This window comes from Halorubrum sp. Atlit-28R (assembly GCF_003665955.1).
GTDB lineage: Archaea > Halobacteriota > Halobacteria > Halobacteriales > Haloferacaceae > Halorubrum > Halorubrum tropicale.
The window spans coordinates 1-57,671 of the sequence record NZ_QPLS01000011.1 but is presented as its reverse complement, the minus strand read 5'-3'; the positions used below and the strand labels follow the sequence as shown (position 1 = coordinate 57,671).

Sequence of the window (57,671 nt, the reverse complement as noted above, 5' to 3'; positions counted from 1 at the left end):
CGGGTGATCGATGCCGACGGAGGGCGTGGTGGCGCTCATGGCTCTACGTGACGATACGCGACTCACGCCCTAAAAATTACCCATAGGCATAACGCATCCGGCCGCGGGCGGCGGATGCGTCTCGGTTATCCGACCGTTACGCGAAGTTCTCGTCGTACAGGTCCTGCGCGTGTTCGATCGCGTCCTTCGCGGCGGCCTTATCCTCCCAGCCGAGCGTTTCGACCTCCTTGCCGGCCTCGAGGTTCTTGTAGGTCGCGAAGAACTCGTCGATCTCGTCGAGGGTCTGCTGCGGGATGTCCTCGAGGTCCTCGATGTGGTCGAACCGCGGGTCCTCGGTCGGCACCGCGATCACCTTGTCGTCCTGCTCGCCGTCGTCGTCCATCTTCATCAGGGCGACGGGGCGGGCCTCGACGACGCAGCCGGGGAACGTCTGGTCCTCGACGAGCACCATCACGTCGAAGGGGTCCTCGTCGTCGTAGTACGACTGCGGGATGAAGCCGTAGTCGTACGGGTAGTGGACGTTCGAGTGGAGCACGCGGTCTAGGACGACGCCGGGGACGTCCTTGTCGTACTCGTACTTGTTGCGTTCTCCTTTGAGACACTCGACGACGGCGTAGATCTCGTCCGGCGCGTTCGGTCCCGTCTCGAGATCTTCCCAGAGGTTGACCATGTGGCCGGAGATGGGTCGAAGCCGGCCAAAGTCCTTTCGGGATCGCCTGAGCCGGTGGAGCCGCAACGCTCGAAGCGGTCAACCCACAGCGCTCGTTCGACCCCGTTAGGCGTCGAACTCCGAGTTTCGATCGCAAACCGAAACGACGCTGTGGCCGACGGATCGTCGGCACAGTCGGTACGAACGGAATCGATCGGTCGAACCTGCTCCGCCGCCGGATCGCACGGGTGTCCGCCGAAACTCCCACAATACCGGCTTATTCGGACGTAGGTTCGGGGTTACGCATCGCAACGATAGTGAATGTTGAGAAAGATTATAAGTTCGGGTCCCTTTCCGGTAAGCATGTCAGAGGCACAAACAGTCACTGATGAATCGAGGGCGGCGAGCGACCTCACGGCGTTCCAGCAGAACATCCTGACCATTCTGGCCGAGGAGCCGATGTACGGCCTCGCGATCAAGCGGGAGCTGGAGGCGTACTACGGCTCCGAAGTGAACCACGGCCGCCTGTACCCCAACCTCGACGACCTCGTCGAGGACGGGCTCGTCGAGAAGAGCGAACTCGACAAGCGGACGAACCAGTACGAGCTCACCGAGGCGGGCCACGACGTGGTCCTCGGGCAGATAGAGTGGGTCCTCGACCGGTTCGTCACCGACGAGGAGCGCGCGGACGAGGTCCGCGCGCTGCTGGAGTAGTCGAGCGCGTCCCGCGGGGCCGTCCGGCATCGACCGCTAACTGACTCTTTTGGCACACGACGCGGCGAAAGCCGCGTTCTTTTCCGCCGAGCGACCGCTACGCCGAGTCCACGTCGGCGACCTCCACGTCGGCGGCGACGGACGCGATCACGGACAGCGACTCGTCGACGGCGTCGAGCTGCTCGTCGGTCGGCCACCCGTTCCGGACCAGGTACTCCTCGCGGAACTCGGCGCGCATCTCCGGGGTGGCGTCGTCGACCGTGCGGACGTAGTGGTTGCTCATGAACGTCGCGAACGTCTCCGCGGTGCGCGCGTGGACCGCGGCCTCGCGCTCGGCGACCGCCGCGGCCACCGCCTCGTTGTACGCGGCCACCTCCCGGTAGCGGTCGGCGTCGCCGGGACCGGACAGCGACACCTCGACCGCGCGGTCGGTGTCCTCGACGCGGTCGAGCCGGACCGTCCCCTCGTCCATCCACTCGTCGGGGTACAACACGAGCGCGTCGTCCTCCTCGCGGACGCGCACGGTGTAGCCGTACTCGGCCGCGAGAGCGTCGCGCCGCTCACGGTACTGCTCGGCCGCCTGCTCGATCTCCGGGGTCGGCTCCGCGGACTCGGCCTCGCGGGCGAGCCGCGTGAGCCGCTCCGCCTCCTCGACCGCCTCGACCGGCACGTCCGGGACGCGCTCGTCGTCGGGGTCGGGGGACTCCGCGGCGTCCGCGGGCTCGTCGGCCGCCTCCTCGTCTCCCGCCGCCATCATCTCGCGCGCCCGTTCCTTGGCCCACTCGGGCGGGTCGTCGTCAGTTCGCGTCATCGAGTGCCTCGTTCGCTAAGTCGTCGGCGCGCTCGTTTATCTCTCGCGGTACGTGGGCGATCGACCAGCGGTCGAACCGCTCCAGCAGCTCCCGGACGCGGACCCGCCGTTCGCGCAGCTCCGGGTCGTTGGTGTTCCACTCGCCGCGGACCTGCTTGACCGTCAGCTGGGAGTCGCCGCGGACGTCGACCGCGTCGAATCCGTACTCGTCGGCCGCCTCCAGCGCGCGGATCAGCGCCGCGTACTCGGCCTGGTTGTTCGTCGCGCGGCCGATGCGCTCGCCGCCCTCGGCGACGACGCCGTCGGACGTGACCAGACACCAGCCGACCGCGGCCGGGCCCGGGTTCCCGCGGGAGGCCCCGTCGAAGTAGACGTGCGCGCGGCCGCCGCCGTCGCGAAGCAGGGCGGTCAGGCGGGTGGGGTCGCTCCCCTGGACGACGACCTTGTCGTCGTACGCGACCGCGACGGCCCCGTCGCGGTCTGCCCGCCACCGCTCGTGGGGCGTGTTCCCCTCGTCGATCGGGACGCCGGCGTCCGCGAGGCGCTCGCGCGCGACCGTCGGGTCGCAGTCGATGGTCGGCATTCGTCCGGGTTCCGCGCCGGGCGGACAAAGGGCTGTCCGTCCGCCGGCTGAGAGAGGGTCGAACGGCGGAGCCGTCGTCGACGCGGGCGGCGCGTCCACCGGTTCCGAGGTAGGGCCCTCGTCGACGGTCGGCCCCGACCGAGCGAGCGCCGCGAAAGTCCGTGCCACTCACCCGCACGGTAACGAACTTTTAAGTTAAACGGATTGGATAGCATATAAATGCGATGACACGGCCCACCCGGCAACGGGATCACGACCGGCAGCGCGTGGGGGACGAAGACGCCGAGGAAGCGGAGATAGACATCGAGGACGTCGACGAGTTAGACCCCGAGGACTTCGATCCGGAGGATCTCACCCGGACGGCCGACGGGGAGCTGATACACGAAGAGACGGGGATGATCATCGAGGACGAACAGATCGATCCCGGCCCGGAGTGGCGCGCGTTCAACCACTCGGAGCGGCAGGAGAAGTCGCGCGTCGGCGCCCCGACGACGAAGACGATGCACGACAAGGGGCTGACGACGACCATCGACTGGAAGGACAAGGACGCCTACGGCCGCTCCATCTCCTCGAAGAAGCGGTCGCAGATGCACCGCTTACGGAAGTGGCAGGAGCGAATTCGGACGAAGGACGCGGGCGAGCGCAACCTCCAGTTCGCGCTCTCGGAGATCGACCGGATGGCCAGCGCGCTCGGCGTGCCGCGCTCGGTCCGGGAGGTGGCGTCGGTGATCTACCGACGGGCCCTGAACGAGGACCTCATTCGGGGGCGATCCATCGAGGGCGTCTCCACCGCCGCGCTGTACGCCGCCTGCCGCAAGGAGGGGATCCCCCGCAGCCTCGAGGAGATCTCGGAGGTCTCGCGGGTCGACCGCAAGGAGATCGGCCGGACGTACCGCTACATCTCCCAGGAGCTCGGCTTAGAGATGCGGCCGGTCGACCCGAAGAAGTACGTCCCGCGCTTCTCCTCGGAGCTGGAGCTCTCCGAGGAGGTCCAGTCGAAGGCCAACGAGATCATCGAGACGACGGCCGAGCAGGGGCTCCTCTCCGGGAAGTCGCCAACCGGCTACGCCGCCGCCGCCATCTACGCCGCGTCGCTGCTCTGTAACGAGAAGAAGACCCAGCGCGAGGTCGCCGACGTCGCGCAGGTCACCGAGGTCACCATCCGCAACCGGTACCAAGAGCAGATCGAAGCGATGGGCATTCACAGCTAGGCGGCCTCGATCCCGTAGTCTCTCTCCGCTTCCCGCTCTCTGCCGTGCTGAACGGCGCCCGCGCCGGAAACGTTCAAGCCGGTGCGCCGTCAACACCGATCCGGATGCGGCTCGACGAGTTCATCGAGTTCGAGGCGAACGAGCGCGCCGAGCGGCGGCGCCTCGCTGCCGAGAAGGACTACGGCATCCTCGATCACCTCGACTCCTTCGAGCGGCGCTTCGACGAGCACGTCTCCGACGACGCCGTGGTCGGCAGCGTCTCGCCCTCCATCTTCGTCGGCCGCGCGGACTACCCGAACGTCTCGACGGGCCTGCTCTCGCCGGTCGGCCGCGAGGAGCGCGCGGAAGCGTTCGAGACCTCCGCGGCGTGGTACGACGAGGGGGTCTCGATCGCGGACGTGTTCGACCGCCGGACCAGCCTGCTCAACTCGACCCGCGGCGTCGACGTCGCGGACGCGGGCGCGACGAGCGCGGCGGGCTCGGTCGGAGGCGGCGGCGGCCCCGCCGAGAGCGTCCACGACGCGTGGGACGGCTGGCTGGGCGTCCAACGCGAGGTCGCGATCGCGGACCGCCCGGTCGACGTGGAGATCGGGCTCGACGGCCGCCCGGACCTCGACTTCGAGGTGGGGACGGAGGACATCAAGACGCCGACCGGGCCGCGCGCCGCGGCGCAGCGCGCCGACCTCGGCGAGAACCCGCACGTGCCGCGCCCGGTGAAGAAGACGCTCGAAGACGACGACTGGCGCGCCGAGGGCGCGATGACGTACCTCTACCGCCGCGGGTTCGACGTGTACGAGATCAACACGATCCTCTCGGCGGGCGCGCTGGGGCGCGGCGAGCACCGCCGGCTCGTCCCGACGCGCTGGTCGATCACGGCCGTCGACGACACGGTCGGCCAGTTCCTCCGGGGCTCGATCCGCGACAGCCCGACCGTCGACCGGATCGAGGTCCACCGCAACGAGTACCTCGGCAACGCCTTCTGGGTGATCTTGGTCCCGGGCCGCTGGGAGTACGAGCTCGTCGAGATGAAATCGCCCGGCTCGATCTGGAACCCCGACCCCGAGGCGGGGGTGTACCTCGCGGCCGCCAGCGAAGGCCGTGAGGGCCGGACCGGCTACGTCGAGGAGACGGCCGGCGCCTACTACGCCGCCCGGCTCGGCGTCTTGGAACACCTCGACGACCGCGGCCGGCAGGCGAAGGCGCTCGTCCTCCGGCACGTCTCCGACGACTACTGGGGCCCGGTCGGCGTCTGGCAGGTTCGCGAGGCCGTCCGGAACGCCTTCGACGGCGAGTTCGGGGCCGCCGAGACGTTCGGCGAGGCGGTCCGCGGCGTCGCCGACCACCTCCCCATCTCGCTGGGGCGCCTGCGCCGGAAGTCGACGCTCGCGGCCGGGCTCCAAGCGAACCTCGCGGACTTCGTCGACGCGGACTGAGCCGTTGACTCCTCGCCCCGATCGCTTTAGTCGCGCCGTCGAGTGGACGGCACATGGTCTCTCTCGTCCCCGCGTTCGGCGGCGTCCCCGGCGGTCCGGAGCTGGTAATCATCATGATCATCGCCGTCCTCCTCTTCGGCGTGCCGCTCGTCCTCGTCGCGGGCGCGGTGGTGTACCTCACGACGCGCTCCGACAACGGAGGGGCGGACGCCGACCGGATCGCCGAACTGGAGGCGGAGGTCGAGCGCCTCCGCGAGCAGGTGGGCGACGATGGGGACGACCTCGAGGAGGAAGAAGAGAGCTCGTGAGCGGCCGAAACGGTCGGCGCGTGCCTGCGAGGTCGCCTTGCGGCCGAGCAGCACGCGCGAGGGAGTCGGTGGCCCGGAGCGAAGCGGAGGGCCAGCGACGAGGCTGGGGAGGCGTGAGGCGCTGTGCCGGGCGGGACTCGAAGGGGCAGTCGCGAGGGCGCCGCAGACGACGTAAGCACCGCAGGGAGCGAACGGAGTGAGCGACTGAGGAGCGCAGCGAGTGTGCGGCGCCCTCGCGGCTGGGGCTTCGAGGGTGTCAGCACTGTCTACGAGGTCAATCAATTATAAGTAGATGACAGGGAAACGAGGTCGCTTCCCACGGCCGTCCGCTCAGTCTTCGGCCCAGTAGTACAGCTCCTCGCGGGGCGCGTCGCAGCTCGGGCAGTTCGCGGGGAGCTGGTCGCCGATCTCGCCCATCTCGCCGCACTCCCAGCAGCGCCACATCACGTACGCGGTGCCGAACACGTCGCGCGCGTCGGTGAGCGTCAGCGTGTCCGTCCCCGACGGCGACGCGACGTAAAAGCCGTCGTCGTCGACCCCGCGGATCGAGCCGAGCCGCTCCCCGTCCTCGTTGTACACCGCCTGTCCGATGCTCACGTCGGGGAATACGGGTTCTTCTGAGGCCATGCGCGACCGTACGTGTTTATCACATATAATTGTGATAGTAGGTGACACGACACAGGCGGAGTGTTCGACCACGGATCGGCGGCCAACACCGCCAAAGCCCCACCCGGGAGGACTCGCGCGGCTTGTTGCGTCCTGTCAGCCGCTCGCAGGCGCGCGCCACCGCCGTCGCTATACGTGACGAAGGAAGGAAACCGACGCGAGAATCGAAGACCGCCCGCTCAGGCGACCGGTGTTCGCTCGACGACCGTCCCGTCGACGGTCGGGTACTGCTCGACGATCTCGCCCTCGTCGAGGTCGCCGTCCTCGACCATCTCTTCGAGCAGCCACCACGCCACCTCGACGTGGTTCGATTTCACGGTGTAGAACTCCTCGGGGACGCCGAGCGCCTCGAACCGCTCGGGGTCGGCGAACGCCTTCCCGTAGACCAAGGTCCCGTCGTCGGTCACCTCGTCGAACTCCCGGCGGATGTTCCGCGCCATCCGCTTGAGGCGGTTCCGGTGCTGGGCGGCGTCTTTGAACACCGACGTACAGAAGTACACCTTCTCGTGGCTCGCCATCTCCTCGAGGATGGCGTCGTCCTTCGACCCCTCGACGGCGGACATGTGGCCCTCCTGGAGCTCGAACCCCTCCTCCTGCATCCGGCGGTAGTTCCCGTCGGACATCTCGAACTCGTTGATGTTACAGAACTCCGCGGCGCCCTCGTCTAAGAACTCTAAGAACTCCGGTTCCGCGCGGATACCGGGGATCTCGAAGGCGGGGGTGAGCCCCTCCTCGCGGGCGATGTGGAGGACCTCCTCCCACTCGGTGCCGTGCATGTCGCCCCACATCTCCAGCGGCGGGTGGAAGCGGATCTCGTCGAGGCCCGCCTCCGAGAGGCGACGCATGTTCTCGCGGCCGCCCGTGATCCCGGTGTAGAGGTGGGTGTGGTGGTCCTCGCCGAACTCGTCTTTCAGGAGTTCGAGGTACCGGGTCGTCTTCGCCATCGCCTCCTGCGGCTCGCCGCCGGTGATCGAGGTGCCGAGCGCGCTCATGCGCTTGGCCTCCTCGATCACGTCCGCGTCCGACTCGACCTTCCGCTCGTTGGCGTACACGTCGGTGACGTTCTTCCGGTTCTCTCCGAGGGGGCAGTAGAAGCAGTCCCGCTGGTCGCAGTACCCGTAGACGAAAAGCACCATCTTCCCGCCCTTGGCGCACTGTTCACAGCCCTTGGAGATCATCTACTCCCCTCTACCGGCCGCGACGTGAAAAAGCGTGCGAAGCGCGGAGTCGGGCGAGAGCGGTTGTCACGGCGGCGTGGCGGGGCGATCGAGCGGGCGGCGGCTCCGACCCGCCCGGAACACAAAGTATGTACCCCCCACCGCCGTCAGTGACGGCCATGAACCGAGACCCGACCGCCGAGCACGACGCCGAGACCAGCGACGCGAACTCCGCCGTCACCCGTCGCCGGGCGCTCGCGGCAGGCGGGGCGGTCGGCCTCGCGAGCCTCGCCGGCTGTACCGCGTTCGAGGTCGCCACCGGCGAGGGGCCGGCGGAGTTCGCGGCCGGCACGGCCACGGTCGCCGACGCCACGCTCTCGGAGAGCGGGTACGAGCTCAACGAGGTCTCGGAGGAGACCCTCTCCCGGGAGGTCGAGGCGGCCGGGCAGACCCGCGAGGTCCGCGTGACGAACACGGTCGCCGAGTACGACAAGGCCGTCGAGCTGTTCGGCGAGCGCTACCAGGCCGCCGTCTTCGCCGCGGTGACGACGCCGCAGATCGAGGTGCTCGGGCGGGCGCTCAACCCGATCGCGGAGTTCAGCACCCGCGAGCGCGCCGAGCTCATCCTGAGCCGCTTCGAGGGCGTCGGTGACCTCGAACGCGGCTCGGAGTACTCGACCGAGGTCCTCGACTCGGACGCCGGGGTCGTCGTGTACACGGCCGACGCGGAGATCGAGGGGACGGGCGTGACCACCGAACTGGAGCTCCACATCGGCGAGCCGGTCGGCGTCGGGAGCGACTTCGTCCTCCCGCTCGCGGCGTACCCGGCCGCGTTCAGCGACGGCGAGAACGTCCGCCGGATGATGAACGGGATCGAACACGAGCCGAACGAGGAGAACTGACGGACGCGGCGGCGCGGGCCGACGCACGCAGACGCGGTCGCGCGGGCCGACGCGGTCACCGGGTTCGCTGACGCGAGCGCGCCGAGCCGAAAACATATGCCGTCCCCCCGCGTAGCCCCGAGCGATGCTGCTCGTCCTCTGTGTCGACCTCGACGACGACCTCGGCCGCAAGACGGGGATCCCCACCCCCGTCATCGGCGACGAGGACGTCACGGAGGCCGCGGTCGCGCTCGCGACCGCCGACCCGGAGGACTCCGACGTGAACGTCCTCTTCCAGGGCGTCAACGTCCACGACGAGCTCGCCGCGGAGGGCGAGGCCGTCGAGGTCGCGGCCGTCACCGGCGTCGACGGCCCCGACGTGAAGGCGAACCGCGCGGTCGGCCAGGAGGTCGACCGCGTGCTCGCCGAGCTGTCGACCGGCGAGGAGGTGTCGGCGGTCGTGATCACCGACGGCGCCCAAGACGAGTCCGTCCTCCCCGTGATCCGGTCGCGGATGCCGATCGACGGGATGCGCCGCGTCATCGTCCGCCAGGCGCAGGACCTCGAGTCGCTGTACTACACGATCAAGCAGGTCCTCGCGGACCCGGAGACCCGTGGGACGATCCTCATCCCGCTCGGCGTCCTCCTCCTCATCTACCCGCTCGTCGTCGTCGCGAACCTCTTCGACGTCGCCGGCGCGGCCGTGCTGGGGATCCTCTCGGGCGCGGTTGGGCTCTACTCGCTGTTCCGCGGGCTGGGACTCGAAGAGAGCGTCGACGGCGCCGCGGAGAGCGTCCGCAACGTGTTGTACACCGGCCGCGTGACGCTCGTCACCTACGTCGTCGCGCTCGCGCTGATCGTCGTCGGCGGCGTCCAGGGGGTCGACACCGTCGACGCCGTCCGGACCGCGCTGGGGAGCCCGCTCGCCGCCGGCACCGCCCTCGCGGCGTTCGTCCACGGGTTCGTCCAGTGGCTCGGCGTCGCGGGCGTCACCTCCAGCCTCGGGCAGATCACCGACGAGTACCTCGCCGGTCGGTTCCGGTGGCGCTACCTCAACGCGCCGTTCTACGTGGCGTCCATCGCCGTCGTGCTGTTCGCCGTCTCCGGGTTCTTCCTCCCGGACGCGCCGGGCGTGACCGCGCTCGGCCTCTCGGAGCTGGCGATGGCGCTCGCGGCCGGCACGCTCATCGGCGTGTTGAGCACGCTCGCGTTCGCGGTCGCGGAGTCGCAGCTCCCGTCCGCGGAACCGGTGTGAGGCGGAGAGAAGAACGGGCGTCCGTCGCCTACCGCGGCGTCCAGGAGTCGCACGCCTCCATGTCGTCCATCAGCTCGTCGTAGTGCGCGCAGTAGGGGCGCATCCCGTCCTCGGTTCGGACGTAGTCGAACTTCTCGCAGTTGCCGCAGTAGGCGTCTCCCGGGCCGTCGCGCGCGGCGGGGGAGCCGGGCGAGGGGGTCGACGGCGAGGCCGGCTCCTCCGACCCCGGGCCGTCGAGCGGGGAGCTGATGTCGGGCTCGGCGCTGCCGCCGTCGCTCACGCCCGCCGAGCCGGGGGCGGTGGCGCCGCCCGTGCCCGACCGGCCCGTCCCGGACCGTCCCGTCCCGTTCGACCGGTCGCCCGCGGCGGAGCGGCCGTTCGACCGGTCGCCCGAGCGGTCGGACGCTCCGGGGGCGACCGTCGCTCCCGACCCGTTCGTCGCTCCGGTGCCGGCCGCCGCGCCGGCGGGGTCTCGATCGGCCGGCCGGGACGCGCCGCGTGCCGGTCGGTCCGCGTCGTCGGGGCGGTTCGTCTGCGTCTCGACCTCGCCGTCGGGGGTGCCGCCGAGGAGGCCGACGCCGCCGGGGCCGTTCAGCTGATCGCGGGGGACCTCGACCACCTTCGTCTCCCCCTTGTGGGTCACCTCCATCGAGACGGTGCCGCCGGGGTCGTTGCGGGTCTTGAAGTTGGCGACGCCGACGAACACGCTCCACAGCGTCGTCGCAGCGCCGAGGAAGTAGACGCCCGCGGTCGGGAGGGTGAGGTCGGTCAGCTCCGGACGCGGCCCGCCGACCCACTGCTGGGGGTACGCGTGGGCGAACAGGGCCACGCCGAGACACATGACGGCCGCGCCGACGGCCGCCGCGGCGTAGGTGTTGCGGTCGGCCGGGAGAACGGCCATCACGCCGAGCAACACGAGCGGGACGCCGACGCCGCCGAGGATCCCGCCGACCTCCCTGGCGGTCCCGGACGAGAACCCCGACGGCATCGCCACCTCGGCCGCCACGAGGATCCCCGCGACGACGAGCAGCGCGCCCACGACGAACGACCCCACACCGAGGTACAGCCGACGCGGGTCGACCCCGGAGCGCCCCCGTCCACCGTACGCCTCCGAGAGACTGGTCATGGGCGGAGTACGTCGTCCACCGTGAAAACAGTACGTCAGACGCTCACGGGCCGCGAGCGATCGCGGCTCGCGGAGCGGTCTGAGTCGGAGAGACGCGCCCGTCCTCAGACGAGCGCGTCGACGTCGACGTGGTCGCCGAGCAGCTCCGCCATCCGGTCGACGGTGCGGACGTCGCGCGTCCGGCCGCCGCGGACGACTTCCTCGGCGCGGTCGATGGCCGTGACCGTGTCGGTGTTCACGGCGAGGACGGGCGTGCCGGCGTCCGCGGCCTTGCCCAGCACCGCGCCCGAGGGGCGGTGGCCGCCGGTCAAGACGAGGCAGGCGACGCCGGAGGCGTCGAGCGCCGCGGTCTGGACGTCGGCGCGGTCGCCGCCGGTGATGACCGCGGCGTCGCGGGCGCGCCGGAAGTAGCGCAGCGCCTCGTCGCCGCCCATCGCGCCGACGAGGAAGCGCTCGACGAACGCGTCGGTGGGCGCGTCCGTGAGCAGCTCGGCGCCCAGCTCGTCGGCCAGCTCGCCGACGGTGACGCCGGCGAGCTCCTTCTCGTACGGCAGCGCGCCGAAGACGGTGATGCCCTTCGATTCGAGGAACGGGATCCCGTCCTGGTCGAGCGACTCGAAGGCGTCGTCGGACACCTTGTTGAACACGACGCCGGCGAGGCGGTCGCCGAACGCGTCGGCGGCCGCCAACACCTCGTCGAGGTCGTTCGGCGAGTCGTAGTCGGCGACGAGCACCACCCGCGCGTCGAGCAGCTCCGCGACGTCGACGTCGGTGAGGTCGACGACGCCGCCGGTCGTCCAGCTGCCGCCGCCCTCGACGAACACCTGGTCGTTGTCGGCGGCGATCCCCTCGTACTCCTCGCGGATCCGGTCGCGCAGGGCGTCGGGATCCTCGGTGCCGCGGACCGCGCCCTCGACGAACGTCGGCGAGTAGACGACGGGCTCCATCTGGTGCATCTCCGCGTCCAAGCCGAGCACCTCGCGGGCGAGCATGGGGTCCTGATCGAGCGTCTTGCCGACGTTCGACTGGAGCCGCGTGCCCTTCGGTTTCATGTAGCCGACGCTGCGGTCGCGGTCGGCCGCGAGCCGCGCTAAGGCGACGGTGATCGCTGTCTTTCCGGCGCTGTCTCCGGTCGCGGTGACGAGTGTGGTGGGTGTGTCAGTCATCGGTGGGTGCCTCCGGGTCGGTGGCTTCGGGGTCGAGTGCCTCCGGGTCGACGGTGAGTCTCACGTCGACGGCGGCGGCGTTCGTGCCGCCGTCGTCGGCGGGCAGTGCGACGAGGGGGTTGATGTCGAGTTCGAGGATGGCGGGGAAGTCGGTGACCAGCTGCGAGAGCCGGCCGATCGTCTCGATCACGGCGTCGACGTCGACCGGGTCGCGGCCGCGGGCGCCCCGCAGCAGCGGCGCCGACTGGATCTCCTCGGTCATCTCGCGGGCCTCGGGCTCGGAGACGGGCGCGACGCGGAAGGTGGTGTCCTCCATCACCTCCACGAAGATGCCGCCGAGCCCGAACATCAGCAGCGGGCCGAACTGCGGGTCGCGGTTCATGCCGACGATCGTCTCGACGCCGTCGTCTAGGTCGACCATCTCCTGTACCTGAACGCCGAGGACGGTCGCGTCCGGCTGGTAGTTGCGCGCGCGGGTGACGAGGTCCTCGTAGGTGTCGGCCACGTCCGCGTCGGCGACGCCGACGGCGACGCCGCCGATGTCGGACTTGTGCAGGATGTCCGGCGAGACGATCTTCATCACCACGTCGCCGTCGACGCGCTCGGCGACCTCGCGGGCACGCTCCGGCGAGTCGACGATCTCGCCGTCGGGCGTGGGGATGCCGTACGCGTCGAGCAGGTCCATCGCCTCGACGCCGAGGCGGTTGTCGTCGCGGTCGCGCACCGTGGCGAGGATCTCGCGGGCGCGCTCGCGGTCGACGTCGAACTCCATGGGCGGCGCGTACTCGCGGGCCTTGATGTCGCGGTAGCGCGCGAGCGTCGCGAGGCTGTCGATGGCGCGCGCGGGGTCGAAGTAACAGGGGATCCCCTTCGCCTGGAGCTGCTGTTTGGGCTCGCGGGTCCGGTCGCCGCCCATCAGGCAGGCCGCGACGGGCGCGTCCATCTCCTCGCTGACCGCCTCGATCGCGTCCGCGAGGTCGCCGAAGTCGATCGTCGCCGTCGGCGCGGCCAGCACGAGGGCGGCGCCGACGTTGTCGTCCTCGACGGTGATCTCCAGCGCCTCGCGGAACCGCTCGACGTCCGCGTCGCCGATCACGTCGACCGGGTTGTGGATGTTCGCCTCCTCGGGCATCGACGCCGCGAGCGCGTCGCTGGTCTCGCGGGTGAACGACGCCATGTCGAGGTCGGCGTCGCCCACCGCGTCGGTCGCCATCACGCCGGGGCCGCCGGCGTTGGTGACGACCGCGACGCTGTCGGTGTCGGGCAGCGGCTGGCTCCCGAGGATGCCCGCCGAGTCGAACAGCTCGTCGACGGACTCCGCGCGGATGACGCCCGCCTGGTCGAGGCCGGCCTCGTACGCCTTGTCGGAGCCGGCGAGGGTGCCGGTGTGCGAGGAGGCCGCCTGCGCGCCCGCGCTCGTCCGGCCGGACTTCACGGCGACGATGGGGGTGTCCTGGGTGGTCTCGCGGGCGGTCTCGATGAACTCGCGGCCGTCCTCGACCCCCTCCAGGTAGCCGATGATCACGTCGGTCTCCTCGTCGTCCCCCCAGTGGTCGACGAAGTCAGTCTCGTCTAAGACCGCCTTGTTGCCGAGCGAGACCACGTCCTTGAACCCGATCCCGTTGTCGTTGGCCCAGTCGAGGACCGCGGTGACGAACGCGCCGGACTGGCTCATGAAGGAGAGCCCGCCGGGGAGCGCGTTCTCGGGGCCGAACGTCGCGTTCATGCCCGAGGGCGTCGACATGATCCCCAGGCTGTTGGGGCCGACGAGGTTCAGGTCGTACTCGTCGGCTAGCTCCGCGAGGCGACGCTCCCTCGCCGCTCCGTCCTCTCCCGTCTCGCCGAACCCGGCGGTTATCACGACGACGTTGCGGACCCCCGCCTCGCCGCACGCCTCGATGGCGTCCAACACGATCGAGGGGGGCACGACGATCACGGCGACGTCCGCGTTCGCGTCGGCGACGTCGTCGACGCAGGGCGTGCCGAGCACCTCGTCGTAGTTCGGGTTGACGGGGACCGTGTCGCCGTCGAAGTCGTCGAGGAGATTCGACGTGACGGCGCGGCCGACGGCCCCCTCGCGGGTGGTGGCGCCGACGACGGCGACCCGGTCCGGGTCGAACAGCTCGTTGAGCGTACCCATCAACGCGGGAGTACGCGAAGCGCCGGCTTAAGATCGGTGGGAGGTTCTTCGAAATCGGGTCCTACGGTGAACGATCGATCGGGTTTCGATCAGCCGTCGGTCCACCCCGAGAAGGGATCGTGAGAGGCGTTGGGGTCTGTGGAACTCTCGGGGACATCGGCGCCGAACACGGGCTCTGAGGAGCGGAACGGAGTACCACCGTCGGGCTCGGTTGCGGCAGGTTGAACCGCCGTCTCGGGTGGAGGGATCTGGTCAGCTTCAGGAAGCGTCGGATCGCAGTCGGCGTTCGGAACGGTGATCGTTACCTCGTTACCGTCAGCGTTGGTGTTGAATGTGAGTTTTCCGCCGGAGCGGTCGGCGATCCAGTAGACAAGCCACAGTCCCATCCCAGCTGTGTGATTCAGGTCGGTCATCTCCCACGAATCGGTGATCGGATTGTGCTCATCAGCTGGGATCGGCGGCGCGTTGTCTTGGACGGTGATCGCGACGTGGTCGTCTGGGGCGGTCACCTCAACGGTAACCCGCGGCGTGGTCGTCGCGTGTTCGATCGCGTTTTCGATGAGTTCTGTAATCGCGTAGTCCAACTCGGGGTGCGTGAGTGCCCGGAGACCGTCGGGACAGTCGACAGAGATCTCCGCGGCCGCCGCGTCGCAGTCGGAAAGTGCGTTATTGATCGCCGTTTCGACGAGTGAGTCGACTTGAAGGGGTTTCGGAGGCTCCCGTCGCCGAAGGAGGTCGATCACGCCACGCTGTTTCTCAGCCGACGTGAGGAGGTCGTCGGCGACACGGCGGATCGTTTCCGCGTGGTCGAGCAGGTCGGCTGCGAGCGCGGCAGCATCGAGGTCGGCTGGCGACTCGGCCGCGGCGAGAGCGTCGTTTGCCCGAGCCGCAATCTGTTCGGCAGTGCCGTCGACAATGTTCATATCGTTGCGGATCGTGTGTCGCAACAGATTGTCCATCACCGTGAGCTGTCGTTTTCGTCGGTACTCGTCGGTGACGTCACGAGCAAATCCGGTGACCGCGACGACCTCGTCGTCCTCAACGACCGGCTGACCGGGAACCCGCACCCAGCGCGTCCACGTGTTGGACGTGCCGATTCGATAGTCAAGGTTGATCGATTTGCCAGCGCTTAGGTGCTTCATCTGGTCTAAGACTGCTGAGCGGTCGTCTGGGTGGACGACCTCTACAAACGCTTGCGGCTGCTCACGAAGGGTCTCACGGTCGATCCCGTACACCGAACTTATCGCCTCGTTAACAAAAAGCAGTTCGCTCCAGTCAGGAGTAAACATCCACAACACATCCGGGGACGTGGATGCGATCGTTTCGAGCCGTCGTCGAGATTCGACCGCAGCAGTAACGTTTCGAGAACTGAGCGCCCATCCGTCGATCCCTGTTTCCTCTGGCGGGTAGACGCGTGTGTGGAGCCACAACCAGTCCCCGTCGGCCGTCCTGTATCGATACTCAAGAGTGGCGTCAGACTGGATACCGTTCTGGACTGCAGTCTCAAAGGCTGCGCGAACACGGTCGACATCCTCGGGATGGACGAGCTCGAAGGCATCAGTGCCGATGAGCTCATTCGGTTCGAACCCGAGCAGCTCATGGGTCGCCGCGTTGAGGTACCGGAACCGACCCGTCTCGTCGATCACCGCGATTTTGTCCTGCGCGAGATCGATGAGGGTCTCTGGTTCCGGCTGCCGAGACATACGAGGTCCGTCTGCGAACTGGCGTAAAACGTTGTCCGTTCGATTATCACCCCCGAGAACGGTTGCCGCAGATCGAGGGTGTGTCCTCGCCGCGCGCGGCGGTCAGTCGGCCGACACGCCGGGGGCGTCGAGCGCGGCGGCCAGCGGGTCGCGCCCCCCGTCGTCGACCGTGAGCGCGACGCCGTCGTCGCCGAGTTCGATCGCGGCGTCGGCGGCGTCGCGGACGTACTCCGCGGCGTGGTCGCCGTCCGGGTCGAACCGGACCCCTTCGGCGAGCAGCGGCGTCTCGCTCAGCAGCTCCACCTTCCGGTAGGCGGTCGAGAGCGCGATGTCGCAGTCCTCGGCCAGTTCGCTCGTCGTCTTCGGCGTCGTCGCGGCCGCAAGAATCGCCCGGCAGTCGGCGTCGGCGAGCGCCTCGAACGTCGCGTCGAGCGCCGCGTCTCCCTCGGTCGTCGTGGTGCCGTCGGTCGTGCGCGGGGGACGTTTCATATCTGTACGTACCCGCTCCAGCCCCCCGAACGGTGGCCCATCATATGCGGGGAGTTTTATACCGCGGCCGCGCGCCCGCCAACGTTTTTGCCCGGGACGGGTACGGACGAACGAGATGGGTTCGGGAATCCGGGCGGAGGTCTCGCTGCCGACCGCGCTGTCCCCGTTCGACGGCGTCGTCGACGGGGCGACGTCGGCCACCGAGGTGACGCGTTGCACGCCCGCGGCCGACCGCGAGCGCGTCGTCGTGGAGTTCATCGCGGACGCCGACCTCGCGGTCCCCGACGGCGTCGAGGTCGTCTTCGACTACGGCGGCCGGGCGGCGTACCGCTTCGACGCCGCCGTTGATCCCGACTCGCCGTTCGCGGTCCTGGACCGCCACGAGACGCCCGTCTCGGAGGCGACGGTCCGCGACGGCCGGCTCCGGATCACCTTCCACGCGACCGACCTGCCGACGCTGCGATCGGTGTTAGAGGCGTTCCGCGACGCCTGCCCGGACATAGAGGTGAAGCGGCTGCTCCAGTCGTCGACGACGCCGACGGAGTCCGACCTCGTCACCGTCGACCGAAGCGAGCTGACCGAGCGCCAGCGCGAGGTGTTAGCGGCCGCCCACGAGGCGGGCTACTTCGACCACCCGAAGGGCGCCAACGCCGGCGAAGTCGCCGAGTCGCTGGGGATCGGTCGCTCGACGTTCACGGAGCACGTCGCGGCCGCCCAGCGGAAGCTGTTCGGGGCGCTGTTAGAGTGAGGATCGTTCACGGCATTTCGAACTCCCGAGAATCCGAGGCCCGTTTGATGGGCGTGGGGACCGTACGCACAGGTATGACGGGGCGATCCACCCACACCTTCGTCTGCCCGGAGTGTCGGCGCTCGATCGAGGTGGACGACGCGATGCGGGCGACGCTGCTCGAGACGGGCTGCGTCGTCTGCGGGGCGCCGGTCACCGAGGAGGACATCGGCGGGGCGCCGGCGATCAGCTAGCGGCGACGACGAACCGCCCGTCGCTTGCGCCGGCGTCGACGCCGCACAACGGCGCCACACCTCCCGGAGACCCCGCCCCGTCTCGTGTCCTTTATCACCTCGTGCGAAGAAATTCGGGTATGCCGACGAACAGCGAGGTCGAGATGTCGCCGGCCGAGGTGGACGCGCACCTGTCCCGCCACGAGACGGGCGTCCTCGCGCTGGCGCGCGACGACGCGCCGTACGCCATCCCGATCTCGTACGGGTACGACGCGGACGACCGCGCGCTGTACCTCCGGCTGGTGTCGACGCCCGACAGCGAGAAGCGCGAGTTCCTCGCGTCGACGCCGCAGGCCCGCGTGGTCGTCTACGACGACGAAGACGACGAGTACGCGAGCGTCGTCGGCGTCGGCGCCTTAGAGCGGGTCGACCTCGACGAACTCACCCCCGAGACGATCGCGCAGTACGGCGAGGCGCGGCGACCGCTCTTCGAGATCTGGGCCGACGATAAGCCGGATTTAGACATCGAACTCTACCGCTTCGAGCCCGAGACGCTGACCGGGCGCACTGTCGTCGTCGAGCGCGCCAGCGAGTAGTCGGGGCTAGAAGCATTTTGCACCCGTGGAAGAGCATGATCAGTGGTGACACCGGACAAGTCGGAACGACAGCGTTATCTTTTGAACAGCAATGCTGAGACAACGTCAGACCCTGCTACAGGTCCGGGAGGCCGCAGATGTTCCAGTGAGGCCGAGTGTACCTCAGGCAAGCACTCCCATCTGAAAAATGCCAGACACCGTCACTGCGATACGCTGATAGTTCCGTGCCACGGCAACCATCAAGGATGACTCGTGACAGCATCTGGCACGTTAGGACGAGTGAGTATCCCTATTTCAATCTGTCGTACTGTACGAATTCTTGTCACAGAAACTCAGATCCGCGAGAAAAGTACATCGAGAGGAGTTTTTAGAGCGATTGTCGGGCTTTGTCAGGATCTCCAGACGATGTGGGGACACAAGACACTGAAAAAGACCGCATCAGTGGTGAGAGAAAGTGAACGATGAAAGAGTGCTAGAGAAGGCATTCTGATACCGCTCCCACAGGAGGACAGCTGGCGGAAGTGCGACCACGGTAAAGATGAACGAGTAGATGACGCTCAGCGCCATCAGCAAGCCGAAGTCCCCCAGAACAGGGGTAATCGCAAGCGCCAACGCACCGGTCCCGAGCGACGTGGTGAGCATACTTCCGAGCAGCGCGCCGCCGGTCCCAGAGAACGTGATGATCATCGACTGGAGCGCGTCCGCGTTCTCGTTGTACTCGTCAATGAACCGGTGGGTCGCGTGAACCGAGTACGCGATACCGAGCCCGATAGAGATAGAGAGAATGGTGGCAGTGAGCGCGTTCAGGGAGAGCCCGAGCGCTCGCATCGTTCCCAAGAGGAAGGCGATGGCGATCAGAATCGGGAAGAGATTCACAACCCCGAGCAGCGGCTTCCCTTCAAGCACACCGTACGAGATGACGAGGAAGATTCCAGTCAGCCCCATAGCGAGGATCAACCCCTGAATGGCGGAGTTGAAGATAATGTCCGTAACCGCGTCGAACACGACGAGCTGGCCGGTTGCAGTCGCCGCAGGGCGGAAGTCCTCCGCGAATTGGCGTGCGTCAGCGGCGGCTTCGCCTTGGCTCGCACTCGACTCGATGGCGTAGTCGATCTGTGCGTTCCGCCGGTCAGGGGTGAGATACTGCGCGGCCCGATCACCGGCCGGTGACGCGAACAGTTCGTCGTAGATCCGCTCGAGATTCCGATCAGGAATCCCGTTGCCGTCAACGTCGCTACGGGCAACGAGCCGGCCGAATGCGGGATCCCGCTCAGCCTGCGACTGAATAACGGTGATAATACTCGTCGGCCGGGCACGGCCGCCGTCGCCGACCGCGAGCGTGCCGGGCGGATTTTCGTTCGGGGCCGCGAGCGCCTCTAGCGCGTGGTCTTCCTCGAAGTTCCCCTCTACGTATATCTTCACTGATTGGTCTTGGTTCGTCGAAAACCGGTCCTCAAGCAGTGAGATCGTTTCTGCGACCGTGTATTCGCTGGGCGCGAACGGTTCCGGAAGCGCAGTGACATACTCGGGCAGTTCTTCGGGCGGCAAGAAGTCTTCCGTCTCGAAGGACGTGTCCACGCCGCTCCCGTAGGCGGTCGCCATGCCGCCGGAGATGAGCAGGACGACCACAATTGCGATCGGCGCGTACTGACTGGCCTGTGTCGGGAGGGTGAGGAGCTTTCCGAGCGTAGAGTCGCTCGACGAGATTGGCGCCGAGTTGAATTCGGGAACATCGTACGCCTCCCGCAGCTTGTCGACCTCAAGTTTCGCCGCCGGCAGGAATAATCCGAATATCAGGAACGTGAAAATTATCCCGACCGCAGAGGCGATACCGAGATCCCGGATCGGGCCCAAGTCGGAAACGACGTTGGCACCGAATCCAAACACCGTCGTGACAGTGACGATGATGAACGCGACCATCAACTGGTTGTTTGCTTCGCGCATCGCCTCGACGGCTTGGTAGCCCTTGACCGTCTCCTCGCGGTACCGGTTGATGATGTGGATCCCGAAGTCAACCCCGACCGCAAGCAACAACACTGGCACGGAAATCATCTGCTGGCTGAACGGGATGCCAGAGAACCCAAGAAAGCCGAACGTCCAGATGACGGTCATCAACAGCGATAGCAGTCCCAGCGACAGGTCGATCGGGTCCCGATAGGCGACAACGAGGAAGATCAACAGCAGAAGCACCACGACAGGCATCACGATCGTGAGCGAGTCGCCGATGACGGTCGCCGTTTCAGCGTTGGTCACGCCGGTTCCGAAGGCGCGGATATCGCTCGGATAATCGTTCGTAATCGACTGAATGGTCGTCTGGAGTTCTTGGAGGTCCGAGAAGCCGGCCGGCACCTCGTGTGACACGACCGTGATCGATGCCGATGCGGTGACGGCCGTCGGATTGAAATCCGTGGCCAGTGAGCGACTGAACCGTGGATTCTCTGAGAGCTGGCGAACGGTCCGTCGCACGGTGGTCGGACTGGCGGCTTCGACGGCCCGACGCTGTTCCGTTATCGTCGTGGCCGACGGGTCCAGCGCACTCGCAACTACCGTCGCCGGACCGGTCACCGAATCCACACGAAGGTCATCACGTTGCGAGATATCTTCGAGCAGCCGTAACTCCCGTGTGAGTGCCTCTTTCGTGAGGACGTTGCCGCCGGTATGGATGAGTTGCGTCGACTCGCTGTCCGGTTCGAACGGGTCGTCGAACTCTTGATTGACCGCATCGAGGGCTTCCTGCTCGTCGAGCCCCTCAGTGAACGCATCGGTGGCCCCAGTGTCGGTGCTGACGAGTCCGATACCGCCGGCAAAGACGACGGTGAGCACGAGGAACGCGACAATCACTTGCCGCGGCCGGTCAACGATGGCATCGTTAACCCGCCGGATTCCCGCCTCGATCCGATCACTGAGCGCCATGAGTTACTGCCGCCTCCGGTAGACGATGAGCCCGACGGTCCCGACCACCAGTGCCGCGACGAAGATGACGGGCAGCGGGAGGCCACCCCCCTCACTCGGCGTCACGGTGATCGGCACCCGGTAGGTGTCCGAGAGCTGGCTGTCACCGTCGGCGTCGTCGTACCGGAAGTCGAGCGAGATGGGGTACGTACTGCCGGGGGTTGCGGAACCCGTCGTCGTGAGGTCGAACGTCATCGTCGTCGACTCGCCCGCGTCAAGTGACTGGACGTACCCGGTGTCAGTGTCACCGGTTTCGAGCGGGTCGTTGGCGAACAGTCGCGCCTCAAGATCGCTTGCGGGCTCACCGAGATTGTTCGTGACGGTCACCTCGACCGTCCGAGAGCCGCCGGCTTCGATCGTCTGGTTTTCAATCGCGACGGTGAAGCTGTCCCGTTCTGGAGCAACCTCGGCGTTGACCGCGACCTCGTTGTACACGCGGGCTTCGCCGCCGTCATTGCGGTACTGGACGGCGAAGTCGACGGTACGGAGCCCCGACTCGGCCTCACCACCGACTGAAATCGGCAGGGTGAATTCCGTCGACTCACCCGCATCGAGCGATCCGACAGCGGCGGACTGCTCGATCGGGATGATGTTGCCAGCACTGCCCGCGTACTGAATAACGACGTTGTCTGCCGCGACGGGACCCGTATTAACGACCGTGCCGGTGAGTTCCCCGTCTTCGCCCACGCGCAGTGTCGACTCAACGTCTTCGAGCGCGAATGTCTGTTCGCCGAGCGGTGTCACGCCCGCCGAGAGTCCCTGGTCAACGTGGGGGATCCCGTCGGGAGTATCGAACGACACCTGCCCGGAGATGGCGTACTGACGGGTTGGTGCGGTCGGAGTGAACGAGGCGTCGTACGGGATTGTGACAGTTTCGCCCGGCGAGATCGATCCAACCCGAGCCGCGTCCGAGGCGCGCTGACCAAGCGCTAAGCCGGCACTCGACGATTCGAGCGCGACGGTTGCGTCGTGCGCAGCCGTTGCGCCGATATTTTTGAGTGTTGCCTCGAGTGTGCCGCGGTCACCGATCTGCGCGTCAGTCGTAACATCGACGATTTTGAAGCGAGCGTCGTCGGTTACCTCGACGTCGACATCGAGCGTTGTTGTTTCCTCTTGGTCGTAGCTCACACCGCCGCTCAGCTGTGAGGTATACGAATACTCCACGTCGATTTTAAGTTCGTAATTGCCGGCTTCAGTTCCGTTCGGGACAGATACGGCTAACGGCACGTCACGCGGGCGATTTTCGGCCACTGCTCCGAGCGCGAGGGTGTCGGTCTCGACCTTTAGCGGCGAGTCATCAGCCCCCGCGGTAAGCCGAACGTTGCGAGCGGTCGTGACAACCTCGCGATTCTGTGGCGTACCGATGTTGAGATCACCGTCATTGATCAACTGAAGTGTCACCTGATTCGTACGACCGGGAGTAACTTCCGGCTGTGCGAGTGCCACAGAGAGGTCAGGCGAGCCGCGGACGAGAGTCGTTGTTTGGGGGACCGGCTCAGCCGGGGCCGTGCCGGAAATATCCGTGGTTGGAGTCTCATCGAACGAGGCACCGACTACCCCTACACCGGCAGTGGCACCGACTGTTCCGCTGGTTAACAGTAGGAGTGTCACACAAAGGGTGACGACCGAACGTCGGTTCATACAGACCGCCTCCGAGCGTGGCAGTCAACGACTGTCCAAGACCCGGATACATTGGTTAGAAAGGTGCGTCTATTGGCAGTTATGTCGGGGGGATGCGTCATTTGGTGTGTATCAATATACTAGCTCGCGAATTGATAAACACTTTGTTCTTAGAATCCTAACTACCAGTCGATGAAGTCAAGTCAATCGGCAAAAGGCGTCAACAGGAAAGGAAATGAGCCGATTTAGTGAGCAAGACAGAGAGCGGATCAGGTCACAGTTGGTCGAAGCCGGTCAAGAGTCGTTCGCGCAGTTCGGATTTGAGCGAACCCGGATCAGCGACCTCACAACTGAGGCTGGCATTGGGACAAGCACGTTCTACCAGTTTTTTGACTCAAAAGAGGAGCTGTATGTAAATGTACTACTAATAGAGCGACAGCGGCTCGAAGAGAAGATTGCTGACGCCGTCGAAACAGGAGAGACACCACGAGACGAGGTTCGACTATTTCTCCAAACTACGTTAGAAGAGATTCAATCGAATCCGCTAATTTCTGCGCTGCTCGTCGACGGTGAGTTACGGACGCTTCAAGATCAACTTGAACAGTTAGAGGCTGACGGGAAGTTTGCCGACAAACAACCGGGTGGTCCGAATTTGCCGTTCACTGAACGCTGGGCGGAACTTGAGACGTTTCGGTACGACGACCGAGATCTTATCGAACAGCTATTCATTTCACTAGTTTTTACTGTTCGGTCACAGAATGCGCCGGTCGGAGCAGAGAGTACGGTTGATTATGCCCGGGTACAGGACGCGCTGATTGAGACGGTCGTTGATGGATTGTTCGATGAATCGTAGACAATATCACGAGAGTATCAAGAACAGATAGCCGACACACGCGTTCCATTTATGATATAAACAGAGCAGCGAAAAGACGGCTTCTAACGAGGGCAACTCCTGAGTTTTATTCAGGGCGGTGGTGTCTCTTCCAATGACCCATACAGATACGAAACATACCGCGTAGCTGTTGTCAGGCTTAGAGCAATAGGTACACGTTGATATCCGGATTGAGAGGTGGATTCGTATGACGGTAATGGGCTGAGCCGGCTGTGTTGAATCGCCATACGGCAGAGAGGTAGGCCGCTAAATCAAAGGAGTTGAAGCGGGAAGATTCGGTTGCCTATGACCCAAATCTCCCGCTTCATCGGGGAGGTTGTGCCGGTTGCTCAAAGAGTTACTGGCGATGGAGGCGAATCCGCCGCCACCGTCCGGGGCGGCGGATTCGCCGACTACGCACTCGTTTCCCTCCATTGTCTCCGGATTTACCTCGATACGTCGTACCGTATGACGATCGACTTGCTCAAAGAGGTGCCACAAATAACCGGGGAGATCGGCCTCAGCGCGGCCGATCTCCCCGCACCATCCACGTTGTGTAAGGCGTTCGACCGGATCAGCATGAGCGTCTGTCGAGTGCTGCTGCGCCAGTCGGCGCAGCTGCACGAACTCTCTGAACACGCCGCGATCGACGCCACGTTCTACGACCGCTCACCAGCCAGCCGCCACTACTGCCAGCGAATCAGCTACCGCGTTCAAAAGCTGAAAGTCACGAAGCTCGTCGATACAGCGTCTCAGGCTGTCCTTGACGTTCACTGCTCAACGAATCGAGAAGGAAGCGACGCAGACCTCGCTGAGCAGATCGCCCGCCGGAACGCGGGCGATCTGCGGTCTCTTGCGGCCGATAAGGGCTACGACAAGCAATCGCTCCGCGAAGGATTACGCGATCTCGGGATCAGACCGCTGATCAAGCACCGCATCTTCGCACCGTACGACCACGCGCACAACGCCAGAATCGACGATAACCGCTACAATCAGCGCTCAATGACTGAAACCGTGAACTCTGCTGTCAAGCGCTCGCTCGGCTTCGCCGTGCGAGCGCGGTCATGGTTCCGTGAGTTCCGCGAAATCGCGCTGATGTGTGTCGTCTATAACATCAAACGCTTCGTCAAACAGTGAATCCCTCCGCCTTACAGCGATTCAACACAGCCTTCTGAAACGAGAGACTTCAACCCAGTATCTTCTTAATGCGATATTCTCGAAAGCAGGTATGGTCGGTACAGGGACTCTTCTCATTACAATCACGGGAAATTCGAGGCGAAACCCTCGCGTTTAGCGCGGGGAAGATGTCAAGGCTGACGAGGCGAATGCCACGGGGCTTGACGCCGAGGCGGTTCACCCTGAGTGACGCTGGCCACGTGGACAATGCGAAAGACATGTGTCGATGTCGCGACAGTACCTCTTCATACTATCCATAAATTCGCCCCACACAGTGTTTTTGAGCGCTTCCAGACGAAAGCACAACCGTAACCCGGATGAGAAGCCCTCTAATCAAATATCAAAAAAATTATCTAAAATAACAATAATTCACATTAGGGGCACACAATTAATCCTACACTCTAGCATAAATCGTATATTCTAGATGGGTATAGGTTGTCCACTCGATCGTTCTGCTGTGATACATGACACCATAACGTTTATTCCAGATTGTATGAGTAAAGCATGGTATGAGGTACGTATACTCGTCAGGAGAAGAGTATCTTAAGTTCGGTACACTTCTCGTTTGTGGAATAATTGTTCTACTGATAGCCAGTAGTGGTGCTGTAGCAGCAGATGACACCAAGTGTGAAAAAGTAGAATTTGGTGATGAAAATACGACCTCTGTAAATTATCAAAATGTAAGTACTGGGCAGCAATCATGTGCCGACAATCATCAAAATCGTGCGGAAACGACTTCTACAGATGAAACAGTTTGGAGGTTTGAGACTGAAGCCAGAGCCGAAGACGGGCCGACTGTTGGAGATAACGCTGATGAACGTGACCCAGCTGGTATCTCTGTTGTAGTTGACCCGACGACGACCAAACTTGTACCGGGTGAGACGGTTACATTTGACCTTATCATTGAAGATGCAAATCAAGGGGTTGGAGCGTATAAGATTGCTCTCTCTTCAGCAGACTCGGCTGTAATATTTGAGGAAGTTTCACTCCGCAACGATCCTACCTTCCCTGGTACAGAGATCTCCGAGAACGGTACCCATCTGAGCTTGGAAGTTGGAATGGGAGATAACAAGCATCCTGGGGCAAATGAGACCGTTCTCGCCGAAGTAACAGCTACCGTCAATGATGAGGTAACACCAGGCGCAAATGTCACCGTTCGAACTGAAAACGCTGAAGTCACTAATATCGACGGAACCCGATACAATATATCGGATTCGGGATCGGCCACGCTGTCAATTGTCGAGCCGACCGGTATATTCGAGATCGATCCCGTAGAGGACCGCACAGTCACCAGTCAGGAACTCACAAATGTTAGCTTCGGAGCCTCAGTAACGAACGCTGGAAACTGGAATGATACGAAGCAAGTCACGTTACAGATCGGTGGCGAGGCGGTTACGACAAAGAACGTAAGTATTGACACCGGAGACACTACAAATGTTACGTTTGAGGGGGTAACGCTTAATCGAACTCCTGGTATGTACAATTACACAATCCTGACTGAAGACGACGAGCAGTCTGGAGCGTTAGAGGTCGTTGAAGCAGTTGACCCCGTTGGTGGCGGCGAACCGCCGCAAGATTTGAATGGTGATGGACGATATGAAGATATCGATGGGGACGGTGACTTCACGGTCTTCGACGTCCAAGCCTTATACGATAATCTTGACACTGAAGCGGTCCAAGGACATCCTGAGGCATTCAACTTCTCCGGTTCAGACAATCCGGAGGAAGTAACGATATTTGACGTACAGTCGCTGTTCGACCAGTTGGTAGTCTAATATACCCTTCCGCGTTCACGCGGAGGAATCCCGAGCGGTGGGAGTTTCAGGCTTACAACCATGGACGCCGCCACTTCTCTGGAGTTCGCCGCGTCAGGCGACTGTTACTCCTATCCTCTGCGTCGTTGATAGAGATACAAGCGCATACCTCTGTCTTCAGGCGGAGGTCGAGCGATACTCAGCTCGTTTGTCCCGGCAGTTTGAACTTGTGGGACCCACGCTGTCATCGCTGTGGCAATCCGGAGGTCTCTGTCAATGATGGTAGTAACTCAACGACTTTCTGGGCGGTCTCTACCGAGACTGGCTCTGAAGCGAATGTAGCTTGTTCGTATGCGGTTGTGAGTTGGCGAACGGCTGCCGCTTCAGATTGGTCTGTCGCACGCCACTGATTATAGACCTCCCAGTGTGTCTGAGAACGGTCGATTGGACTTCGAATCTCGTTCCGGAACGCAGCATACGCAAACTGTACAGCTGCGTCAGGGTCACCAGCGTTGAGTGCATTCTGGGCACGCTCGCGGAGAGACATACTATCTGCTGAAGTGGTCTCGTCAGGGATGTCCGCAACTGCCAAGCGGCCAGCTTCCGTCTCATCCGTGTTCACAGAGGTCTCGGTTTTATCATCTGTGTCCCAACTAACTGAATTGCGAAGTTGAGCCCACTGTGTCGTAAACTGCTCCCGGATCACAAGTAGGCCACCCATAATTAGGACAAAGAGTAGACCAGCCACAAGTACGAGTTGGCGACCTGGATTGGTTGCTGACAGCGATAATGTCTGTTCAGCCGTGCTCGATTCAAGATTACTCCCGCTCGCAGCAAATTGGACCGTTAATACGCGGGTGTCCTCGTCTTGTACGCTTGCGCGATCGATGGTTGCCTGATACTGACCGGTGCTGTCTGTCCGGACTGTCTTAAATGGAACTGAGCCCAGTTGAAGCTGGAGTGTCCGATCAGCGAGGGGGTCTCCCGTATCGGTCGTGAGTGTCCCGGTAATTGAGATGTTCTCAGAATCCGTTTCAGTATCGTTGGTCTCAACGGACAACTCCGTCGGTGTCGATTGAACGGTGAGCTGTGTCATGGCTACTGTCGGAGCGACAGTGAGCCCATCTGCTGCGAGCCTCACACGCACTGTGTACTCGCCAGGAGCAATCGTTTCTGGAAGAGTTGTAGCAAGCGTATAGCTGCCGTTTGCTGTTGTCGACCCTGTGGCTACTTTTCGCTCGCCAATCTGGAGTACAACCGGTAATCCCGCGAGCGAGCGATTCTCTACACTGTGAATATTAACATCTCCGGACACACGAAGGGGGTCACCAAAGCCAGCGCTCGTGGTTGCGTTTGTGACCGAAAGTGTGCTTGGTTGCTGGCCGGTTACTGAGATGGACGTTGTTGCTGTACTTGATAAAAACGGATCTCCGGACGCTGGACGATAGCTTGCGGTAAGCGTCGATATGTTCGATGACACAAGTAATGGCTGATAAGACGTTGTATACCTCCCCACCGAGTCAGTCTGTGTGGTAATCGTATCATCACCGACAGCGATTTCCACCGTGGCGTTGGTTACTGGAGTGCCGTTGGCAGCAACGAGACGCCCATGTATCTGTGTGGGGGAAGCCGCCGAGAGATTCGGCTGTGCGGTTTGGACACTCACATTGGTCTCTGTAAATTCACGTGACGCAATGGCCCCTGCTGCTTGCGTGAGACGCCGCTGGTTGGTTACGATCGCCTCTTGTGTCGTCTCAAAGCTCAAATTCGTCTGTGTCTCGAGATTCGCATACTGCTCGTTGAGGGTGGCCGTGCTGGCGTTCAACTCACTCGCATTTTCAACAATGTCTCGGGCAAGCGCACGTGCGCGTTCATCATCCCCATTTCTTACAGCCGCTTGATAAAGGGTCGCAGTTTGATTGAGTTGCTGGGCCTTATTGATGATCTCGCGTTGCTGCTCACGCGTGAGATTAAATCGGGTGACGATTTGCTCTGTATCAGTACCTGCCGCGACGGCACCGTACTGCTCAAGTAGAAGATCATAGTCGGCTCCCAAAAGCTGCTGTCCCTTCGCGTATTCCTCATCGCTGACGGCGAGCGCACTTGCGTTCAGCCGGGAGACGAGCTGACTATTGAGATATCTGGCGACTTGTTGGCTGTCACCTGACTCGGTCACGTTTGTAGGGTTCTGATGTGAAGGGGGACTATCAGGCGCTGTCTCGTTACCTGATTCTATTGGAGCAGGCGCTGTTGCACCCGCTCCGACAGCAACTCCACCCACGAGTAGCATCACCGTGGCAAACACCGCGAATCGACGAACACGGCGCGACACAGCCAATCTCACGTAGCAGCCGTAATAAAAAGTACGACTAGCAGTTCACTAGTGAGTTCATTCGTTCCAAATAGCTGCCCTACTCGTCTCTTGCTGAAATTGCGGTCTCTTGATCGGGAACACAAACGCGGAGAAGCCAAGTTTCAATTTCCTCCACACAGAGAACGAGATAATGGAGGTCACAGAGCAGTGGTGGACACTGGCTGGCACCGGGCTACTGCTCGTTGTACTTGCTGTCTTGACTGAGCAGCTTTTCTTTTTGTTCGCGGCTGGAGGAGTCAACGCATGGCTTATTTCGGGGGCGGTTACAGCAAGTCAGTCATTTACCAGCCAGGAGGAGAATCTCTCCGTTAACTACACCCTCAGCGCTTCAGAGATATTTGTCGAACGGAAGACTGAACTCGCTCTCCACGCGTCCCGTCCGGCGAGCACAACCAAGGAACATGTAGAGATAACGGCTGAGATGCCACCTGGGATTACGGTCGAGACTGGCACTCCAAGGGTCACGTTACAACCCGGTGAGACAGAAGAAACAACAACTTGTTTGCTCTCTGCTGATATCGTCGGTCGCTTTGTGTTTCCGGCTGCGACTGTCACCATCGATGACAGACATGACTTATACAGCATCACGATTCCTCACCGTGAGACACCGATACTAACAGTGCGCCCACACAACCCAACACTCCACGTTGGACAAGGCGGAACCGGAGTACAAAGTGCGTACGGACAGCACCAGTCCGATCAGCCTGGGCCGGGGGTAACGACACGTGAGTTACGTGAGTATGTCCCCGGTGACGACAGCCAACAGATCGACTGGAACGCTACCGCCCGACTCGGCAAACCATACGTCCGTGAAACAGAGGGAGAAACAGACCGCCGGACTCTACTCCTTGTCGATCACCGGCATCGAATGACTACGGGCATCAACAACGAAACAATGCTGGCGTATGCCCGTGAGGTGGCTGGCGGTATCGCTCAAACAGCCGCTGAAAACGGCGACCCTCTTGGATTCTGGGCTATTGGTGATGAAGGCATCACAGCCCAGATACAGGCTGGTACGACGCCACAAACATACGCGCAAATCGAGTCGGAATTATACTCTTTACAGCCGACCGCCGACACGGTTACACCACGGACCCGTTCGGCAACACAGACGCAGCATCTCGCCGATCGGCTTACAGGGGATCCAAGCTCATTTGCGTCTGTACTCCGGACCTACGTGAGCGACCAAACGCAGTATCGACAGCGTTTCCGTGCGGATCCGCTTGTGAACACCGTTCGTCAGACACACACAGAAGCTGGGGAAGATGGGCTCGTTGTGATGGTGACCAGTGATTCTGAGCCAGTCAAACTTCGGGAGGCAGTGAAAACAGCCATCCAAGCCGGATCCCAAACGCTCGTCTTCATTACGCCGCAGTGTCTGTTTGAATCAACAGATATGGCGGAACTCGATAATGTATATGAGCGGTATCGTGAGTTTGAAGAATTCCGGCGTGAGCTTGAACAGCACCCACGGGTGACCGCTTTTGAGGTTGCCCCGGAAACGCGCATTCAACGCGTTTTGGCCCACCGACGAGCTTCTGCGACGTCACGAGGCTCCTCATGACACGACAAACACAACGCGTCCGATCACTCTCCGATTCATACGTTGACGTACCTGCACGCGATCGTGTCGGTGGTGTCGGATTACTCCTTGTTGCCGCCACGCTGGTTACAGCATCGCCGGCAATTCCAGTAGGCCCGTTGTTCGTACTGTCCCTCGCTGTTGTTGTGCGTCCCTCTCCGGTTGCGTTTGTGATCGGACAGCTGACTCTTATCCCTTTGTTGACCGCAACCTCGCCCCTTGTCGGCGTTGCGCAACTCGGCCTGCTCGCTGTACTCACTGAACCAACACGGAATCCTTTTGATCTCTTCGCGCTGAGTGCGACTGTCACCAGCTTTGGAGGCCTACTGGGGCTCATTATCCTTTCGCGTGGTGAATCACTTCTGGTTGTAGGGGGGTTGTTCTGTCTCGCTGTATCGGCGAGTCTCTACGGTATCTATCGGGGAACACTTGTTCGGCTCGGGCTTGTTCGTCCATCCGATACCCCTACTGAGGGACTCGAACCGAAGTCACAAGAGTGACTGTCTAAGAAATGAATTGAGGGATACCGTAATGGCTCAACCTGGCGGGACCGAATCGTCACAATCACCAACAGCCGAGGATCTATCAGCTACCGAAGACACGCCAGAAGCACTCCAGACGCGTGTCGCAGTGCTTGAAGCCGAAAACCAGCAACTGCGCGAAGAGTACACACGAGCACGCCAGACGACATATCGGCGCACTGCTGTCGGGCTCCTGTTCGTGGGGGTACTCGGTATCATCGGTGGTGTTGGATTTCCTGACGCACGGTCCGTGTTGTTCGCGTTGGGTGGTACAGGGATCTTTGCTGGTGTCCTCACGTATTTCATTACCCCTGAGCGATTTATTACCGCACGTGTTGGGACTCGCGTCTTTGAGGCGGTTCGTGCTGATCGAGAAGCGATAATCGATGAGCTAGGTCTCGACGGTGATCCAGTCTATGTTCCTGGTGATGACGTGCGGTTGTTTGTCCCCCGTCACGAGGACACATCACTTCCCGGCACTACTGGCCGACTTGATCTTTTCGTTGTGCCTGATGATCCCACTACGGGTGGTGTTGCGTTTTACCCGACCGGTGAACCGTTGTTTGAAGAATTTACCGAATCACTTGACCAGCCGTTAGACTCACGCCCACAAGCAGCTACGTCGGTGATTGCCGATGGGCTCGTCAACGTATTCGAGCTCGCTGATGGTGTTGAGTCAGTTGTTGACACTGATACGAGACGAATCACGTTTGAAATTAGTGGGAGCGGGCTTGGTGATCCCAACGCAATTGATCACCCGATTAGCTCATTTCTCGCTGTAAGCGTTGTTGAAGCACTCTCAGAGCCCGTTCAAGTTACGGTTAGGGCCGATGGCCCGCTCACTGTGACGTGTCGCTACGGGGAGGCCTCTGTATCGTCTTCGGACTCTGAAGCCATTACCGAGGAGTGAATTCCTTCGGAACCTAGCCCTATCTACTCTGCCTGTGTTCTGTGCGGCGCGCTCTCGGGGCATTCAGTCGGGTGTGACGGCCTCCCCATCTGGACCTGAAAAGTCGGTCTCGGCACTCGGTGGGGTCACATCGGAGAGAATATCATCAAGAATATCAGTCACAGATTGATCGGCAAGCTCCGCGTCAGTAGTGCGAATCACTCGATGTTCAAGCACTGGCATGGTGAGTGCTTTGATGTCATCTGGAATCACGTACGAGCGACCGTGTATTGCCGCACGTCCCTTACCCGCACGCAAGAACGCCAGGGTTGCCCGCGGTGATCCGCCATGCTGTAATGCTGGTGCCGTACGCGTCGCGGCCACCAGGTCGAGAATATATTCTTTGACTGGCTCAGCGACATGTACTGCTGTCACAGCCTCACTTGCTGTCTGAAGGGTCTCAGGGTCGATGACTTCTTCGACACTTTCTGGACCGAGCGCAGGTGACCTATCGAAGCGGTCGAGTATCGTTCGTTCTTCGGTCCGATCTGGAATCTCAATGGTGTATTTGAACTGGAATCGGTCTCGTTGTGCTTCTGGTAGTTCGAACACCCCCTCCATCTCGATCGGGTTCTGCGTGGCTACGACGATGAACGGCTCCGGCAACGCGATGGTGTCACCGTCGATAGTCACTGTCGTCTCTTCCATCGCTTCCAACAGTGCGCTCTGGGTCTTCGCGGTCGTCCGGTTAATCTCGTCAGCAACGACCACATTCGAAAATACAGGTCCTTTTTTCAACTGAAATTCACCAGTTGCTTGCTGGTAGATATTCGTGCCAACGACATCAGCTGGCACCATGTCGGGGGTCATCTGGATACGTGTATATGAGAGTCCAGTGGCCCGCGCGAATGCGTTCGCGATCGTTGTTTTTGCTACCCCGGGAACACCCTCCAGTAGGAGGTGTCCATCGGTGAGAAGCGCAATCGTTAGTCCTTCTATCACTTCCTCGTTGCCAACAAGAACTTCACCGACAGCATCACAAAGCGTTTCGTATAGCGCCCCAGGACTACTCATCTTCCTCTCCTCGTTGGCGCTTGGATAAAACAGCTGTTATCACCTGTCGTAGTTGTGGCTCACTAATCTCTGGATACTTCTCGAGGGCGACTGTGCGGAGCGTCTCTTCGTTAAGCTCGATTGGCTGATGAGTCACGGAGAGATCTCGCAACCAGAGTGGCATCGCAGACAGCAATGTATCAGGAATGAGTGTCTCGAATACAACTCCAAGTGATATCCTTCGCTGAGTACGCTGCCGAATCATAAGCCACATACTGAGTGTCACGAGTCCAGCACCAACCTGTATCGACTCCGAGGACCGCAACAACAACAGCGTCCGAGCGACTGGTGGCAGCGGTGCCGCTTTTGAATAATCTAACAGAACACGGCTGTGTGTCTCAGTGAGCCGGGTCATGAACGCCTCATTGTCCGGCTGTGTCAACATTGAATTGATAAAGAGACTTGGGTCACTGACAGCGATCACTTGTCCAGTACCTATCGATTCAATGGTAACGACCGGGTACGCTCCAAGTTTGTCGCCCGGCGAAAAGTTTCCCGTGCTGTTGCGGTCTAGGTACGCAACTGGTGATGATGTCACAACCGGCGTTGCATTTCCGGGGACAACGGCGGTTGCGCCATTCAGTGTGAGTTGGGTCACGCCCTCGGTGTAAGTTGTCTCAGATACGTTTGATGCGATCGGTAGTGTTGGGCCACGGTAGTACTGCTGTTCATCACGTAATTGGAGGCCACTAAATCGTGCGTCGGCTCCTATTGATTCCAACAATGGATTACTGTAGCTTCCGAAGTCATCGGCAATAAGGAGGGTTCCACCTTGTTCGACAAAGTTACGCAGACGCTGTGATTCGTTGGGTGTGTAAGCTGTTGTGGGAGAGAGAATAATCCCAATAGTGTCAGTTGTATTTTCTGCCTCGTAGGCAGCTGTGTCAACTACAATTTGACCTTCAACTTGGTTATCGACGTGTTCTCGAAGATCACTCGTGCCATCCCACTGGGGATTATACGCGCCAAATGTCGCTGTGGAAGTCCCTGCCGCAAACACAAGGGTCCCAGCGAGAACACAAATAAGCAGGTATAGTACGAGTCGGGGGACCGGCGGAGTATCCATTTAAAAAGTCCCCTCCGGGAGAATTTCCAAAATCCGCCGAATGACTATGTATGCGAACCCAGCTAAGCCGATGAGAATTATTGGCAGTACCCGTCGCCGCCAGCGAGGGGTAACATTAAATGGCGCTGTTAGTTCAACGACGACAAGCAGACCAATTAGTGACACCACAAAGAATAGTTCCAACTCTAAGGCATCAAGCGTCGTCAGTACGACAATCACGCCCACCATCCACGCAACAAGAGCATATATGAACTGCCGTCGTTTTTCAAGAGTCATTGAAATGGTTAGAGCGTCGCTTAACCAGCATCTCGGGGATATCGTCTATTCTACTCTCCGACAAATAAAGTGAGTGGATATTCGGAGCAATAGTGTTGTATCTTATTGACACTTGACTCCAAATAATTATCAACGACCGCATCGGCCAACTAATAATCGAACGAACCTAACGAATATTATGATTAAATCAGATGTTTCAGATGCCTAAAGCCGCCGAATAGCACCGCTCAAGACAATTACGAACAATATTATTTGAACTCCATATAGCGGTGTGCTATCGTTCGTGTCATCATTAATTACATCCTCGTTTGGCGAGATAGATTGGTTTGTGTCAGTCTCATTATTCTGGTCTTGGTCCGAGCTGTTATCGGTCTCTGTAGAGTTATCAGTGTCCGACCCATCACTTCCGTCAGACCCATCACTTCCGTCCGACCCATCACTTCCGTCAGACCCATCACTTCCGTCCGACCCATCACTTCCGTCAGACCCATCACTTCCGTCCGACCCATCACTTCCGTCAGACCCATCACCTCCGTCCGACCCACCAGAGTCTTGCACACTCAATGTGTACGCTTCACTCAACCCAATAAGCGGATCTTGCCCTTTAACTTCATCACCACCCCGGATCCGAACCTGTGTCTGGTACTCCCCCGGTTCAAGACCAGATAGGTTTCCTTTGTACTCACCGCCACTTTCAGTGAGTTCGATCGTCTGGTTTTGGTCATCGTTCCACGCTGTAAACTCGACAGATTCAATTGGCGTTGATTTGAGTGTCGTTAGTGTCACCGCGACCGGAACCGAAGTATTCCGGTCGATCTCCGCATTTTCTACCGGGGAGCTGTCAATTGTCGCTGAGTCAATCTCATGCGAAGCGATCACAACTGGTAGCAAATCTCTCACAAGTCGCTCGTTTGAGTCCCAGATTGTAACTACGTAGCTACCCGGTGGTTCTGGGCCTGTCGCAAGTTGATACGTTGTCTGGTCCTTACTAATCGCCTCGTCATCGACAATTCTCCGCTCTGTATTCCAGAGTTGCAGAGAGTATGATTGCTCATTGGGGACCGATGCTGAGAGGGTAATAGATTCGTTCGGCCCAACAACTGCAGTCTTTGATATTTGAATTTCTCCATCAGTGTAGCTTTGGGATACGTTCTCCGATGGAACTGCTACCGTTGTATCTGAGTCGAGATTGAAGCCGCCCTGTGAGCCGCTAACAGTGCCGAAGCACCCGGCACCGACTATGATAATCGCAAGGATACCGATGAAGACCAATCGGCGGTTCATAATCACAACTTATTCACCGAGGTAATCAGTTTTTTGATGAGAGCGCTCATACATGGTACGTTGTCGGTGTAGTGCCGTCTTGTGATTCTGGTATCGAGCGACCCAGATGAGAACCAGTTGTCTGAGCGGTCTTCCGGTCATTTTCCACCTCCACTGCCTTCGAGAGAACTGTATCAACAATCTACGCCACAAGAGCGTATGTGAAAATACAGTGGAGCACCGCCGTACCGCCGTCATCAAACTCAACACTCGTGAAGGGGCGGACACCTCCCTTCGAAAGACGGTCGAGCAGTTCAAGCGCTGCGCCAACACCGCAAGCGAGTGGTATTGGCACGGCGACAGCGGCTCCCACGTCACCTCGAAATCGAAAGTCGAACGCGCCCCCTACGACCAGCTCCGCGACGAAACTGACCTCACCGCGAATCTCGTCCAGAAAGGGATTCGTAGAGCGGTTGAAGCCGTCAAAAGCGGCGTCGAACGCCTCAAACGTGGTGAGAACACATCGCAACCACACTTTTCGGCAGACAGCGCAGTCTACGACAAGCGAAGTGCGACGTTCCACCGAGATCACGTTTCCCTTCCGACCGTAGACGGGCGCGTTGAGTTCGAATACATCCTTCCCGACGATCTGGAGACACCGCCGATCAACTGAAGCGCTAGCGCGGAGCTCCCTTCCTCAAGGAGCGACCGGAGGGAGCGTGTAGGGAGGAGAGGAGTGCGTTCGTATCTGTACCAAACACCAGCTTATTAATAGCCACGTATACACATTGAAACTGTGGCAGACGACTACGTGCGTCGGACAGCAATCACTCGTCTCTCAGTAGACGATGAGCAACGCGAGTTGCTTGAGGAAACCATCTCCGAGTGGAAGCGTGGGTGCCAACTCGCCACGGACATGGCGTGGGGGAAGTGTAACGCGAAAAGCGACGTACAACCCCTCGCCTACGACCACGTGCGCAAACACACCGACCTCGGGAGTCAGCACGCGATCCTCGCCACCCACCAAGCCGCCCAAGCCATCACCGGCTGTCTCGAACGCCGCTCGAACGGTAAACAGGTTAGCAAGCCCACGTTCACCGCACCCACGGTAACGTACGACACTCGAACGATGACGCTGTTCGATGACGATACAGTGTCGCTCTCCACGACGGAGAGTCGCGTTCGCTGCGAGCTTGCTCTGCCCGACGCCGCCGACGGCTACCAACGGCAGTATCTCGACTCCGACAACTGGAGCGTTACGGAAACCACACTCACCGCTCGTGACGGCGACTACTTTTTGCACATCGGCTTCCGCCGACCAAAGACCGACACCGAGAGAGATGCCGCCGAGGACGGAACGGTTCTCGGGGTCGACCTCGGTATCGAAAACATCGCCGTCACCAGCACAGCACGATTCATCAACGGGCGTGAACTCTCTCATAACCTCCGCGAGTTCGAGAAAGTCCGCACAGGACTCCAACAGACGGGCACGCGAAGCGCCCACAGAACGCTCGAACAATCAAGTGGACGCGAGTTACGATACGTTCGTGACGTTGTTCACCAAGCGTCGAACGCCATCCTAAACGAAGCACTTCGATACGAGTGCGACGTGATTGCGTTTGAGGACTTGACTGACATCCGCGACCGAACGAGTGCGTCGTGGGGCCACAAGTGGGCGTTCCGAACCCTGTACGAGCAAGTAGAGTACAAAGCCGAAGCAGTCGGCATCTCGGTGAAGCAAGTGGGGTCGGCGTACACGTCGCAACGGTGCGCCGAGTGTGGATTCACGGCAGCCGAGAATCGCCGAACTCGCACGGAGTTCCGCTGCGTGAAGTGTGAGTCGGAAGCGAACGCGGACTACAATGCGGCGAAGAACATCGGGATGCGGTACGTCCGTCGAGGCCAACAGTCGTCTCGGCGGACGGGCGACAGTCAACTCGCCCTGAAGTCTGGAACGGTGACGCCAAGTGGTGGATTCTCCGCCCACCCGGACGGGTTCGAGGCTGAGGTCACGGACAAGCCCCTCCCTCAACGAGCGAACCCATCAGGGTGAGCGAAGTAGGGAGGGGTAGTTGACCTGAATGTGGCGATGCGTTCTTCAGCATTCGCCGATTATATACTGTAATGCCACATCTAGTACGAAAAGTAGAGCTTGTCTGGCTGGTAGACGCTTTTGAGCCAGCGAAGACATCTGACCTCGGGGAAATTCTTCCAATTGACAACCGCTCAGCATACTTCCGGTTACGGCATCTCTACCGAAGCGGTTATCTCAACCGTTCTGAGGCTTCGGAAGGGCATACGCAATCTTACGCTTGGTCACTGACAGAAGAAGGTCGAGAGTGGCTAATTGAGCAGGATATGCCCGCTATTGAAGAGATTGATTTAGACGATTACTTCTCTGGCCGGACAGATGAAATTAATCCTCTATCAATTTTGGAGGCATTTACATCCAAAGACGGTGAGTGGCACCAGTCAAGTGTTGCGTATGAGGCACTACAATTCACAAAACAAGGGATCCGATATAATCTCCACAAGCTACACGAGCAAGGTGATCTTGAATTAGATGCGAACGAGAATGGATATCCATATCGATGGCGACTGACTGAGCAAGGTCGCTCACGGCTTGCCGAAGCTAAAGAAAACGAAACAGAAAATGTTGGTGAGTACATTTGGCTTGACTCGTAGCAGTGCTTAGCGCCTCACTACGTGGTATTGACCTCTCTCCACTGCTAAAACCCAGCAAGCAGATAGTGATGCAGACGACACGGAGAACCTCTACCACTCGGAAGCCAAGCGTCGATCCACCGTGTTCCACGCCTCCGCAGCACTCGTACGCGCGTGCAAAGAACATCACACCCTAGCGGTCCGCCGTCTCGAAGACGGCGACACCGCCAGCAGCGTCCTCGCCGAGTTCCTCGGTGTCCTCGGCGGCCTTGGCACCGAGGTCAACGCCGTCTATCTTGATCGCGGATTCTACGACAGTAAGTGTCTCACGCTGCTTCAAGTGCATAGTCGCCACATCATAGAGGAGTTAGCGTAACCCCAAAAGTATAACACACATCGCTCTAAAGCATGGAATGCAGCGTGAGATAGCACTATATCGAACCTACACCAGAGTATGACACTGTGAACCAAGAATGAGTGAAGCAATGAGTGATGAGAATAGCACCGACGACGACACGACCGGACCCACAGATCAGGTACGTACCTCCGTTGAGGTTGACCGTCAACTATGGCGGCAGGTCCGTGCTGAGGCCGTCGGAGAAGGAAAAAACGTCTCCGAAAAACTTGAGGAGATCCTCGAAGACTATTTCGGAGACGACTCCACATGACCACACACAAACGACATGAGTTTATGTTCGACACGCCGGGTAGACCGGCATCACAACTGAGGTATCGCATGACAAAACTAATCACATCAGCTGCGGACGCGGATGTCCAAGCTCACCAGGAGGTGTCTGTATGAGCGGTACACGCAAGCAAGTTCAAGCAGTCCTGTTTGCTGCGATCATGGTAACCTCCATGGTCGCTGCCGGATTCGCCGGAGGTGCCGCTGCTCAAAGTACTGCTGACCCGACCTTCGATTTGAGTGACATCGAAGATCAGTCACCGTACTTCCCTGGAGAGACTGTTGAGTCAAGCGTTGAGCTGAATCCCGGTTCAGGCTACAATACTAGTGCCAACTACTCAATTCGGGTTGAGGTAATTGGCCCTAATGGCGCTGTCGACCTCGACAACGAAGAGGGATTCTCGTTCAACAGCATTGATCTCTCCAGTCTGGTGAACGCCGATGGGGTCAACAATGACGGAATCCTCGTAGACTCGAACGACGACGTCGTGACGGTTTCTGGCAGTGCCGCGAACAATGTGGGGGCCGCCACAGGCAACGTCAACATCACAGCAGCCGATGACGTGGCATCTGGCGAGTACACCTTCAGCGCAACTGTCGTCAATGTGGGTGGGAGTGAAAACACCGATATTGGTGATACCCAGAACGCCACGTTCGCGGTTACTGGTGTAGATGTCACGCCTGAGGAGGTTAGCGTTGGTAGCATCGAGACCATTGACGCTACGATCACCGACTACCCCGGTGGTTCGCTTGAGTATACCGTCACAGATCCGAGCGGTAACTCGATCACCTCCGGATCGACTTCGAACGCAGAGTTCAGCTTTGCGGGTGAATTCGACCAAGTCGGTGACTACGTGGTGACGGTGTCCGACAGTAACGGCAACAGCGTAAACACAACCGTCCAGTCCACGTACTCCTTCAACGCTAACATTACTCCGGCAAACGCTACCTTCGGAGACGAACTCAGCGTTGACGGATTCGTTGTTGACGGTGACGGAAACGCTCCCGACAACAACGGCGACTTCACTGTCCAGATTCGTGACGAAGACGGTACTCGAGCGAGCGCAAGCGTCTTCAGTGACGGTTCGTTCGGCCCGGTCACCCAGACTGTTGATGACGCCGGCAACTGGTCGGTTGTCCTAGTCAACACGGCGGATAGTACTAACCTGACCGATGAGACGGTCACGGTTGCGCCGGAAGACGCGACGCTCTCGGCCAACTTCGAGGGCAACAACCGCGCGTTCACCGCGGAGACCTACACCTTCACGCTTGAGGACGCGAGCGGTAGCGGCCTTGACGTGACCAAGGACGCCAGTAGTGGCGTTGACGGCTACCTCAACGTCACCGGCCCCTTCGTTGACACTGGGGATCTTGGCGGTCAGGCCTCTGTGGCCGCTGTTGGGCCCACGGATACTGATGGAAACATCGAGTACGTCCACCTCAACACAGATGCCGACGGTGCCGCAGCACTGAACGCGACGCCCGCCGATGCGGATGCGATCGGCGTCAGTCTCGAGGTTGATTCTGGTAGCGACAAGTTCGACGGTGCCGAAGACACCGCCGTGGAGTCCTTCGACAGCCCGGACTACGTCGCTGGTGATGTCAGCCTCGACGTTGCGCCGCTTGACGACCTCAACGTTGACACGACTGTCAGTCCGAACGGCCAACTTTCGGTCAACGGCAGTGTCAACGCCACCAATGCGATTGATGTCACCGTCATCGGCTCTGACAACGACGGGCCCGGTGCGGGCAACGACATCGCGTACGCGAACGTCACCCTGTCGAGCACTGACTACGACATTGACACCACCACGAACCTGAGCGGGAGCGACTCCACCACGTTCGATAGTGCTCTGGAGAACTTGGATCAGGCTGGCTCGGTCTCCGTCGAAGTCGTCGCCTACGACGGCAACGACACTGTGATCGACACGTACACCGAGTCCTTCGACGTTGACGGCGACGTCCTCGTTGACTTCTCGCCCACCTCGGCGACAGTCGACGAGAACACGACCGTCACCGTTCAGCTGACCAACGCGGCTGGTGACAACGTCCCCGGTCGTACCATCACACTCGACGGCTCGGCGCTGGATTCGGAGGTCAGCCTCACCGGCGACAATCTCGTCGGACTGAACCCGTCCACGTACGAGCTCGAAAACGTCCAGTACAACTCCACGGGCACGGTCAACCTGACGGTTGACGACGGCAACCGGCGGACGGTTGATGTCGAAGAAGCCATCACCGTCACCGGTGACAGCCGGTTCGAACTCCGCACGGACGACGAACTGCTCACCACCGCGACCGACGATGTCACCTTCGAGGTCTTCAACCTCGAGACTCAGTCGGTCGAAAACGACTCGGCTACCCTGTCCGACCTCGCTGACGACCTCACGCTTGAGCAGGATGGGACCGACCTGACCGGCTTCGCGGCTAGCGTCGACGATGCCGCTAACGGGACCATCCTCGTTGAGGATGTCCAGGTCGACAGCGCGTCCACGGTCAACGCGACTGCGCAGACCGACAACGCGCTCCAGGGTAGCGGCACGATCAATGTTGTCGAGCCGGTCGTCGAGACGGACCTCAGCGGTGACCTCACCGAGGGTGTCACCACCGAGGATGTCACCGTCACCGTGACGGACCCGCGCGACGGCTCCGCGGTCGACAACGGTACGATCCAGTTCACCGCCAACGGCACCGCGTTCAACGTCAGCGGAACTAACGTCTCTGATACCGGTACCACGCCGGTGGCTCTGGACGCGAACGGTGAAGCGGTCGTGAGCATCACGCCCGACACCGTGACCGACGCTGCGAACACGACACTCGACATCGCAGCCCAGAACGACAGCGGTCCGGACTTCGCTGGCACGACCCAGGTCGGCGCTGGCAACCTCCAGATCGCCGAACGCGAAAGCGGTCAGGACGTCGAACTCCGCAATGAGGTTGAGTTCGACTCCGAGGAGGACGTGACGTTCGTCCTACGTGACGCCAACGGTGCCCGTATCGGCGCTCGCAACGTCAACGTGACCGGCACGAGCTTCGATGCGGACACCGAGGAGGGCTTCTTCGCGATTAACTTCGCGAACGAAGACCTCACTCAGGGTGACACGCTCGAATTCAACGTCGCCAGCGACTACGACAGCAGCGAGATTACGGCCGCGACGGTCGACGTGACGGAGAACCTCCAAGAGGTCTCCCTGAACGCGTCTGTCGCGTCCGACTCGGTTGTCCAGGGCAACAACTTCGACTTCACGGTTATCCGCTCGGACTTCAGTGAGGACACTGAGGCGACGCTCACGTTCGTGAACGCGTCTGGTGATACCGTCCGCACGACGTCGACTGGCGCCATCGACACCAGCGACTACGGTGTTGTTGACTCCAGTAGTCTCGAGACGGGCGACTACACGGTCGAAGTCAGCAAGGTTGACTCCGACACGAAGACGTTCACCAACGACACGGTCAGCGTGACCGTGACGGAGCGCATCACCGACGTGTCGCTTGACCCGAGTACGGTCGACGCGAACACGACGGTCGAACACGACCTCCAGTTCACGGCACTGGGTGTCAGCGGTGACGGTAACACCGACACGCTCGTGGCCACGCTGCCCGCAAGCGCGAGCTTCGTGGACACCGACAACGCCACGATCAACGTGACGGACGCGAACGGCAGCGAAGTCAGTATCACTGGCAGCCCGACGCTGTCTGGCGTGAACAATGGCACGAACAACCAGCTCAAGTTCGATATCTCGCCCGAGCAGGACATCGACGCGACGGTGGACGCAACCTTCGAGGTTGCGTTCCCGAACGTCAGCGAGTCCACGACGGCAGATATCACGCTGGAAGTTCAGGACAGCACGGAAGGAACGTTCACGGCGACGACGCCCGTGACGATCCAGCCGGCTGACGCTGAACCCGCGCCGACCGCGACGGTGACGTTCGACGACCAGACGGTCGAGAATGGTTCCGCGAACGTGACGGTCGCCTCGGCGAACCTCTCCGAGGGTGGCTTCGTCGCCATCCACTCGACGCCCGTGAACCCGGACAACGGCACGCCGGTCGACACGGTCGTTGGTGTCTCCGAGTACCTCGGCAACGGGACTTCGGAGAACATCACGGTCACGCTCGACGAGCCGCTGACGGAGAACCAGACCCTGGTCGCGATGCCGCACCTCGACACCAACGGTAATGAAGTGTACGACTTCGTCACGTCGAACGGTTCGGCTGACGGCCCGTACACCGAGGACGGCGCGGCAGTGGTCGACAGCGCGTCGATCACGGTCGAGACTGTCGAAGGGCCCGGGGACATCACCGACAATGGTGAGCCCGCGACGGACCTTGACAGCGACGGCCTCTACGAGGACATCGACGGTGACGGCGAACTCACCATCTTCGACGTCCAGGCGCTGTTCGACGAGCGCGGCAACATCGCATCGGAGAACGTCCAGTTCTTCGACTTCGATGACAACGGTGAACTGGACATCTTCGACGTCCAGGCACTGTTCGACCAGCAGCAAGACGCCTAACACACACAACCACCGCCCACCCGCGGGCGGCTGACTGTCACACGCTCGCAGTGCGGTTCATTTTTTGTCCTGCTTGCTTCCGTAGCGACGCGACTTCACTATCCTAGTTTCGAGTAGTTGCGCGAGCACGGTGCTGTTTGACATCTTCCTCCGGCTAAAGCTGGAGGAATCTAGAGCGTTGGGATATCACCCGGATTTGGATCAGAAGAGCCGTGTACGCCCACGGATCACGGGGGTCCCGGGTAACTCCCTCTCGGCTTCTTTGTACCGGCTTAATCTTTATGCGATTTTTAGTGGATGTAGTAGCGTCCAACGTTCCACAGTTTCGAGGTGGAGAACCCTTACTGGTCGAAGTCATTATTAACCTGTGAGTGGTTCATGATGCGTGCGGGGTAGGTCCGGGTTGTCCCCAGCATCGTTCTGTTCTCCGTAACTGGCTTGGAAAAATAAATGTTGAGAGTAACGACTAGACGTTGGATATCCGGTTGGAGTGGCGTCGGTGGAGTATCGGTCAGAGTGTCGGACTCATCCCGCGGCTAAAGGCGCAGGAATCTCCTTGTTCTTTATCAACTTAGAGAATCCCTTGCGAGTGTTTAACCGACCCCTTCATCGATAGCAAATATGGATCGGGTTCGAGAATGGGTGGCTACACAGGGACGGCTCCGGTCACGACGAACAGTACTGAAGGGAGTTTTGAGCGGGGTCACAGCAACAAGTCTCCCCAGAACTGTGACACAAACCGGCGAAAGCGACCTAGAGCCAACTTTGGGAGAACGCTTGCCTCTCAATTTTTCACTCCCCGACAACCCAACTGTGGGAACTTCCAGCACAATCGGTGTCACTGTTTCGGTTCCAGATCTTGGACTGATTCGTGATCCCGAAGAGAGACTCACAGTCCGGCTTCTAATTGATGATACACAAGTTGCCGAGCGACAGCAACCGGTACGACAGGGTGACGAAAGTGAGTTCTCATTCGAACACACGTTTGAAACGACTGGCACGAAGACCATTACTACTGAGACTACAGTCGAGTTTCCGATCGGGACCCTCAAAAATAGCATTTCACAACCGATCGACATCGTCGCACCGTCTATTTCCGTAAGTGGGGCGGCGTTTCCTCTCCCCGAAGCGCTCGAGGATGATATCGACCAGTACCGCTCGGACCACGACCTGCTACCGGAGTTTGTGTTTGTACTTGCGAATGGTGAACAGCAGTCTCTCGTTTTCACTGACACCGACCCCATCATTTCGAGTGTTGCTGTCGACGGGAGACGTTTGGGGGATTCAATTTCCTTTGGAGAACTGGATCTCGGGGTGCTTGTGGCGGAGAGCGCCACATTCGATACCGCAGCTACACAGACAACCGTCGACGATATCACCAATAATCCAGCACAATTTGCGTTCGATACCATCGAAGTATCGACGAGTCATACACGCACGGGGCTCCGGACGCGTTTTGCTGATGACGGCATCTCGTATCCAACAACCACCGGTGTCGCCGGAATCGACACAGCGCCCTCGACACTGTTTGGCCAGACTGGTGAACGACTTCGCACAATAGTTGAAGACCCCAGCAACGGAAGCCTCGAGTCCTTCATTAGCACCCACGACGAGTCACCACTGGTGACCCTTTCACCAGAAAACGGATTCTGGTATGGGACAACACCGACGCTTACTGGTCTTGTCGTTCCGGCCGGTGCAGCTGCTCGAGAGTTTCTCAGCCGTGTCGATCAAGAGGCTGTGTCGCTTCCCGAGCCTGACGCGCCGATTCTATACGTGAGTGACGTCGATCACGACCCCATCGAAGTTGCTGATGTTCCGAGTCTCATCCAACAGAGCAGCGAGTTAGCTGGAGATATCGTCCGGCTTGATGCTGCTGTCTTCCAGACGACGATCAGCGTCCAGGAGACGATGGAAGCAACGACAGCCTGTGGTGACGACCGTGTCCAGATTAAAGAGGCCTGTGTGGATGTGGTTAATGATGCCGTGCTCCACGGTGGCGTCGCGTGGTCTGGCCCACCCCAAGATCAGGGGGAGATGATCCCCCTGCTTGGGGTTTCGACCAAGGATCAGCTTGACCCACTCCAAGACCATCCTGGTAAATACGAGATAATCGGTGAAGTTGTCTCGACAGCCCGTATTGATGATGCGCTTCCAGATTCCGAGGTACTCGTTGTGTACGCAATAGAACGGACCGGCAATCTTGATTACGAGACCCTTGAGACCACCATCAAAACACGCATTGAGGACACGGTAGAAGCGTTCGTCTCCGAATTTGAACGGCAAGCGTCAGTCTCGGGTGACAACTTCGATCCCGACGTAGATCTTACACCAGTTGTCGGTGATAACCTACCACAAGATCTGACTGGTGACGGCCTGTACCGAGATATTCGCGGCGACGGGAAATTCGACATCTTCGATATTCAGACACTGTATGCGAACCTCGACACCCCTGCGATCCAAAATCAATCCGAGCTGTTCAATTTCGCCGGGAATGATCCTAATGAAGTAGACATTTTCGACGTTCAGGCGCTATATTCAGATCTTTCGAGCGGCAGTGACGTTTCTCACGAGTAACTCGCGAAACCGGGCAGGAGCGGCGTGGGGGACGTTCTTGCGAATGCTTCAATACAAGTGCGAGCGCGAAGGGACGTACTTCGTCGCAGTTGACCCAAAAGACACGACGAAGGAGTGCGCGTCCTGCGGTGTCAAGGCGGATTAAGCCGCTGTGGGTTCGTGAACACTCGTGTCCGTCGTGTGGATTCGAGGCGGACAGGGATTCGAACGCGGCGTGGAACATTCTTTCTCGCGGCCTCGAAGACGTAGGAGTGGGACACTCCGAATCAATGCCTGTGGAGACTGCGCTCCCTACGGACACCGATTCGGTGTCTGTAAAACGCGTCGTGGAAACAGGAAGCCCTACTCTCAAGGAGCGAACGGCGTTAGCGGTGATCGAGTAGGGCGGGGTAGTTCACCAGTTGCTCAGTACCATGCTGGTTTCTTCTCCAACCTACTCGCTCCCTCCGGTCGCTCTCTCCTCATGGATCGCAGGCCCGTTCGGATAGTCAGCGGGACCTTCGGTCCCACACGACTGGGGCCGGAGGCTCCACCTCGAAGTATGCTGAATTTGTGAAAGTCCTTGCCGAATCAGATCCCTCCGTAGAGCGCTTGGATATCGAAGACAGTCACTTCTGTCGGATCAGAATCTTCAGCGAAATTGAATGACTGCGGATACTCTTGGACTGACGCTGTATCGAGGTTCTCATACAGGGCTTGGACGTCGAAGACATCAACCTCACCGTCACCGTTAATGTCCTCATACGCGCCGTCTCCGTCCGGATCACGGGGCGGTAACTCACCAACAACGGGATCCGGAGTTGGCTGAGCTGTCGTCACCGCAAGCTCGCCTGTCTCCGCCGGTAGTAGATCATACGTCTGTACCTGCTCTCCAGCAACCTGTTGGTTATCAACTCTTAATCTCGTGGTTCCCGGTGTCTGTGACTGAAGCGTCACTGTCGCAACTGTTGTCTCGGTGGCTGCCGGGAACGCATTGTTGCCCATCCCAGCAGCGATGACAGCCGTCTCATTTGACTGAACGGTCGTGTCTGGGAACTCAGGATTATTTGTGAGTGACACATCCGTAATCGTCGCAACGGACGTATTCGCAACTGCGACGGTAATATTGTACGCACTAATGCCATCAGTTGTGTTCCGCACAACAACCGGAACTTCTACGACATTACCAGATGGAACCGGGTCTGACGGCGGAACAAGACCCACCTGTGTGTCAGCCGCCGCTTCAACTGTCAGCTCTGTGGCTGTTGCGACAACCGGTGACTCGATCGGTCCGACCACCGCACGGAGTGTCACGTTGGTTCCCGGCTCAACGGACAGTTCTTCACCCACGGTCAGCTCCCACGATGACTGTGACCAATCCGTTGAAACGGTCTCAGTCGCGATGACCTCAGATTCAGTGCCGGTGTCAGCAACGAGTGAGACTGTCTCTGCTTGGTCAACAGTACCGGCCACCGAGACGGTCAGCTGGTCGCCCACCTGGACGGTAGCTGGTGGCAACTTCGTCCACTCGATTGTAGCTGCGGGCCCAGCAGGCTCAATATCAAACGTACTCCACCCGGCAACGTGTTCGGAGGTGCCACTCCATGAGCCCTGTCGGACTTGTTGTTCGGGAACCGGGGTCCAGGTTGCGTGGTAGTCACGCCGGTCACCAGTCCAAGGATCTGTCGCCATAACCCGATACGAGTAGACGGGCACAACTGGTGCTGACGCAGTGAGGTTTAGCTGTGATCGCGTTTCGAACGAGTACGTTTCACCCGCTTGGAGCGTCTGTGAGTCTCCGGCTTCACCGTCGGGGCGCACCGTAACTGTCGTGTCATTTGCTGTCGCCGCCAGCACAACCTCAGACCGACTCTCCGGATTCTCTCTGCTAAAGGTTGGCTCGGCAGTAACGGTGTACTGGGTCCGTGCCTGTTCAACAGCAAGCGGCGTGTATGCGTAGGTTTGATCCATCCCCTCCCAGTCAGCGTGTTCGGCGACAAGGTGGACCGGTCCATCGGCGCGGAACTGTGTCCCTGCCGCAACCCCAGTCACGCTGGTAGCCCCATTTTCTGGCACCGTAATCGTTGTCTCGGCCGTCTGATCTCCGTCTTTATCGACCCGGACATCGGTTTCAACTGGCGCTGCGAGCCACACTGCGTCCGCCGCTAACGGGAGTATATACTCGTTGCCAAGCAGTGACTCTTCGGGGATGCCATACGCTTTTTCGCCGTCCTCATACGCCCCGAAGTTCGACGACCGGTACTGGTATCGAACCGTCAGGGGCTCGGTTGCCTCAATCGTCGCTCCCGGTGCCGGCTCACTGATGGTTACCGTTTCACCGGCCGCAAGCGAGCGTGTCACACCACCGGTTCCGTTGGCGTTGCTGTCGATCGTGATCTTCGTCGCTGCCTCTTGTGCCGTCAGTCTGAGGGCTGAGGTTTTGGCTGAACTCAACTCTTGGTCGTTGTTGGTAAATGGAACGTGATACCGGTAACTGTCGTCAGCGTCCTCCTCAATTGTGAGTGGAATTACAACTGAGTCTGTTTGCGTCGCAATCGTGAGCGCCGGTTCTGTGTCGGTCTGGTCGGGAACAGTGAACGCAAAAGTGACCGACGTTGTCTGGTTTGCGCCGAGTGTCACCTCAGTGGTGTCTACAACTGTCCCAGCGGGGCCGCGGAACGTAACGCGTTGTGTTGCTGTCTCGGTCCCCGTGTTCCAGACTGTTGCCGACACGGTACGGGTTTCCCCAGACTGGGCGCTGAGTGTCTCTGGATCCGGTTGTACAAGCCGGAACGCCGCCCTTGGAGGCTCGACACCCGGCAACACAATATCTTGTGTTATTGTGGTCCCTGGCTCGAGGCTCGGAATCGTGGCTTGTGAGCTCTGTCCCTGATAGGTGCTACGAACACGGTATTGGCCATCCGGGTCGACGCCAGCGAAAACGTAGGTGCCGTCTGACGCTGTTCGGGTCGTGTTTACCGTCGTCTCCCCATTGTCCGTGTCAGCGACTAACACGACTTCGACGTTCGGCAACGGTTCATTCGATTCGTTTGTTACAGTCCCTCGAATGATCGCCGGATCCGATTCGACTGGATCGACCTGAAGCGAGTCACTGTCATTGTCACTCACCACGGCGACTGTCACTGGCTGTTCAGGCACCTCTGCCGGCTGCCAGTCAAAGACGATATCCCGCCGCTCTCCACTTGTAAGGGTGACTGACTGTGTCGAGACTGGTTCATCACTTGGATTTTGTAACGTGAGTTGCTGTGTCGCTGCGGTGTCACCGGTATTTTCGATGGTCGCAACGATAGACACCTCTTGATCAGACCCGACTGCCGTCTCGCTTTGTGCTTCGTCGATTGTGACGGTAAAGTATGCGCCTGCTGGTGGGCCTTCGATGCTGAGATCTGTGGTTGCCACACTCTCATCAGTTTCAGCTATCACGGTGTAGCTACCCGTGTCTGCTGTTGTTGTTTTGATTTCAAACTCGACCGTGTCAGACGCTCCTCCGTCAAGAGTGACTGTTTTCGTCGCGTTCCCTACGCCAGATACACTCATTTTAACATCTGTACTGGCCCGCTGTTCACCGGTATTCTCGACTGTTGCTGTTGCCCTGACCGTTTCGCCCGCTGTGAGCGGACTGTTTACTTCGAGGTTTGTGATGACAAATTCGGCGGGAGCTGGCTGTTCAGAAATCACAATCGCTGTTGTGTCACTTTTGTTTGGCGTCTCAACGGTGGCAGTGTAGTCACCGTCGTCACCACGAGCTGTTCCAACGGAGAGAACCGTTTTGGTCGAACTTCCGGCGCCAAGCTGAACCGACGTCGTATCACGTCCAACCCCAGGCACGTCCAGTTCAACCGTTTTTGTCCCAGCGACATCGCCGATATTTCTCACTCTCGTCGTGACCTCGAGGGTGTTTCCTGCCTCAACAGGGCTGTTTGTCTCAGTAATGCTGATATCGAAGGTGGCCGGCTCCGGCCGTTCCTCGACGGTTACCAACCTTGTTACCGAGTCATCAGGACTCGCAACGCTTGCTGTGTACGTCCCATTGTCACCTACCACCGTCGGGACATCAAACTCGACCCGTTCTGTAGCGCCGGCTGTCAGATACACTGACGTCGACTCGGTACCGACCCTCGGAACATCGAATGTTATCTCCTTTGTACCCTCAATATCGCCGGTGTTCTGGATGGTTGCCGTCGCGTGTAGGCGTTCCCCCTCCTCAATGGGGCTTGATATGGCCGTACTCGAAACCCGGAACGTGGCCGGCTGTGCGGTCACCGTTGCCGTGGTGGAGCTATCAGCAGTACGCACCTCAATATCGACAGGTCCGCCGTCGCCCGGCTGTAACTCATACGTACACTCGGTTTGCTCGCTTGCTCCAGCAGCCAGAGATAGACTACGGCGACATTTCTCGTCTCCATTTATTGTGACGACACGATCTTGCGTGTCTGTTATGCCACCAGTGTTCTCAACGGTGGACTCGATCTGGAGCGTTCCGTCTGAGATCTCTGTTGTCTGAATGGTTGTGTCGAATTCGGCGGGGGTTGTGAGTTCGAACGCGTTGGTGGTCTTGGCTGTCCCAAGACTGTTATAGAGCAGATCGCGGTCATTTTCGACCCACATCTGGATTTTTGCGTCATACTGGCCACGAGGTGCGTCCGACTCAATTGCCCACGAAAGGCTCACGTCTCGCGATTCACCGGGTGTCAACTCGACCGTTTTTCCAGTCTGCGCGTCGTTATCCCGCCATACTCCGTCAGGACCTTGAACACTGTATCCCACGAAGAACTCATGTGTCCGGTCACCGGTGTTTGTGACTGTTACCTCTGCGGTGACTGCGTCATTCTCCTGTGTATATCGATCCTCTGGGCCAACAGTAGACGACTCGATGCGGCCATCGATCCACAGTTCAATAATCGCTTGATGAACGTTAATGGCTCCGTATCCGTATCGGCTGTCCTGTGTACCAATTGCTGCCGGGGCGTCACTTTCGTCCCAGCTCTCTGGTTTCTGAGCTGTCTTTTGAAGGGCGTTGGTGACCTCCGCTTCTGTCAGTTCATCATTTTCGTCAAGTGCATACAGTAAGGCAGCCGCCCCAGAGACGTGTGGGGTCGCCATACTTGTGCCACACTTGAACTCGTATTCGTTGCCCGGAACGGTACTGGGAACACACCCGGGTGCGGTCACACGCGGTACAATATACTCATCAGGCCACGAATCCGGTGGATCTGGGGCAACAAGCCCTCCCCAAGCGTTATCGGTAACAATCTTTTCACCACTTGACGAATCATACACTTCATCGTTAGTGGTAGCGACACTCCCTACACTGAGTGTTTCATACACATTTCCTGGTGACCCAGAAGATCCTGCTCCGGAATTTCCGGTTGCGCCCACGACCAACGTGCCACTAATCCGTGCGTTTCGAACGTGCTCTATCATATCATCGTTGTAACACGACTTAGAGAACGGGCCCCCAGTACAGCCGAAACTTGCCGAAATAACATCACCAGTAGCCGTCTGGTCCCACGCCCATTGCATGCCACTAGTAAACTGCTCGAAGGTCATCTCACAGCCATCCGAGTCACAGTTGAGTACAGCCCCATGATAGAACGTTGCCTCAGGCGCAACCCCGGTCCAAGCTGCCTCTCTTGACCCCCATGCGCCGTTGTTACCACCGACAACAGTGCCGCTCACGTGTGTCCCATGCCCATCTGGATCATTATCATGTGGGTCCGTATACTGTCGATTTCCGTTTTGATCGAAATCTGCCCACCTGTACGGTTCAATATCAATGTCTTGGTGGTTCGGATCGACTCCAGTGTCAAGGACGACGACTCCGGCTCCGTCTCCTTTTGTGTCGAACGTCTCCCACGCTCGTGGTGCGTTTATATACTTCACTCCAGACGCGTACTGATCCGGCAGCGCGTCAGTTCCTACCCGTGACTGGTTTACACGTTGTGAATTGATGTTCGCTTGATCGGGAGTAGCGTTGGTCGCAAATGTGGTGACATTGTATTCGTAATTTGGATGGATCCGCTCTACCCCGGGGATCGATCGGAGATCAGCTAGTGATGTGTTCGCCTCAGGAACGACAGAAATAGCGTTGATAATGGTATACCTATTCTTGACATCAATTCCTTCCACTGTATTGAGATGCCGGACTGCGGGTGCCTGTGCATCTACCGTCTGCTGTTTGATGACCTGTTGGTCGACAGGCTGAATTTGGCCTGTCCCTACATCCCGGTCTGCGCCGTTAGGTAGCTTAACTTCGCCCAGCCGGAGAATGATTCGCTCTTTTTGTAGCTCTCCTTGTTCAGTAAGTAATTCGGGATGGACAACCACAGAAGCTGGATCGTGGTTTTCAACAGCACGTTGATACGCCGTTTCAGTGAGATTTGGTTCGTTTACAGCGCTCTCAGTAGAGTTAGGTTCTGAACTGGTGTTCAGAGCAGCCAAATTCTCCGCTGAAGCGTCTACGCTCGTGGTTGTATGCGACACACCCTCTATTGCGGCAACTGACCCGACGATCGAGACACTAATACAACACAGGAGAAAAAATATAACAAGTAGCGAGGTCGTGTTGAGCCTAAATCTTGACTCACGAGTGTCTCGTGTCATTAGTTATTGTGCTGTCTACTCTCTGCCGCTTGAAGATGTTCGCTAAACCTTCTAGTGTCGGTGTCGACTAACATAGATGAGTATAGTTAACATACCGTATTAAATTTTAACCCGCTAACCAATTCCGGCTGTTCAATCCATTTGTGGTTCTAATCTGGGTTGACAACCTGTCATTTGAGATTATGAAAAAAGTCTGTTCTCTCACCCAACCTCTGAGGATCAGTCCGGAATCCAACCGGTCTGACTTATTATATTTATATAACCCCTAATCGATTGCCTCTCTCGTTGTCGGATGCGATTAGCTCCGTAGTGTGTGGCGTCATATATCATAGCAAAACTACTATAATATTTGACTACAACCCCTAACCATGATACGAGACAAACGATACACCACGCTACTGATTGTAGTCGTGGTTTTGAGTAGTGGTCTTTTCGCAGGGACAGTCGCTTCTAGTGTTCCAAATGAATTACAGACGCACGATGTTGGAGCTAGTGATGTTGTGGTTGAGCCGGGCGATTCGATTCAGGATGCGATCGCGACAGCGAACTCTGGTGACACCGTAACGATTCAGGAAGGGACATACGAGGAGAGTATTGAAATAAATAAACCGCTCACGCTCGTTGGTAATGGTGATGTAGTGTTAGATGGTAACAATATCGACACTGGTTACAATGAAATCAATGGTATCACCGTTACCGCTTCAGACGTTACCATAGAAGGAATCGAGGTACGTCGCTATCCTGACAATGGTATCTCAGTACTTGAGGGAGACCTGTTGACACGGTCGGTTACGCTTGATAACGTAGTATCCCGACTGAACGGCCATGATGGACTGTACATCGAGGCAACGACAGATCAGGCAGAACTCACGGTAACTAGCAGCCGATTTATTGATAATGGTGACTTGGGTATCCACGGCTCCGGTGAATTTGACTCGACCAATTTCACCGATATTGACGTTACTGAAAATGCTGACTCGGGGATTTTCATTGAAACGCTCCAAGCTAATGTCCTAAATTCGAGTATAACCAATAACGGCGATCGATCTGGGGAACACGGCCTTTCCATTCAAAATGCTGAAACGGTCAGTGTATCCAACACCACTATTTTTGAGAGTTATGAGGACAATATCAACATTGTTGGAACAGCTCCGCTAACTCGAACTGTAACGGTTGAAAACGTGTCGTCCCGAAATGCTGGGGCCGACGGTTTACTGGTTGAGGGTACGTCAGATCAATCGACACTCTCTATTGATAACAGTCAATTCTCTGGCAATGGAGACACCGGAATCGATACATTAGGCCAGCTTGACAACTTTGCCATTTCGAACTCCCAAATTAATGAAAATAATGACTATGGTCTTTCACCCGCGGCGACAACGGTAGACATTGATTCAATTAGGGTGAGCGAAAACGGGGCGTCCAGTATTTCATCCAGTGACGATGCCGGAATCCTTCTTGATAACCCTGAGACGGCGGTAATTACCAACTCTACGATACTGAGTAGCTATGATGATAACATCCGAGTTATCGGTTCAGATCCGTTGACCCGTTCAGTTGAGATTACAAACGTCTCCTCTCGACTGGCTGGTTCTAGTGGGCTTTCTGTTGCTCCAACAGATGAGCAGTCTGAGCTTCAAATCTCTGACAGTGAGTTCTCTGGCAACAATAACGCAGGCGTTACCACCACCGGTGAATTTGACATTGCCAACCTCTCCAGTACGACGGTGACCTCTAATGATGGTGATGGTGTCTACCTAGAGTCTCAATCCGTCGATATCGCTGATCTTGATGTCACTAGTAATGGTGACGATGGTTTCTCCGATGATAATGGCATTCTCATCGACAACGGCCAAACCACAACAATTGAGAACACGACGGTTACTGGAAGCTCCGAGACCAACATCTACATCGACGGAGAGCCTATCACTCGATCGGTTGTCATCACTAACGTTGTTGCATCACAAAGTCAGAACGGTGACGGAATTGCTGCTGTCGCAACCCCAGAACAGGATACGATCACTCTCACAAACATTTCTGCTGTCGGAAACAATGATGATGGTCTTGACATAGGGACTGCAGTACTCAACCTCGACCAGTCCACAGTTAACGGCAATGGAGATGTCGGAATCATCGCCACGCCTGACCGTGCGAATATCACTCGTTCGTCAGTTCAAAACAACGGAGATAACGGCATCCAATTCCTGTCACTTGGGACTGAGGCCACTGTCTCGCTCAACTCTATCCTGGGCAATGGTGAAGCGGCCGTCGTGAACGACCAAGAGGGGGTTACGGTAGATGCCCAAAACAACTGGTGGGGAACCGCTTCGGGCCCAAGCGAAGCCGACATTGTGGGTGACGTAAACACGAACGACGCCCTTGCTAGTCCCCCGGGCCTAAATGGCGTCATCAATCCCGCGGCGGTTACGGTTGAACCTACTGAGCAAACCTCGGTTGGGATCCAACTAGAGGGTGCTCGAAACGGCGTCACCGCGTATCAGTTCGACCTGAGTGTTGCGAACAGCTCAGTTGCCAATATTTCAGCAATCAACGCGACGAACGAGGCTGAATTTGTCGACATTAACGTCTCTGATGATGGCTCAGCTGCGAGTGTAAATGTCGGCATGGGCGACTCCCCGCATGAGGTAAACAACCCCACTGTGGTTAAAGTCACACTTACTACGGCTGAATTGGGTGAGACAACGCTGTCGCTCAGTGATGTCACTGCGACTGATCTCGATAACGAAGAGTACCTCCAAGGCGAAACCACCGGTGCGACAATTACTGTTAGTGAATCCGTGAGTCCGTCTCCGGTTGTCGGTGAAGACGAACCAAACGACTTGAATGGAGATGGACTCTACGAGGACATTGATGGTGACGGTGAGTTCGATGTTTTCGACGTTCAGGCGCTCTTCAATAATCGTGATTCCACTGCGGTCACCAGCAATCCTGAAGCATTCAACTTTGCCGGCGATGAAAATCCGGACTCAGTGAGTGTCTTCGACGTACAGGCACTGTTTACTGACCTCCAACAACAGTAGCGGATTCTATCTATAGGGGAAATGATTATTTTCTCTATTTTTGCGAGGAGCGAACCTTGTTCTCTATCATGGCTGCCGAACCTGACTGAGGCCCTTGATGCTGGGCTGTGTTGGTCAACGAATGGTCCAGACAACTGAAGCGAAACAGGTCTGCCGGGTGCTGTTTCCAAAGCCCGCATTCGGCGTCAAACCGTGTGGAAAGTACACGAGAGAGGATTTCTTGGAAATACTTTTTCGGATTGCTTCCGATCAGGAGTTCGCAAATATGGGTGGAAAAACGCTCCAGCTTGATCGTGACGAGCGTATCGATATCACCGCTGCGACTCGAAATTCGCTCAGTGGACTACCTACCCTACTTGCTCACGGCTAACGCCGTTCGCTCCTTGCTCGAAACAGCCAAACAGTACGTCTCACAGTGCTTGGAATAACGCCTGAACATCGAAAATTGTCACCTCATCCGGATTCTCGTCTCCGGCAAAATTGAATGCCTCCGGATTATTTTGTACAGCAGCACTATCGAGATTATTATAGAGTGCCTGAACATCAAAGACATCGGCCTCACCATCTCCGTCAATATCCTCATACAAGCCATCGCCATCCAAATCCTGTGCCGGATTTCCGTCCCCCACGATGTCGCCCGGAGAGCTCGGTTCCGGTTCACCAGCCCAGATTTCAGTATAGACTGGCTCACCAGAAAATTCTGGTCGCGTTGGACTCCATGACTGGTTGGTCACCGGGGCTGTAGTAAACTCTGGACGATCTGGACTCCACAATTGTTCTGTGACGAGTCGGTCTGTAAACTCGGGCCGATCCGGAAGCCACAACTGTTCGTGGACCAATGGAGAATCAAACGCTTTTGGATAACTGTCTGCCTGCGCTGAAGCCGTTGATACAGATGTGCCTCCGAGGAGAGTGACTCCACCAACCAATTTGAACAGTGTTCGCCGACAAACTGACATCCCAGTCAATTGGTCTTTTTTACTCTGCATTTGTATCATAATACAACTTTGTTTGGTCATACCAGAGTCCATTCTCTGAAGATAATCCTAAAGTATCTGGATTTTCAAGGGTGTTACCGCCAAATCCAACTCCACTGCCCGTTGTGGTCTCATTAGGGCCAAAGGCTGGACTCGAATCGACGAGGGTCCCTCCAACATCATCCCACTCTCCGTCCTCATTGGCATCTTCTTGTACCCAGATTCGGAACGCGCCCATCTCATCGCTAAACCACGTGATTCGGAATGGAATCCAACTTGGTTCCGACTCTCCTATATTGGTTCGATCTGAGAACGTGTCAAACTCTACTGCGTTTATAAATTCAGTCTCTCCACCTTCTGTCCGATATAATCTGAGTTCGTTATTGAGTTCTGGATATCTTCCGTCCGGATCCTCAAATGACCCACCCGCAACAAAGTAGTGGTTTTCAATATCCACAAACCGGACGTAGATGCCGAGATACACATCATCAGTTCGTCGAACTGTTGTTTCTATTCGGCCTTCTGCGGCGGCATCATTGTTCGCCGTCTCAAGCGATGGCTGATATATTGTTGCTTCCGTATTTTCATCGACTGACTCTACGCGGAGCGAGCCAGTACCCTCTACCGCATATTCCGTATCGACATAGTGCGTCTTGTCGAATTCCGAGAATGTTTCCCAGTTTTCCATATTGTCGACTTCCCACGACGGCGTATAAATGTTGGTACGGACCATCGGTCGCGTTAATTTGCGCAGAAACGCAAGACGGCAAGAGTACCCTGTGAGTTTTGGAAAGCCAATTTATATACCCCAAGATAGGTAGTAACTCCGGGAGAAACAGGACCTTCCTTCTCAGCTCCCCTTCTCGTTGATCCTCAGAACACGATCCGGTGAACTACCCTACCCTACTCACTCGCCGCTGACGCGGCTCGTTCCCTGAGGGTAGGGCTTCCTGCTTCCACGACGCGCTTTGCAGAAACCGTGGTGGTTCCCGTAGGGAGCGCAGTCTCCACAGGCGTTGATTCGGAGCGTCCCTCTCCTACTTGCTCGATACCGCGAGAAAGAATGTTCCACGCCGCGTTCGCATCTCTATCCGTCTCGAAACCGCAGGCAGGACAGGAATGTTCGCGGACCCACAACGGCTTCTCCGTCGAGACGCCGCACGCCGCGCACTCTTTCGTCGTCCCTCTCGGGTTGACCGCCACGAACTGCGTCCCCTCTCGCTTGCACTTGTACTCGAGCATCCGAAGGAACGTTCGCCACGCGGCAGACGCCGTAGTGCGGCTGTTCGACGGCGATTCGAG

General features: G+C 59.1%; 42 protein-coding genes and 3 pseudogenes (1 of these 45 running past the window's edge). 23 read left to right on the top strand and 22 right to left on the bottom strand.

Features of this window, described 5'->3' with window-relative positions; all coding sequences use genetic code 11:
• Positions 1–39, bottom strand: the beginning of a protein-coding gene (locus tag DVK06_RS19625; protein WP_255410379.1) for a hypothetical protein. 84 nt of this gene lie to the left of the window's left edge; the window shows 39 of its 123 coding nt (coding positions 1–39); its start codon is at positions 37–39; its stop codon lies off the left edge, out of view.
• A 97-nt stretch (positions 40–136) separates the two neighbouring features.
• Complete coding sequence (locus DVK06_RS14480; protein WP_121600807.1) at positions 137–670, bottom strand: inorganic diphosphatase; 534 nt, start codon at positions 668–670, stop codon at positions 137–139.
• 342 nt (positions 671–1,012) lie between these two features.
• Between DVK06_RS14480 and DVK06_RS14475 the strand changes: the two genes are divergently transcribed.
• Complete coding sequence (locus DVK06_RS14475) at positions 1,013–1,363, top strand: PadR family transcriptional regulator (RefSeq protein ID WP_121600806.1); 351 nt, start codon at positions 1,013–1,015, stop codon at positions 1,361–1,363.
• A 97-nt stretch (positions 1,364–1,460) separates the two neighbouring features.
• Here DVK06_RS14475 and DVK06_RS14470 read toward each other — a convergent pair whose 3' ends face one another.
• Both DVK06_RS14470 and rnhA read right to left on the bottom strand, forming a co-directional pair.
• Positions 1,461–2,174 carry a hypothetical protein gene (locus tag DVK06_RS14470; RefSeq protein ID WP_121600805.1) on the bottom strand — a complete coding sequence of 238 codons (714 nt, stop codon included), beginning with the start codon at positions 2,172–2,174 and terminating at the stop codon, positions 1,461–1,463.
• Positions 2,161–2,757 carry a ribonuclease HI gene (rnhA, locus tag DVK06_RS14465; RefSeq protein WP_121600804.1) on the bottom strand — a complete coding sequence of 199 codons (597 nt, stop codon included), beginning with the start codon at positions 2,755–2,757 and terminating at the stop codon, positions 2,161–2,163. The genes DVK06_RS14470 and rnhA overlap by 14 nt, the downstream gene beginning before the upstream one ends.
• A 224-nt stretch (positions 2,758–2,981) precedes the next feature.
• Here rnhA and DVK06_RS14460 point away from each other — a divergent pair, with 224 nt between their 5' ends.
• From DVK06_RS14460 to DVK06_RS14450, 3 genes are all read left to right on the top strand, one after another.
• Positions 2,982–3,968 (top strand): transcription initiation factor IIB family protein, encoded by a 987-nt coding sequence (locus DVK06_RS14460; RefSeq protein WP_121561476.1) that lies wholly within the window; start codon positions 2,982–2,984, stop codon positions 3,966–3,968.
• 104 nt (positions 3,969–4,072) lie between these two features.
• Complete coding sequence (nreA, locus tag DVK06_RS14455; protein WP_121600803.1) at positions 4,073–5,401, top strand: DNA repair protein NreA; 1,329 nt, start codon at positions 4,073–4,075, stop codon at positions 5,399–5,401.
• A 53-nt stretch (positions 5,402–5,454) separates the two neighbouring features.
• Complete coding sequence (locus tag DVK06_RS14450) at positions 5,455–5,709, top strand: preprotein translocase subunit TatA (RefSeq protein ID WP_121600802.1); 255 nt, start codon at positions 5,455–5,457, stop codon at positions 5,707–5,709.
• Positions 5,710–6,039: 330 nt separating this feature from the next.
• On the opposite strand, the gene DVK06_RS14445 is transcribed toward DVK06_RS14450, so the two are convergent.
• Both DVK06_RS14445 and DVK06_RS14440 read right to left on the bottom strand, forming a co-directional pair.
• Complete coding sequence (locus DVK06_RS14445) at positions 6,040–6,336, bottom strand: rubredoxin-like domain-containing protein (RefSeq protein ID WP_121600801.1); 297 nt, start codon at positions 6,334–6,336, stop codon at positions 6,040–6,042.
• Positions 6,337–6,554: 218 nt separating this feature from the next.
• On the bottom strand, positions 6,555–7,553 hold the full coding sequence (locus tag DVK06_RS14440) for a radical SAM protein (RefSeq protein WP_121600800.1): 999 nt from the start codon (positions 7,551–7,553) through the stop codon (positions 6,555–6,557).
• 158 nt (positions 7,554–7,711) lie between these two features.
• Between DVK06_RS14440 and DVK06_RS14435 the strand changes: the two genes are divergently transcribed.
• Both DVK06_RS14435 and DVK06_RS14430 read left to right on the top strand, forming a co-directional pair.
• A complete protein-coding gene (locus DVK06_RS14435; RefSeq protein ID WP_121600799.1) occupies positions 7,712–8,434 on the top strand; it encodes a DUF6517 family protein in 723 nt (240 codons plus the stop codon).
• A gap of 124 nt (positions 8,435–8,558) precedes the next feature.
• Positions 8,559–9,668: a DUF373 family protein gene (locus DVK06_RS14430; protein ID WP_121600798.1), complete on the top strand. Its 1,110-nt coding sequence runs from the start codon at positions 8,559–8,561 to the stop codon at positions 9,666–9,668.
• A gap of 28 nt (positions 9,669–9,696) precedes the next feature.
• On the opposite strand, the gene DVK06_RS14425 is transcribed toward DVK06_RS14430, so the two are convergent.
• The 5 genes from DVK06_RS14425 to DVK06_RS14405 form a co-directional block, all read right to left on the bottom strand.
• A complete protein-coding gene (locus DVK06_RS14425; protein ID WP_121600797.1) occupies positions 9,697–10,794 on the bottom strand; it encodes a hypothetical protein in 1,098 nt (365 codons plus the stop codon).
• A gap of 104 nt (positions 10,795–10,898) precedes the next feature.
• Positions 10,899–11,960, bottom strand: coding sequence for a phosphotransacetylase family protein (locus tag DVK06_RS14420; protein WP_053771927.1), 1,062 nt, complete (start codon positions 11,958–11,960; stop codon positions 10,899–10,901).
• Positions 11,953–14,100 (bottom strand): acetate--CoA ligase family protein, encoded by a 2,148-nt coding sequence (locus DVK06_RS14415; RefSeq protein ID WP_121600796.1) that lies wholly within the window; start codon positions 14,098–14,100, stop codon positions 11,953–11,955. The genes DVK06_RS14420 and DVK06_RS14415 overlap by 8 nt, the downstream gene beginning before the upstream one ends.
• A gap of 89 nt (positions 14,101–14,189) precedes the next feature.
• Positions 14,190–15,803 carry a PAS domain-containing protein gene (locus DVK06_RS14410; RefSeq protein ID WP_121600795.1) on the bottom strand — a complete coding sequence of 538 codons (1,614 nt, stop codon included), beginning with the start codon at positions 15,801–15,803 and terminating at the stop codon, positions 14,190–14,192.
• Between the two features lie 102 nt (positions 15,804–15,905).
• The gene (locus tag DVK06_RS14405) at positions 15,906–16,292 is read right to left on the bottom strand and encodes a helix-turn-helix domain-containing protein (protein WP_121600794.1); all 387 of its coding nucleotides are present in this window, start codon (positions 16,290–16,292) and stop codon (positions 15,906–15,908) included.
• 115 nt (positions 16,293–16,407) lie between these two features.
• Here DVK06_RS14405 and DVK06_RS14400 point away from each other — a divergent pair, with 115 nt between their 5' ends.
• The 3 genes from DVK06_RS14400 to DVK06_RS14395 all read left to right on the top strand — a co-directional run bounded on the left by DVK06_RS14400 (position 16,408) and on the right by DVK06_RS14395 (position 17,848).
• Complete coding sequence (locus DVK06_RS14400) at positions 16,408–17,040, top strand: helix-turn-helix domain-containing protein (RefSeq protein ID WP_121600793.1); 633 nt, start codon at positions 16,408–16,410, stop codon at positions 17,038–17,040.
• Between the two features lie 74 nt (positions 17,041–17,114).
• A complete protein-coding gene (locus tag DVK06_RS19050; protein ID WP_173228886.1) occupies positions 17,115–17,273 on the top strand; it encodes a hypothetical protein in 159 nt (52 codons plus the stop codon).
• A 119-nt stretch (positions 17,274–17,392) separates the two neighbouring features.
• Complete coding sequence (locus DVK06_RS14395) at positions 17,393–17,848, top strand: pyridoxamine 5'-phosphate oxidase family protein (protein WP_121600792.1); 456 nt, start codon at positions 17,393–17,395, stop codon at positions 17,846–17,848.
• 438 nt (positions 17,849–18,286) lie between these two features.
• On the opposite strand, the gene DVK06_RS14390 is transcribed toward DVK06_RS14395, so the two are convergent.
• Positions 18,287–20,761 (bottom strand): RND family transporter, encoded by a 2,475-nt coding sequence (locus DVK06_RS14390; RefSeq protein WP_121600791.1) that lies wholly within the window; start codon positions 20,759–20,761, stop codon positions 18,287–18,289.
• 3 nt (positions 20,762–20,764) lie between these two features.
• The gene (locus DVK06_RS14385) at positions 20,765–22,246 is read right to left on the bottom strand and encodes a COG1361 S-layer family protein (protein ID WP_199718706.1); all 1,482 of its coding nucleotides are present in this window, start codon (positions 22,244–22,246) and stop codon (positions 20,765–20,767) included.
• A gap of 409 nt (positions 22,247–22,655) precedes the next feature.
• On the opposite strand from DVK06_RS14385, the gene DVK06_RS14380 reads away from it, so the two are divergent.
• The 3 genes from DVK06_RS14380 to DVK06_RS18485 all read left to right on the top strand — a co-directional run bounded on the left by DVK06_RS14380 (position 22,656) and on the right by DVK06_RS18485 (position 26,242).
• Positions 22,656–23,273 (top strand): TetR/AcrR family transcriptional regulator, encoded by a 618-nt coding sequence (locus DVK06_RS14380; RefSeq protein WP_121600790.1) that lies wholly within the window; start codon positions 22,656–22,658, stop codon positions 23,271–23,273.
• A 324-nt stretch (positions 23,274–23,597) separates the two neighbouring features.
• The gene (locus tag DVK06_RS14375; protein WP_121600789.1) at positions 23,598–24,428 is read left to right on the top strand and encodes an IS5 family transposase; all 831 of its coding nucleotides are present in this window, start codon (positions 23,598–23,600) and stop codon (positions 24,426–24,428) included.
• 548 nt (positions 24,429–24,976) lie between these two features.
• Positions 24,977–26,242, top strand: coding sequence for a hypothetical protein (locus DVK06_RS18485; protein WP_147438118.1), 1,266 nt, complete (start codon positions 24,977–24,979; stop codon positions 26,240–26,242).
• 223 nt (positions 26,243–26,465) lie between these two features.
• Here the strand turns inward: DVK06_RS18485 and DVK06_RS14370 are convergent, their stop codons facing one another.
• Positions 26,466–28,397, bottom strand: a complete 1,932-nt coding sequence (locus DVK06_RS14370) for a DUF4129 domain-containing protein (RefSeq protein WP_158600094.1) — start codon at positions 28,395–28,397, stop codon at positions 26,466–26,468.
• Positions 28,398–28,725: 328 nt separating this feature from the next.
• Here DVK06_RS14370 and DVK06_RS14365 point away from each other — a divergent pair, with 328 nt between their 5' ends.
• Positions 28,726–30,159 carry a DUF58 domain-containing protein gene (locus DVK06_RS14365; RefSeq protein ID WP_121600787.1) on the top strand — a complete coding sequence of 478 codons (1,434 nt, stop codon included), beginning with the start codon at positions 28,726–28,728 and terminating at the stop codon, positions 30,157–30,159.
• A gap of 549 nt (positions 30,160–30,708) precedes the next feature.
• The gene (locus tag DVK06_RS14360; RefSeq protein ID WP_233561751.1) at positions 30,709–31,608 is read left to right on the top strand and encodes a hypothetical protein; all 900 of its coding nucleotides are present in this window, start codon (positions 30,709–30,711) and stop codon (positions 31,606–31,608) included.
• 63 nt (positions 31,609–31,671) lie between these two features.
• On the opposite strand, the gene DVK06_RS14355 is transcribed toward DVK06_RS14360, so the two are convergent.
• From DVK06_RS14355 to DVK06_RS19045, 4 genes are all read right to left on the bottom strand, one after another.
• Complete coding sequence (locus DVK06_RS14355) at positions 31,672–32,661, bottom strand: MoxR family ATPase (protein ID WP_121600785.1); 990 nt, start codon at positions 32,659–32,661, stop codon at positions 31,672–31,674.
• Positions 32,654–33,766: a DUF4350 domain-containing protein gene (locus tag DVK06_RS14350; protein WP_121600784.1), complete on the bottom strand. Its 1,113-nt coding sequence runs from the start codon at positions 33,764–33,766 to the stop codon at positions 32,654–32,656. The genes DVK06_RS14355 and DVK06_RS14350 overlap by 8 nt, the downstream gene beginning before the upstream one ends.
• The gene (locus DVK06_RS19365; RefSeq protein ID WP_121600783.1) at positions 33,767–34,042 is read right to left on the bottom strand and encodes a hypothetical protein; all 276 of its coding nucleotides are present in this window, start codon (positions 34,040–34,042) and stop codon (positions 33,767–33,769) included. It abuts the gene before it with no gap.
• 204 nt (positions 34,043–34,246) lie between these two features.
• A complete protein-coding gene (locus DVK06_RS19045) occupies positions 34,247–35,326 on the bottom strand; it encodes a hypothetical protein (RefSeq protein WP_199718704.1) in 1,080 nt (359 codons plus the stop codon).
• A gap of 211 nt (positions 35,327–35,537) precedes the next feature.
• On the opposite strand from DVK06_RS19045, the pseudogene DVK06_RS14335 reads away from it, so the two are divergent.
• The 8 genes and pseudogenes from DVK06_RS14335 to DVK06_RS14305 form a co-directional block, all read left to right on the top strand.
• A pseudogene (locus tag DVK06_RS14335) lies at positions 35,538–35,969 on the top strand (RNA-guided endonuclease TnpB family protein); the annotation flags it as partial.
• Between the two features lie 132 nt (positions 35,970–36,101).
• Positions 36,102–37,358, top strand: a complete 1,257-nt coding sequence (locus DVK06_RS14330) for an RNA-guided endonuclease TnpB family protein (RefSeq protein ID WP_121600782.1) — start codon at positions 36,102–36,104, stop codon at positions 37,356–37,358.
• Between the two features lie 71 nt (positions 37,359–37,429).
• On the top strand, positions 37,430–37,990 hold the full coding sequence (locus DVK06_RS18480; RefSeq protein ID WP_147438117.1) for a hypothetical protein: 561 nt from the start codon (positions 37,430–37,432) through the stop codon (positions 37,988–37,990).
• Positions 37,991–38,057: 67 nt separating this feature from the next.
• Positions 38,058–38,318: pseudogene (locus DVK06_RS14325) on the top strand (ISH3 family transposase); the annotation flags it as partial.
• A gap of 124 nt (positions 38,319–38,442) precedes the next feature.
• Positions 38,443–38,637 carry a hypothetical protein gene (locus tag DVK06_RS14320; RefSeq protein ID WP_233561750.1) on the top strand — a complete coding sequence of 65 codons (195 nt, stop codon included), beginning with the start codon at positions 38,443–38,445 and terminating at the stop codon, positions 38,635–38,637.
• 130 nt (positions 38,638–38,767) lie between these two features.
• Positions 38,768–43,171 (top strand): surface glycoprotein, encoded by a 4,404-nt coding sequence (locus DVK06_RS14315; protein WP_121600780.1) that lies wholly within the window; start codon positions 38,768–38,770, stop codon positions 43,169–43,171.
• A gap of 621 nt (positions 43,172–43,792) precedes the next feature.
• Positions 43,793–45,748 carry a hypothetical protein gene (locus tag DVK06_RS18475; protein WP_147438116.1) on the top strand — a complete coding sequence of 652 codons (1,956 nt, stop codon included), beginning with the start codon at positions 43,793–43,795 and terminating at the stop codon, positions 45,746–45,748.
• A pseudogene (locus tag DVK06_RS14305) lies at positions 45,738–46,131 on the top strand (RNA-guided endonuclease InsQ/TnpB family protein); the annotation flags it as partial. The gene DVK06_RS18475 and the pseudogene DVK06_RS14305, both read left to right, overlap by 11 nt.
• Positions 46,132–46,318: 187 nt before the next feature.
• On the opposite strand, the gene DVK06_RS18470 reads toward DVK06_RS14305, so the two are convergent.
• Positions 46,319–52,351: a S8 family serine peptidase gene (locus DVK06_RS18470; protein WP_147438115.1), complete on the bottom strand. Its 6,033-nt coding sequence runs from the start codon at positions 52,349–52,351 to the stop codon at positions 46,319–46,321.
• A 368-nt stretch (positions 52,352–52,719) separates the two neighbouring features.
• Between DVK06_RS18470 and DVK06_RS14290 the strand changes: the two genes are divergently transcribed.
• Positions 52,720–55,392, top strand: coding sequence for a right-handed parallel beta-helix repeat-containing protein (locus DVK06_RS14290; RefSeq protein WP_121600778.1), 2,673 nt, complete (start codon positions 52,720–52,722; stop codon positions 55,390–55,392).
• A gap of 410 nt (positions 55,393–55,802) precedes the next feature.
• Here DVK06_RS14290 and DVK06_RS18465 read toward each other — a convergent pair whose 3' ends face one another.
• The 3 genes from DVK06_RS18465 to DVK06_RS14280 all read right to left on the bottom strand — a co-directional run.
• Entirely contained in the window at positions 55,803–56,411 is a 609-nt protein-coding gene (locus DVK06_RS18465; protein WP_147438114.1) for a hypothetical protein, read from the bottom strand.
• Positions 56,371–57,057, bottom strand: a complete 687-nt coding sequence (locus DVK06_RS18460) for a hypothetical protein (RefSeq protein WP_147438113.1) — start codon at positions 57,055–57,057, stop codon at positions 56,371–56,373. The genes DVK06_RS18465 and DVK06_RS18460 overlap by 41 nt, the downstream gene beginning before the upstream one ends.
• A gap of 215 nt (positions 57,058–57,272) precedes the next feature.
• A partial coding sequence (locus DVK06_RS14280) for a zinc ribbon domain-containing protein (protein WP_147438112.1) occupies positions 57,273–57,671 on the bottom strand: 399 nt, incomplete at its 5' end.

Excerpts from the sequence above, each read along its gene's own strand:
- DVK06_RS14480 (WP_121600807.1), bottom strand. The coding sequence starts at position 670 with ATGGTCAACCTCTGGGAAGATCTCGAGACGGGACCGAACGCGCCGGAC.
- DVK06_RS14475 (WP_121600806.1), top strand. The coding sequence starts at position 1,013 with ATGTCAGAGGCACAAACAGTCACTGATGAATCGAGGGCGGCGAGCGAC.
- DVK06_RS14470 (WP_121600805.1), bottom strand. The coding sequence starts at position 2,174 with ATGACGCGAACTGACGACGACCCGCCCGAGTGGGCCAAGGAACGGGCG.
- rnhA (WP_121600804.1), bottom strand. The coding sequence starts at position 2,757 with ATGCCGACCATCGACTGCGACCCGACGGTCGCGCGCGAGCGCCTCGCG.
- DVK06_RS14460 (WP_121561476.1), top strand. The coding sequence starts at position 2,982 with ATGACACGGCCCACCCGGCAACGGGATCACGACCGGCAGCGCGTGGGG.
- nreA (WP_121600803.1), top strand. The coding sequence starts at position 4,073 with ATGCGGCTCGACGAGTTCATCGAGTTCGAGGCGAACGAGCGCGCCGAG.
- DVK06_RS14450 (WP_121600802.1), top strand. The coding sequence starts at position 5,455 with ATGGTCTCTCTCGTCCCCGCGTTCGGCGGCGTCCCCGGCGGTCCGGAG.
- DVK06_RS14445 (WP_121600801.1), bottom strand. The coding sequence starts at position 6,336 with ATGGCCTCAGAAGAACCCGTATTCCCCGACGTGAGCATCGGACAGGCG.
- DVK06_RS14440 (WP_121600800.1), bottom strand. The coding sequence starts at position 7,553 with ATGATCTCCAAGGGCTGTGAACAGTGCGCCAAGGGCGGGAAGATGGTG.
- DVK06_RS14435 (WP_121600799.1), top strand. The coding sequence starts at position 7,712 with ATGAACCGAGACCCGACCGCCGAGCACGACGCCGAGACCAGCGACGCG.
- DVK06_RS14430 (WP_121600798.1), top strand. The coding sequence starts at position 8,559 with ATGCTGCTCGTCCTCTGTGTCGACCTCGACGACGACCTCGGCCGCAAG.
- DVK06_RS14425 (WP_121600797.1), bottom strand. The coding sequence starts at position 10,794 with ATGACCAGTCTCTCGGAGGCGTACGGTGGACGGGGGCGCTCCGGGGTC.
- DVK06_RS14420 (WP_053771927.1), bottom strand. The coding sequence starts at position 11,960 with ATGACTGACACACCCACCACACTCGTCACCGCGACCGGAGACAGCGCC.
- DVK06_RS14415 (WP_121600796.1), bottom strand. The coding sequence starts at position 14,100 with ATGGGTACGCTCAACGAGCTGTTCGACCCGGACCGGGTCGCCGTCGTC.
- DVK06_RS14410 (WP_121600795.1), bottom strand. The coding sequence starts at position 15,803 with ATGTCTCGGCAGCCGGAACCAGAGACCCTCATCGATCTCGCGCAGGAC.
- DVK06_RS14405 (WP_121600794.1), bottom strand. The coding sequence starts at position 16,292 with ATGAAACGTCCCCCGCGCACGACCGACGGCACCACGACGACCGAGGGA.
- DVK06_RS14400 (WP_121600793.1), top strand. The coding sequence starts at position 16,408 with ATGGGTTCGGGAATCCGGGCGGAGGTCTCGCTGCCGACCGCGCTGTCC.
- DVK06_RS19050 (WP_173228886.1), top strand. The coding sequence starts at position 17,115 with ATGACGGGGCGATCCACCCACACCTTCGTCTGCCCGGAGTGTCGGCGC.
- DVK06_RS14395 (WP_121600792.1), top strand. The coding sequence starts at position 17,393 with ATGCCGACGAACAGCGAGGTCGAGATGTCGCCGGCCGAGGTGGACGCG.
- DVK06_RS14390 (WP_121600791.1), bottom strand. The coding sequence starts at position 20,761 with ATGGCGCTCAGTGATCGGATCGAGGCGGGAATCCGGCGGGTTAACGAT.
- DVK06_RS14380 (WP_121600790.1), top strand. The coding sequence starts at position 22,656 with ATGAGCCGATTTAGTGAGCAAGACAGAGAGCGGATCAGGTCACAGTTG.
- DVK06_RS14375 (WP_121600789.1), top strand. The coding sequence starts at position 23,598 with ATGACCCAAATCTCCCGCTTCATCGGGGAGGTTGTGCCGGTTGCTCAA.
- DVK06_RS18485 (WP_147438118.1), top strand. The coding sequence starts at position 24,977 with ATGAGGTACGTATACTCGTCAGGAGAAGAGTATCTTAAGTTCGGTACA.
- DVK06_RS14365 (WP_121600787.1), top strand. The coding sequence starts at position 28,726 with ATGGAGGTCACAGAGCAGTGGTGGACACTGGCTGGCACCGGGCTACTG.
- DVK06_RS14360 (WP_233561751.1), top strand. The coding sequence starts at position 30,709 with ATGGCTCAACCTGGCGGGACCGAATCGTCACAATCACCAACAGCCGAG.
- DVK06_RS14355 (WP_121600785.1), bottom strand. The coding sequence starts at position 32,661 with ATGAGTAGTCCTGGGGCGCTATACGAAACGCTTTGTGATGCTGTCGGT.
- DVK06_RS14350 (WP_121600784.1), bottom strand. The coding sequence starts at position 33,766 with ATGGATACTCCGCCGGTCCCCCGACTCGTACTATACCTGCTTATTTGT.
- DVK06_RS19365 (WP_121600783.1), bottom strand. The coding sequence starts at position 34,042 with ATGACTCTTGAAAAACGACGGCAGTTCATATATGCTCTTGTTGCGTGG.
- DVK06_RS19045 (WP_199718704.1), bottom strand. The coding sequence starts at position 35,326 with ATGAACCGCCGATTGGTCTTCATCGGTATCCTTGCGATTATCATAGTC.
- DVK06_RS18480 (WP_147438117.1), top strand. The coding sequence starts at position 37,430 with ATGCCACATCTAGTACGAAAAGTAGAGCTTGTCTGGCTGGTAGACGCT.
- DVK06_RS14320 (WP_233561750.1), top strand. The coding sequence starts at position 38,443 with ATGAGTGAAGCAATGAGTGATGAGAATAGCACCGACGACGACACGACC.
- DVK06_RS14315 (WP_121600780.1), top strand. The coding sequence starts at position 38,768 with ATGAGCGGTACACGCAAGCAAGTTCAAGCAGTCCTGTTTGCTGCGATC.
- DVK06_RS18475 (WP_147438116.1), top strand. The coding sequence starts at position 43,793 with ATGGATCGGGTTCGAGAATGGGTGGCTACACAGGGACGGCTCCGGTCA.
- DVK06_RS18470 (WP_147438115.1), bottom strand. The coding sequence starts at position 52,351 with ATGACACGAGACACTCGTGAGTCAAGATTTAGGCTCAACACGACCTCG.
- DVK06_RS14290 (WP_121600778.1), top strand. The coding sequence starts at position 52,720 with ATGATACGAGACAAACGATACACCACGCTACTGATTGTAGTCGTGGTT.
- DVK06_RS18465 (WP_147438114.1), bottom strand. The coding sequence starts at position 56,411 with ATGACCAAACAAAGTTGTATTATGATACAAATGCAGAGTAAAAAAGAC.
- DVK06_RS18460 (WP_147438113.1), bottom strand. The coding sequence starts at position 57,057 with ATGGAAAACTGGGAAACATTCTCGGAATTCGACAAGACGCACTATGTC.